We start from the raw sequence: 55,589 nt of genomic DNA, 5'->3' as shown, positions 1-55,589 counted from the left end.
GTCTCCCGGCACGGCCCTGGCATCGAGGGGTACCTACCGCCCTGTCGCGCCTTCGACGGGAGCCGGATCTGGGGTTCCGGTGTCGCCGGCGGGCGCGGACAGACCGGCGGCCCTCTTCCCGGGGGAGAACGCCGCGACGATGGCACCGAAGACCGAGCCGATCGCACCGACGTAAAGCGCCGCTTGGAAGCCGTCGATCGCGGAGGCCGGGCTGGCGTAACTGCCGTACATCGCGAAGACGGCGCCGAGGATGGCGACACCGAAGACGCTGCCCAGTTCCTTGACGGCGTTGTTGGCCCCGGCCGCGGTCCCCGTGTCGCCAGGGGGAACCGAACTCAACGCGAGCGTCGTCATCGTCGGGAAGCACATGGAGATACCGACGCCGGACACGATGAGCGGGCCGATCAGTTGCCCGTAGCCGATACCGGGGGCCGTGACGGCCGCCATCCACGCCAGCCCGGCGGTCTGGAGCAGCATGCCGGCGACCATGAACGGCCGGGTGCCGAACTTGTCGGCCAGGCTGCCCGCGATGGGGGCGACGAGGAACGGCATACCGGTCCACACGAGGAGACGCAGACCTGTCTGGAGCGGATCGAGGCCGAGTCCGGTCTGCATGAGCTGCGCGAGGATGAACAGGGTGCCGATCACCGAGATCTGCTGACAGAAACCGACGATGTTCGCGGTGGCGAAACCACGGTTCCGGAAGTACGCCAACGGGATCATCGGATGGCTGGTCCGGGTCTCCCATTTGACGAACGCGGCCATGAGCACGGCACCGAGGACCAGCGCGCCGATGACCTCCCAGCTGCCCCAGCCCACGGTGGGCGCCTGCACACCGGCCCAAGTCAGCGCGAAGAGGCCGACGCCTGCCAGTGCCAGACCACCCAAATCGAGCTTCGGCCGCCCGCCGTACGATTCACGAAGGACGCCGTAGGCGAGAGCCATCGCGATGATCGCGAAGGGAACGTTCAGCCAGAAGATCCATTCCCAGGACAGCCCCTCGGTGATGAAGCCACCGACGACCGGGCCGCCGGCGATGCCGACACCGGCGATGGCTCCCCAGATGCCCATGGCGGCACCGCGCTTCTCCGGCGGGAAGTTGTCCGCCAGGAGGCTCATGCTCAGCGGCATCGCCACCGCGGCGGCCGCACCCTGCGCGAACCGCGCCAGGATCAGGGTGTCGATGGAGGTCGACATCGCGGCCAGCACGGACGCGAGCGCGAACAAGCCGAGCCCGAGTACGTACATCCGCCTGCGCCCGAAGCGATCTCCGAGCGCGGCCCCGGTGAGGACGAGGCAGGCGAAGACCAGGTTGTAGCCGTTGATGGTCCATTCCAGCTCGGAGAGACTGGCTCCCAGTTCGGCCTGCAAACTCGGCAACGCGGTCGCGACCACGACGACGTCGAGTGACGTCAGGAAGACGCCGATGCCCACTGCGACGAGCGCCCATCCCGGCCGGAGACGGGGCGGGGTGACGGTTGAGGTATTCAAGGCCGCATCCCCTTTGCGCCCACCGAAGCTGTAGTTCTCGTCATTGCCAGACACTCCTGTTCGATGCTCGTGATGGTCGGTAGTCGCGTGCAGGCGACAGAAGTACAGACCAGGCGGGAGTGCCCAAACTGATCGCTGTGCCGGGAATCAGGCGGTGACCGGTCGCGATCGCCGGACGGACGGCGTCAGTCGCGGCGTTCGTAGGTGGCGACGATGACGTTGCCGACCGTGCGTGACGAGGCCAGCTCGAAGTCGGCGGGGATCGCGCCGTCCACGAACAGGCGCTTCCCGGATCCCACGACCACCGGGAAGAAGAGCAGCCGGTACTCGTCGACCAGGCCGTTCCGCATGAGCGTATGGGTCAGGTTGCCGGAGCCCGACACCCAGATCGGTCCGCCCGTTCCGTCTTTGAGCTCTTTGACCGCGGAGGCCACGTCGCCGTCGATCATGGTGGTGTTCACCCAATCAGCGGACTTGACGCTGCGTGATGTGACGTATTTGTCCATCGCTTCCAGGCGTTTGTTGATCGGGTGATCGCCGGTCGTCGGCCAGTACGCGTAGAAGATGTCGTAGGTCTTCCGGCCGAGCAACAGCGCGTCCTCGTCGGCCGTCCACGTGAAAAAGGTGTCGCTGAGCAGGCTGCCCGCGTGTTTCGCGGTCCAGCCGCCACCCTCGAAACCACCTTCGCGGTCTTCGTCCGGCGTTCCCGGCCCCTGGACCACGCCGTCCAAGGACACGAACTGTTGCACGATCACTTTCCGCACGATGTCTCCCTTCGTCTCGTATATACAGACTCGCCGGCACCGGAAAACTCATCGCCCGGCGCGGAGGTTTTTCCCGTGATCACGGATCGTAGTGCGGCAGGCCGAGATGATCTTGTGGCGGCGCCGGACGGCACACTCGGAGATGCAGCCCGGGTTAACGGCGGACAGGATCCAGTCATACCGCGCTCCAAGCGAACGAATCGCCGGAGGTCAAGATGGTGCTGGATATCCAATCCCCTTCACGAGAGGAGTTGGTCGCGCGCGCATCCGAGCTGGTCCCTCTCATCAGGGGACGTGCTCAATGGATCGACGAGAACCGGCGGCTCCCCGCGGACGTGATCGAGGGGATCGAACGTTCCGGGCTGCTCAAAATGCGCGTTCCCACGCGATACGGTGGATATCAGAGCGACGCCAGAACGCTCATCGACGTCCACGCGGAAATCGCGCGCGGTGACAGTTCCGCCGCTTTCTGCGTTTCGGTCTGGTCGCTCATCAACTGGATCGCCGGGTTGTATCCGGACGAGGTGCAGGACGAGGTGTTCGCGACTCCGAACTCGCGGGTCTGCGGAACGTTGGCGGCGAGCGGGAAAGCGTCGCGGACGAACGGCGGCTATGTCATCAGTGGCGAATGGAGGTTCAACAGCGGGGTACTCCACAGCCACTGGAAGCTGGTGGTCGCCGAACCCGATGAGGCGGGGGCCGGTGAAGGTCCGATCATGGCGATCCTGCCGGCGTCGAGCTTCGAGGTCATCGACGACTGGCACACTCACGGCCTGCGTGGTTCGGGCAGTGTGAGCGTTCGCGCGCACGACGTTTTCGTCCCCCGAGCGCGAGTTCGTCCGGTGATGGAATTCTTCGACGAGCAATGCAAATCGGAGACGAATTCCACCCAGTCGATCTATCAGGTGCCCATGCTGGTCACCTCCACCATCGCCACGGCAGGCCAATGTGTCGGCGCGGCCGAGGCCGCCATCGAGCATTTCCTGGACCGGCTTCCCGGGCGGAAGATCACGTACACGGATTACGAAACGCAGCAGACCGCGCCGCTCACGCATCTCCAGGTCGGCGAGGCAACTCTGCTCGCCGAGGAAGCGCGGCTGCGGGCGCAGACGTTCGCCGACCTGGTGGACGCGAAGGCGGCGCGCAACGAGCCGTGGACGCAAGCCGAACGAATTCGCTCCCGGGTCGAAATGGGTCGGGTGGCACAATTGGCACAGGAGTCCATCCGGATCATCTCGACCGCGAGCGGCGGTAGTTCGATCTACAACGATGTGCCGATTCAGCGGATACATCGGGATATCGAAACGATCGCGTTGCACGCCTTGACGAGCCCGAACACGAACATCGAACTGCTCGGCAGGCATCTGTGCGGGCTCGAGCCGAACACGACGTATCTCTGAGGCCGTTCCGTCCCGACTGGTCACCACGTCGGCACTACACGCGAGGAAGTCCATTGAAACCCTTTCGCATCGAAATACCGCAATCGCAGCTGGACGATCTCGATCGTCGCCTCGACCAGACGCGCTGGCCGCGGGATCTTCCCGACGTGGGTTGGGATCGCGGCGTGCCGACCGCCTATCTCAAGGAGGTCGTCGACTATTGGCGGAACTCCTACGACTGGCGTTCGGCCGAGGCGGAACTGAACACGTTGCCGCAGTACGTCACCGAGATCGACGGCGCGAACATCCACTTCATCCACGTTCGTTCGCCCGAACCCGACGCGCTCCCGCTGCTGATCACGCACGGATGGCCAGGGTCGGTGGTCGAGTTCCTCGACGTGGTGGGCCCGCTGACGAATCCGCGCGCGCACGGCGGCGATGCGCGCGACGCGTTCGATCTGGTGATTCCCGCCATGCCGGGATTCGGTTTCTCCGGCCCTCCCGCCGAACCCGGCTGGACGATCGAACGGATCGCTTCGGCGTGGGCGGTGCTGATGGAGCGCCTCGGCTACGATCACTATGTGCCGCAGGGCGGAGATTTCGGCTCCGGGGTCTCTCTTTTCGTGGCGTTGAAGGATCCGGACCACGTGGCGGGTCTCCATCTGAACACCCTGGTCACGAAACCCAGTGGGAATCCGGACGATCTCGTCGGCCTGAGCGCGTCCGACCAGGCTCGGCTGGACCGGACCGCCCGCTTCGTGGACATCCTCTCCGGTTCCATGAAGCTCCAGGCGACCCGGCCGAACACGATCGCGTACCCGCTGGTCGATTCCCCGGTCGGCCAGCTTGCCTGGATCATCGAGAAGTTCAAGGACTGGGCGGACACGGAGACCAAACCGGAGGACGCCGCGAGTCTCGACCGCATCCTGACCAACGTGATGTTCTACTGGCTGACCGGCACCGGCGGCTCTTCCGCACAGCTGTATTACGAAATCGTGGACCAGCTTCCCATCGCCTCGTCCATCGGTACGTACCCGCCGATTTCGGCGCCGCTCGGTGTCGCGGTGTTCCCGAAGGCGCCGTTCATGTCCATCCGGAAGTTCGTGGATCGCGACTTCCCCAACGTGGTGCACTGGGCGGAGTACGACCGCGGCGGGAACTTCGCCGCCTTGGAAGAGCCCGACCTGTACGTCGGCGATCTGAGGGCTTTCCGGCGGGCTCTCGACGCCCAGTAAGCCCTGAGGAATTCAGTCCGTGCCGCGATGCGCCGTTGTCCAGCGGCGTATCGCGGCGACGAACTCCTCGGGAGCATCGGATTCCACGTAGGTGCCGGCGCCCTCGACGATCACGGTCTCGTGGTCGGTGAAGGTGGCTTCCAGGCGTTCGCGTTCCTGAGGGCGGAAGGCGATGTCGGCGTCGCCCCACACGATCAGTGCCGGGAGGTGGGCGATGTCCGCGAAGCCGGCTTCGATCTCGGCGAAGAAGGCGCGGCTGGCGCGGACCCGGCCGGGGAGCACCGCGGAGGCCTGGCGTCGCTGGGGAGTACTGAGCGCCCGGCGGTAATGCGTCATCTCGGCGGCGCTCGGCTTCCGGCGCCGGTGTCCGGTGGGGACGAACACGTTGACGAGGAGGTTGAGCCGCCGGACCAGGAAGCGGCTCGGAGGTCCGCCGAAGAGCCGGGAGAAGGCCTCGAAGTGGAGGACGCCGTTGACCGGCCAAGCCCAGGTGTTGGCGAGCACCAGCCGATCGAAGACGCCTGGCCGTCGCTGCACGGCGGCCAGGCCGATCAGTCCGCCCCAGTCCTGGCCGACCAGAGTGGCGCCCTTGAGGTCGAGCGCGTCGATGAACGCGGTGACCACGTCCGCGTGTTCCTCGGGCCAGAACCGGTAGCCGGGTTTCGCGGTCGACAGCCCGAAGCCGGGGTAGTCGAGGGCGACGCAGCGGAACTCGCCGCGCAGCGCGCGGATCACGTCGCGCCAGAGGAACGACCAGGTCGGGTTGCCGTGCAGGAAAAGCAGTGTGGGCCCGGATCCCTCGTCGATGTAGTGCACGGTGTGCCCGTCGACGTCGACGAAACGGCTCTCGAACGGGAACAGGCTGTCGTCGACCCAGGTAGGTCGCACGCGCTTGGTGGTATCGACCATGGCCGCCCCCTCAGGGTTTCTCGGGTAAGCTTGAGCTTGTCACGCACACTTGAGAAAAACAAGCGGGAGCTACGATGCGAGGCTACGGCCAATACTGCGGGCTCGCCCGGTCTCTCGAGGTCGTCGGCGATCGGTGGAATCTGCTCATCGTCCGTCAGCTCCTCCTCGGCCCCGCCCGCTACCGGGACCTGATCGACGGCCTCCCCGGCATCGCGACCAACCTCCTCGCGGATCGCCTGCGCGACCTCGAGGCGTCGGGCGTGGTCGAGCGGCAGCTGGCCGGCTCGGGCAGCGTGGTCGAGTACGCCCTCACGCCATGGGGCGCTGAACTGCGTGAACCGATAGAGAGCCTGATCCGCTGGTCCGCCCCGTTGATGGTCCGCGGCCCCGGCGACGACGCCTTCCGCCCGGAATGGCTCGCCCTCGCCGTCCCCGCCCTGCTCGGTTCCCGGGTCAAGGTCCGCGCCTCGGCGACGGTCGGCCTCGAGGTCGGCGGCTCGACCTTCCAGCTCCGCGCGAGCCGCGCCGGCTTCGAAATCGGCCAGCACGACGGCCGCGAACTCGACGCCACCGTCCGCGCCGACCCCGCCAGCATCCTCGGCCTTTCCGCCGGCGCTCTCACGCTCGCCGACGCGCGCGGGCTCGGACTGGTCGAGATCGATGGCGACGAGTCCGTCGTGCGCACCGTCTTCGCCGCCTGACCGGACGGTCGATACGGTTGCCGGATGAGCGAAACGCTGGACGAGACCGTCGCGCGGATCATGGCCGGCGTGAGCACGACGATCGCCGACGGCGACAGCATGTTCGCGAGCAACAACATCGAGCACTATCTGAGCGTGTCCAAGGACGCGTTGCGTGCGGTGCTCGCCGCGCTTCAGGTCACCGGACGGCCGGAACCTAAGCGGCTCTTGGATTTCGGGTGCGGTTACGGCCGGGTGATGCGGTCCTTGCGTGCCGCTTTCCCGGCGGCCGAGCTGATCGCGTGTGACATGGACCCGGCGGCGCTGGCCAGCTGCGCGGAGGCGTTCGGCGCGCGGGCGGTGATCGGTGCGCCGGATGTGGACGACATCGAGCAGGTCACCGAGGTGGATCTGCTGTGGTGTGGTTCGGTGCTGACCCATCTCGATGCCCCGAACTGGGGGCCGCTGCTGCGCTACTTCTCGCGCGCGTTGGCTCCCGGCGGGGTCGCGGTGGTCACCACGCATGGCCGTCGGATGGCGATGCGGGCCGAGGCGGGCAAGGACTACGGGCTGGACGCGCGTGCGACCGATCGCATGCTCGCCGCGTACAAGGCCAGCGGTTTCGGCTACAACGACTACGCGGGCAACGACGGGTACGGCATTTCGCTCAGCTCGCCCGGCTGGGCGGTGCAGCGCGCGCTGGAGGCGCCCGATCTGCGTCTCGCCGGGTACGACGAGGCCGCTTGGGATCTCCATCAGGACGTGATGGTGCTGGTCAAGGACGCCAACGCGAAACTGAAGGCGGACCTCTAGCCGCGCTTCAGGAGGACGGCAACGTCGTGTAACTGCTGGTCAAGTGAGGGTTGAGAGGGCGGGTGCTGTCGCCGAAACTCACGGTCGAGGTGCGTCGCGAAAGCCACTTTCGCGACGCCTGGTGTCCCGAAAGTGGCTTTCGCGACACGGTCGCCTCACGGCCGGGATCGAATCCCCGATGTCCAGGTCGAATCAGCAAGAGCGACACAGCCCAGCGGATATGCGACTTTCCGGGACACTGCTGATGGCCGACCTCTAGCCGCGCTTCAGGATGACGAGGAACTGGCCGCCGCCGGGCTCGACACCCGCGGTCACCGGCACTCCCGGTAGCAGCCGGGAAAACCGGTCGACCAGCCAATCCGCCGCCTCCCGGGCGTCCTGTTCGGTCGGGCTCCGGGCCACCAGTTCGCGGCCGCCCTTGCGTTCCAGCCGTCCGGCGACGGTGATCAGCGGCGCGGGTTCGACGACGTGCAGGCGATCCGGCCAGGCGATGACCACCTTGACCGCGCCCTTGCGGGTGTTGCAGCCGCGGTGTGCGAGCCGCTCGGTGACCTTGGCCTTCCGGTCGGCGGTCCGGCTGTCGACACTGGGACCCCGCGGGTCGTTCACCGACATCTCCGGGTCGACCGGTTCGTCGCAGACCCAGCATCGCCAGCCGTCGCGTTCGGCCACGTCGTCGAGAAGACTCATCGGGTCAAACTAGCTTGCCGCTCCAGCGAAGACCTTCACGGGCCGCCGGTCTTGCCGAGCTCCAGCGTGGCGTTGTGCAGCGACGAGTACAGCGGGTCGGAAGTGAAGTCCGGCCCGGTTTCCTCGCCGAGGTAGACGTCGATGTGCCGGTCGCCGCCGAGTCCGGGAGTGAATTCGTCCATGATCCGCCAGGAGGCGGAACGCAGCCTTTCGCAGACTCCCGCGTCGATCGCCGTCCCGTCCTCCGCGGTGCCGCAGCCGGTGATCCGCAGTTGCCGGCCGTCGCCGAGGACGGCCGGATCCGCGGCGGCGGAGACGAACGGCTCAAGCGGGCGGCCGTGGCTGTCGCGGGGTGCGTTGTCCAGCCAGAAACCGATGTCGTGGGACCAGTTCAGGTAGCGGCCGGCGTGACGGCCGCTGACGATCCGGCCGGTGCCTTCGTCCTCGACGGCCTTCACGAAGTCTTCCGGGTAGCTGCCGAGAGGGTCGTCGCCGCGTTCGCAATCGATCACGAGGCAGCCGGTGACCGGCACCGGGTCTTCGTCGTGGTGCGACTCGACGGCGGTGTAGTACACGGTCACGTACCAGCCGGTGGACGCCTCCTTCCCGGAGTCGCCGCGGTCGATCGTGGAGGCCGCGGCGAGGGCCAGCCCGGCGGCGGCCAGGACGAGAACGAGCTTGTTCCGTTTCGCGCGGCGCCGGTGCTGGCCTGCCATCACACCCGCTCCAGTCGTTGCGTTGGTTCGGTTTCGGCCAGCGGATGCGGGACCGGCCGGGTCCGCTCGGCGGCGGCGAGGACCGCCGCGGGGATCGGCTGGGTGACACTGGGATCGATCGTCACCGGTGGGGCGGCCGGGCGCGGTAGCGGGAGCGGCGCGGATACGGGCATCGGGACCGGCATCGGCATCGGCGGTGCGGGCCGGCCGTCTTCGGCCAGCCGTTCGGTCTTGGACCAGCCGTTGCGCCCGGACAGCAGCCGGAACAGCGCACGCCACGTCGCGATGATGCCCAGCGCCAGGAACCACGGGTAGAGCAGCCCGGCGAACAGGCACCGAAAGATGTTCTCGTCGCGGAGCCGGACCCAGTAGACCAATCCCCAGAGCAGACTCGGCGCCATGGCCAGCCCGACGAGCATCGCGACCGACGTCGGCAGAGTGTCCACTGTGGCCACCAGCCCACCCAGCGTGCTCCCGGTCGCCAGCGCCACGGCGGACGCCGCGACCAGTCCGACCAGCAGCAGCGACATGGGCACGGTCAGCCAGGGCGAAAGCAGGTAGATCAGGAAGTCGGTGAGGCCGACGCCGCTGACGAATTTCGACGTGGTCAGCCTGCGAAGGTGCCGGAAGCACTGCAGGTTGCCTTGCGCCCACCGGGTTCGCTGGCGCAGCAAGCGTTTCACGTCGGTCAGCCCCTGCTGGGTGACCCACGCGGATTTCGTGTAGCGCACGCGGATCCCGTCCAGGTGCAGGCGCAGGCCGAGTTCGAGGTCCTCGACCAGGCAGGCCGACCACGGGCCAGGGTGGAACCGCGCGAGGACGGACAGCCGGGTGAACTGGCCGTTGCCGCCCAACCCGACGCTGCCGACCAGGTCGCGCAGGGACTGCGCGGAGTCCGCGATGGCGCCGAATTCCAGATCCTGGAGCAGCGCCAGCGTTTTGTGCCGGTTGTGGATGCGCACGCGGCATTGCACGGCACCGACCGACTTTTCCGCCATCAGTTCGGCGATCTCGTCGAGCATCCCTTCGCTGCAGCGGCCGTCGCCGTCCACGATCCCGACGATCGTCTGCTCGATCGTGCCTTCCCGGCCTGCGATGTCGAGGATGTAGCGGTACGCGGTGTTCAGGCCCTCGCCCTTGCCTTGGCGGGCCATGGGCAGCTCACGGCGCAGGACGTGCAGTCGCGGATCCCTGATGCCGGCGAGGATATGCGGCGTCGCGTCGTCGGAGGCGTCGTCCACGACGACGACACGGACCGGCGTGTACCGGGTTCCGGTGGCCAGCGCGTTGCGCACCGTGTTCGCGATGACGCGTTCCTCGTTCAGCGCCGGGATGACGATCCAGAACGGCACCGGATCCGGTGCCCGGCGCACACTGCGTGGTCGTTGCGGGGACCGCCAGGCGAACACCGCCAGGATGAGGTTCTGCAACGGCCACCAGATCAGCACGCCGACCATGACGGTGGCGACGACGGACAGACTGGTTTCCATTTCGCTACTGCCCCCTTTCCGTTTCCGGCGCGATTCGGATGAGAATCGACCGGGTGGCGAAAAGCAACAGAACGAATGCGGCGAGTGACAGTGGCAGCCAGGCGCCGGCCCCCGCGGCGATCCCCATGGTCGCCGTCGCGCCGACCGACGGCCCGATCCGGACAACAGACATTTCTCCCCCAAGATTCAGCGTGCTCAATTCCTTGTGTGTGAAGGATTGTGCGTGATGCGTCGGGCCCCCCGGCCGATCCCGCATCCATGGACTACGACGTGACGAGTCAGGCTCCGGTTCCCTCGAACGGGTGAGGAAATTCGGCGGGAACCGGACAGAACCACTCTGCGTCGCATCGGTCACAGCGCCCCGCGCAAATGATCATGTGAAGTGCGCGAATCGCTGAAAAGAATGTTCGAACCTTGGGGGAGTAATGGTTTGGAATCGACAGGAAAGCGAAGCGACCCGGCCTCGAGTGTGGCTCGTGATGGGGACCCGGCCGGAGGCCATCAAACTGGCGCCGGTCGCCGGGGCGATCGCCGCGGCGGGCCGGATGGAGCCGTACCTGGTCGCCACCGGACAGCATCCGACGATGGTCGGGCAGGCGCTGGAGACGTTCGGCGTCCGCGCGGACGCCACGTTGCCGCTGCACCGCCGCGACGGCGGCCAGCCCGAACTGCTCGGCCAGATGCTCACCGGTCTGGACGTGCTGGCCGATCGTGAACCGCCCGCGGTGGTGGTGGTCCAGGGGGACACCACGACCACACTGGCCGGCACGCTCGCCGCGTTCTGGCGGCGGGTTCCGGTGGTACATCTGGAGGCGGGCCTGCGTTCGTTCGATCTGGCCGCGCCCTTCCCGGAAGAGCTGAACCGGCGGCTGGTCACTCAAGCCGCTTCGCTGCATCTACCGCCGACGTCGGCGGCGGCCGAGAACCTGCTCCGCGAGCAGGTTCCCGCCGAGCGGATCGTGGTCACCGGCAACACTTCGGTGGACGCGATCCGCGCGATCGCCGACCGCGGGGCGGTGGCCTACCAGGACGAGCGGGTCGCCGCGGCCGTCGAAGCGGCCACCCGCGGTGAGCGGCTGGTGCTGGTCACCGCGCACCGCCGCGAGTCCTGGGGCGAACCGCTGCGTCAGGTGCTGCGCGCGGTCACCGAACTGGTCGCCCGGCACGCGGACCTGCACGTGGTCCTGCCCGCGCACCCGAACCCGGCCGTCCGCGAGCTGGTCGACGACGAACTGGGTGGCCTGCCTCGCGTGGTGGTCACCGAGCCGCTTCGCTACGAGGAATTGGCCGGTGTGCTCGCGTCCGCCACGCTGGTCTTGTCCGACTCCGGCGGGATCCAGGAGGAGGCGCCCACCTTCGGCGTGCCGGTGCTGGTGTTGCGCGAGGTCACCGAACGGATGGAAGCGGTGCACGCGGGCTGTGCCCGGTTGGTCGGCACCGACCGCGAGCTGATCGTGCGGACGGCGTCGGAACTGCTGACCGACCGCCGCGCCCGGGCGGCCATGATGACCAACGGCAACCCGTTCGGCGACGGAAGGGCCGCGTCACGCACCGAGCGCGCGCTGGCCAGGCTGCTCGGCCTGAGCGCCGAACCGGTCGAGGAGTTCGACGCGGATTCGCGTGTGGTGGCGGGGGGTGTGCTGGTATGACCCGCAAGGAAAACCGGCGCCGGCGCACACCCGCCGGACTGCGCTTCGCGGCGCTGGCCGTCGTCGTCGCGACCGGATTGGTGATGCTGGTCGTCTACACGCGCCCGGCGAGCGCGATACTCGCTTCGCCCGCGGCCGCCCCGGTCTCCCTCGGCGACCGGCTGGAGATGACCGGCGAGGTCGGCAGCCCCGGCCCCGGCGGGAACCGCGCACACCGGACGCTGGTGGTCTACGACGCCGGTGAGCGGGACGCGCCGAACCCGCCCGCCGGCGCGGACGAGGCCGGAATGGCCGAGGCGCACGCGATGCAGACCGCGAACCTGGTCTCGCGGGCGGGCGCCTGGACGATGCGCGCCGCCGCCGACTACCGCGCGGGCGAAATCGGCGGATACCAGGCGCTGGTCTACGTCGGTTCGATCAGCGAAGCCGCGTTACCGGCCGTGTTGCTCGCGGACGTGGCGGCCGCGAAGGTGCCGGTCATCTGGATGGGCGAGAACATCCATCGCCTTGCCGAACATGACCCGGGCATCACCGCGCGCTGGGGCTGGACGCCGGTGGGCCGCACACCGACGTCGCCGACCGAGGTCCGCTACAAGAGCGTGTCGCTCGAACGCAATCCCGAGATCGGCTCGGTTCCGTTGGTACGGCGGGACAACCCGGCGGTCAACGAAGTCCTCGCGGACAGCGTGACGGCCGGCGAGCACACGCCGTGGGCGGTGCGCTCGGGGACTTTCACCTACCTCGCGGAGGCGCCGTTCTCCTACGTCAACGAGGGAGACCGGTACCTCGCCGCCGCCGACATCCTGCTCGGCACGCTCGCTCCGAAGACCGCGGAGCGGCACCGGGCGCTCGTGCGGATCGAGGACATCGGCCCGCGCACCGACGCGGGCCAGATCCGCCGGATCGCCGATCTGCTGGGCGGGCAAGGGATTTCGTTCTCGCTCGCGGTCTACCCGTACTACGCGGACCCGCACGGTGTGGCCAACGGCGGCAGGCCGACCTTCGCCCGGCTCGTGGACAGCCCGGCCTTGGTGGACGCGCTGCACTACGCGATCCGGCGCGGCGCGACGATGATCATGCACGGTTACAGCCACCAGTTCGAGGAGATGGCTAACCCTTACGGTGGGGCGAGCTCCGCGGACTACGAGTTCTATACGGCGATCGTCGACAAGAACAACCACGTCGTCGAGACCGGCCCGGTCCCCGGCGATTCCGCGGAATGGTTCCGCGGGCGGATCGCCACCGGGCTCGGCGAGTTCCGCCGGGTCGGGCTGCCCGAACCGGAAGTGTTCGAATTCCCGCATTACGGCGGATCGGCGGTGGACTACAAGGAAGTCAGCTCCCACTTCGCGGCACGCTACGACCAGGGCAGCTATTTCGCGGGATACTGCCCGCGCGGCGCCTGCGGCTCCACGTCGACGGTGTCCTACCAGACCAAATACGGTCAGTACTTCCCTTACCCGGTGCGGGATGTCTACGGCGCGGTGGTGATACCCGAGAACCTCGACCACGTCGCGCCGGAACCGTTCAACCAGCATCCGGCCCGGCTGCCCGCGGACCTGCTCGCCGACGGCGCGAAGTCCAAGGTGGTCCGCGACAACGTGGCCAGCTTCTTCTTCCACCCGTTCCTGCCCTTGGAACACCTGAACACGGTCGTCCTCGGCCTGCGGGCGCAAGGATACGATTTCAGCACCGCCAGTGAGGTCGCCCGTGGCTGAGCACCCGCGGCCGGTACCCGGACAGGGTGCCGGCCGCGGTCGCTGTTCATCGCCGCGACCAGGTGAGTTCCGATCAAGAGGTCGAGGCGTTGATGTCGGCCCAAGAACCCGTACTGGCTCAGCCAGGGCGGCGAATGGGATTTCGGGTGGCTCCTCGAAGCGAAAGAGATCGTCGTCGACGACTACGAGGCAGACTTCACGCCCTTCGAGGATGCCTTCGTTTTCCAGACCCACCAGGGAAATGAGTTCCACTACTTCAAAGCAGGCGACCTTGCCGAAGCCGATCCGACCTTCTCCACCTTCTCCGGGTTCCGGCCGATAGCGGAGGCCGCGGTTTGTCAGGTCCGGTCGGTTCTGCTGAGTGTTCCGTTGACGCTGGTGCCGGGGGCTGGGCGGCGGGACGTCCGGGGGAGCTCGACTTCCTTGAGCCCGCCGTCGTAGAGCATCCACAGGCCGAAGCAGTCGTCGTCTTCGTCATGGACGAGGACCTGGAGCGAGGCCGGATCGGGCCAGGGTAAGGATTCCAGGTGGGCCAAGAGCCCTCGCCAGTTGTGACGGATGAACTGAATGACCCAGGTGTAGCACTCGCTCGACCCGGTGCCCGTGCCGGCGAACACGGAGTCGTCGACGCGCGTGAAGCACTGGTACCACTCCCGGCCGGGATCCGGGCGCGTCAGCGGCTCCATCACTTCCTCGGCATCGCGCGCCAGAACGATGACCTCCGCGAATCTGCTCATGCCATTCAGCATATGGTCGAGCTGTAGCCGATGGTGAGCCGAAACCCATCGGAACCGGGCACGTTCCCGACGTGGCCTGATCTCAACGCCGGTAGTGGACCTCGCCGCGCAGCGCCGGTGCGGTGGGGTCGGTGCAGCGCTGCTCGAACGTGGCGTCGAGGGCGGTGAGTCCTGCGGCGCCACGTTCGATGCGGCTGATCGTGAACGTCGAGTAGTCGTCCGAGCAGCCCAAACCGGTGGCGATGGCGAGGATGTGGGCTCCCGTCGCGTGGTCGTACGAGCCGACCTGGAGTGCGCCGGACGGGGCGCTGAAGTCGAGTCTGAAGTGGTAGAAACCGTTGTCGGCGTCGGCGTCCACGCGCAGGACGTCGCCGACCTCGCGGATCATCACCTCGTGCTCGGGCGAGTCGACCCAGTGGCCGCTCTTCCCGTCGACCGGGAAAGCACCCTGCTCGGCGGCGAAGTCGACGCTCGCGATCGGCTCGTCGGCCGCCGCGGCGGGCGCGAACGCGCCGATCAGACCCGCGGTGACGGCGAACGTGGTGAAGGCATGACGGAGTTTCATGATTCTCCTCGGTGTACGCCGCCCCCAGTGAGCGGACCTCACCGATCTTGCCCAGGTTCCCGTCGCTGCGCACGAGTAGTACTACTCAGCCTGTTTCGTCTGTCCTTTTTGGAGTGTCGAGAAACTCTCAAGAAACCCGCGCGTGTACAGGATTTTGAAGAGCTTCGGGTGCCATTGCCGGGTGCCCGGTGATGTGCCAGCATCGTCGGTATGACGGTCGGCGATGTCAGAATGGCCACTTTTGCCTTCTTGCGAGATCGGATCACCGGGCTGCTGGCGCCCACTGGCTGCGGTTTCGACGTCTACCCGCACGGATCCTTCGTGAAGGGCACTCAAGTCGATCCGTACGGCGACGTCGACATCGTCGTCGAACTTTGTCACCCGATCGTGCCCGAGTGGCGAGGCGGCTTCGAACCGGCCCCCGGTACGCGGTTCGGCAAACGGGTGAAAGGCCGGGCGCCCACGCCGGAATTCCTGTGGTTCAAGGAAACCGTGGCACGTGCGCTGAGTTACGACTTCGAGACGATGTCGCCGGGCCTGGCGTCGATGGTGGCGTGGGGCAAGGTCCAGCGGGTGCTCAAGGTGGCGCCGGTCTTCCCTGGCCACGTCAACGCCGATCTCCTGGTCTGCCAACGGTTCCTGGAGACGCCGCCCGTTTCTCTGAACACGGCGGACCAGGGTGTCATTTTCTGGGACGGCCACGGAGAACTCCAGGTCAGCCATCCGCGGAAGTACATCGCGAAGGTCAAGGAAAAGGACATGCGCACCGACGGCATGTTCACGCAATTCGTGCGGCATCTGAAGGCGAACCACGTCGGCATGAAGCATCAGGGCACCGGGAGCAGGCGTTCGTCCATTCCGGGGCAGAAGGTCCCCATGGACTCGTCGCTGGGCGTGTCCTCGGCGACGCTGGAAATGCTGGCGTACGGGGTTCCGAACGATCACTACTCCTCCCGAAGCCTGAACGCGACGCGGAAGAAGGTGAGAACCTACCTTCGCACTGTCGCCGAGACCGAACGCTCGCGTGAGTCCTTCGTGCCGTGGGATCTCGTCAACGACACGACCTATCCGCAGTGGATCGAGTTCATGCACGGAGGGTTCAAGATGCTGCTCTCGAACGAGAAAATGTGGGCCTGACGGTCAGGCCGAAGGGGATCGGAGGTCCGTGAGGGCCTCCTTCCCTACCCTGAGAGTAGGGAAGGGGCCCTTCACGCCCAAAACCCAGTACATGAAGGACCCCATCCTTGCGCCTAGGTACAGGAAGGGGTCCTTCATGTACTTCAACCCGGCATCACGCAAGAAGCGCCACAGGTACCTAAGGGGGAAACGGCTCGTAGGAGCCGCTGGTCGCGTCGAAGGTGAACGCCGTCCACCGCCCGTGTTCCGGCGAGGCCAGCCGGGCACCGAGTGCGACCGCGATCGCGACCGGCCCGCTGAGGAAGATCGCGTGCCCACCGGCCCGGGCGCCGGCGGTCAGCGGCGCTTCCCGCCAGGCGCGGCAGATCTGCTCCACCGCACCGGTGAAAGTGGCGGTGTCCTCGGTCAACACCGGTGACCCGGTCCGGATCCGCAGGAGGTAGCCGAAACCGTGGCGACGGCAGGATGCCATCACCTGGTCGAAGAACTGGTCGCCGCGACCCTGCAGATCCACCGCGAGGGCGACCTTGTCCGGGTCGCCGTCGTCGACGGCCTCCAGCCGGTCGACGTCCAGCGGTTCGACGTCGGAGTCGATCGCGCGCAAGGATGTCGCGGGGAAGTACGCCGGTGCGCCGTCGGCCTGCCGGATGGCGTGTACCACCACCTCGCGGGCGTGGGTGTAGCCCAGCCGGGCGCCGAACCAGAACGCGACGTGGAGCGGCATGGTGGGGATCAGGTTGATCCGGACGGCGTCGGGGGTCAGGCGTTCGGCCATCGTGGTGGCGGACAACGTTTCGTCGGCGAGGGCGTCGACCAGCTCGCGGTCCCAGGCGCCGTCGCCGGGCAACTCGATGCCGGTCTTCAGCGTGATCGTGCAGGTGCGCTGGCTGAACTTCTCCGCCTGCTGCTCCAGTTGCCGGGCGCGGGCTCGCCCGCGCCTGCCGTCCGACGCGGTGACCACGATGCCGACCCGCACTCGACGGCGGAGACGGCTCCTCGCCCACAGGCCGAGCGCGACCAGGGCGAGTCCGGCGGCGAAGGCCAGCACGAACCACCATCGCCCGGCCGGCTCACCCGCCAGGAACGACTTCGCGGCCTCGACCCCGAACCCGCCCGCCGCCATCCCGCCGACCGTGAGCGGGGCCGTGCCATCGGTGACGGCCGCCCACCGTCCCGCGGAGCCGCCGGAAGTGTCACCGGAGCCGACGACCGTCAGCCGGGGCGATACCGGCCGTCCTGAATCTGTCACCACAACCATCCGTTCGTGGTGTGCTCGAACCAGCGGATCGGACCACTCTATTCGGCAGGCCCGCGGACTCGCTGTGGCGGTCGAGGACGGGCGTCAGCGGCAGAACGGGGTCCTCCTCCCACGCGATCACGTGGGAGGACCGGACCGTCCGTCTACCGCTTGATGTAGAGGTCCCACGACCACGCCGACGCGGAACAGAAGTAGGCCGACCATCGGCCGTTCTGCTGGCCTGAGTAGCCGTTGAGCAGGCAGTCGCCCTCTGTCGACCAATCATGAAACGGGCGCGCTTGTCTGCAGAACGGGCACAGTGAACAGTGCCGCGCCGGGCCCATCGGCACCGGCGCGGCACGTCAGTCCGGGCTCACTTGTCGTAGTAGAGGTCCCAGTCCCAGCCGGAGAACTGGCATTCGTACACGGACCACTTGCCCTTCTTCAGACCCCAGTTGCCGACCGTCTTGCACGATTTCAGCGTCCAGTAGTCGTCGTAGAACTTCATCCCGGCGGTCCCGACCTGCTGGGCGGGCTCCGGCGCCGCGGGCGTGGCGCCGGCCGACGCCACGCCGAGTGGCAGCGCGGCGACCGCGATCCCGGCCGCCAGCGCGGCCTTGGTGACGAGCTTCCGCATGAGTGTTCCTCCCCTGTCGATCACGCCCGTACCTCGGACGCGTGATCAGGTTGGATCGCACGCACGGCCGCTACAACACCTTTGCGTTCAGGTGAAAAGGGCAGCCAGAGTCGACCGTGATCTCGCCGGTCAGCGACGTCCCGGTGCCGAGGGTTCCTCGGTCTTCCAGGGTGCCGGTCGCGGGTCCCGGCCGCCGAAGCCGGCCACCCGGTCCCAGATCCAGTCGGCCATCGAGTCGGCGACGGGCTCGTCGGGCTGTCCCGGCCGACGCCGGACCAGCGCCCCGAACGCGACGACGACCAGGTAGGTCCCGGCGTCGTCGGTCATCACCTGTTCCCAGAGTTCGCTCTCGGGCCAGTCGGGGTGGGCTGCCGGGTCGGCCTCGATCTCGGCGTCCATGGCGATGATCTCGTCCGCCGACATCAGGCGGAAGGGCTCGGCCGAACCCCAGGCGGCACCGGAGCCGGGCTGCTGGCCGTCGTGCCAGGTCACCAGCCGCTTCGCCACCATCGAGCCGACCTTCTTGTCGGCCAGATCCGCGGCGCCTGGCCGCAGGGTGGCGCGCAGGTCCGCGGGCAGCACGGCGTCCAGCGCCGCCAGCGCGGAAGGCAGGTCGATGCCGAGCCGATGGTCGCGCATCTGCTGCCACGCCATCTCGAGCGCCCCAGTGCCTTGGATGTCCGCCAGGGTGATGTCGTCGCCGCGCGCTTTCTCGACGATCTGCAGCATCGCTCGCGCGGTCCCCAGCAGGCTCCGCAGCAGGTCGTCGGTCGGATCCTCGCGCAGCAGTCGCAGGCCGAGTTGTTCGGCGTCGTCGAACCGGTACTGCGCCAGGTAGGCGTAGCCGAGCAGCATGCCGACCCAGGAGTCCGCCGCGTTGGCCCGGATGGCCTCCTCGGCCGCGGGAGCGAACCGTTCGGGTGGTGCGAAGGTTTCCAGCAGGTACTGCGCGCGTTTCCGCAGCGCTTGGGGGAGGTCGTCCGCCGCCGTCCGCGCGCACAGGGCCACCGCCTCGTCGAGTTGCCGCCACCCGGCCTCGTGCTCCCCGGAGCTTGCCTGGGCGTGGCCCAGTTGCATCCAGTCGTCCCAGTCCTCCTGGTTCTCGCCCAGCACGGTGCGCGCCCAACGCAGCGCCTCGTCATGGTTGTGCTCCGCCGACTCCAGATGCCGAAGGGCGCGAGCCGCCATCGTGAACCAGCTGTTGCGGAGAGCGGCGACCTGGAGGAACAGCCGACGCGCCTCGTCGACTTCGCCGCACGCCTCACGGTGATCCCCGAGCACCATCAACGCGCTGCTCCGCTGCGGCTGGCCCGCGAGCACCCGCAGCGCCAGTTCGGCGATCTTGGGATGCGTCGGCTGCGCTTCGACGAGTTCCCAGGCGAGGTCGAGGTCGCGCTCCACGTCGGCGCTCATCGCATGCCTCGCTTGACCCGGTATGCCCGGAGCTGGTCGAAGGTCCCGTCGTCGACGCCGTATTCCAGGACCGGCGCCACCTGGTCGAACCAGGACGTCGTGGACGGGGTGATGCCGCCGATCGCGGCCAGCAGCGCGTCGGTGGTGACCGGCACCAGCTCGCCCTTGCCCAGCGACTCGACCATCGCCTGCTGCAGCACGGTCGTCGTCAGGTGGCCGAGGTCGGCGCCGGAGAACCCCTCGGTCGCCGCCGCGACGGCCACGACGTCGACAGCATCGGCGGGTTTGCCGTCGAGGGCGCCCTGGACGATCGCCGCCCTGGCGACCGCGTCGGGTGGCAGCACCAGCACGGTCTTGTCGATCCGGCCCGGTCGGCGCAGTGCGGAGTCGATGTCCCACGGCCGGTTCGTCGCGGCGAGGAAGTACACCCCGTCGTTCGCTCCGGCCATGCCGTCGAGCTCCTCCAGAAGCTGAGTGACGAGCATCCGCATCGCGTGCGATCCGCCTCCACCGGAGGTACGCCGCCCACCGAGCGCGTCGAACTCGTCGAAGAAGATCACGCACGGTGTCGCCGCGCGGGCATGGCGGAACACGCTCTGGATCGCCTTCTCGCTCTCCCCGATCCACTTGCTGAGCAGGTCCGCGAGGGTCACGTGGATGAAGGACGCGCCGAGATCGCCGGCGATCGCCCTGGCGATGAACGTCTTGCCGCAACCGGGCGGGCCGTACATCAGCAGGGACCCGCCCGGCTTCTGCCCGAACGCCGCAGCTAGCTCAGGGTTGCGCAGCGGAGCGAGAAACGCGGTGTCCAGGTGCTGCTTGACCTCGGCGAGCCCCGCGACGTCGGCCAGCGTCACCGCCGGGCGCTCGGCGTCCCACAGCGGCGCCGGCACAGCGGCGCCGCTGTCCTGACGGTCCTCGTCGGCCGGGGCCGGAACCGGGGTCGAAGTTCGCAACCGCGCCGCCATCAGCCGGGCGCGCAGCAGCCGGGCCCGCGCCGGATCGCCGCCGCGGGCCTCGAACGCGGCCAGCTCGGTGGCGGCGCGGTCCGGGTCCTGTTCCAACAGCAGCGTGACGAAGTCCTCGCGCAGCGCCAGATTGCCGGGGTCGGCCGCCACCTCACGCGCGATCACCTCGACGAAGCCGTTGTCCGGAGTGTCACCGTTCACCGCGCGGTCCCTTCGATCCAGCCTTTGAGCAGCCCCAGGTTCGCCAATGGGATGTAGTGGCCGATCCGCGGATGGTCCAACGTCACACCGAAGACACCGGCCTCGCCGAACGAGGCGACGTAGTCGATCGCGGCAGGCATCGGCACACCGAACAAGGGCACCGCGCCCCCGTCCGGATCGGCGAGGCCGAGGCCGCGGGCGGCTTCGTTCGCGCGCGCGGCGCTGCTGTAGAGGCAGATCATCGGCCCCTGTTCGGCAGCCACGGTGTACGGACGGGGCCGGTCGGCCGGGCCGCGCGCGACGAAGAACCAGTGCTCCAGTGAAGTCGCCTGGCGCCACAGTGCGATCTGCGCCGTCGTGTCTCCGGCGGGAGCTGCTTTGACCGCCACGTCGAGGCGATCCAGCTCCGCGACGATCTCGGGGCTGTTGTCTCTGGTCATTCGGTTCTCTCTCGTCCGGGCTGTCGTTACGTCCGTTTCCAGACCAGAGAAAACCATCCCGTCGATCGTGGCGGACAGGCGGCCGTCCTTGCGCGCATGATCCCTGTCAGGGGTGATTGGGGGACGGTCCCTGATGTGCGGCGGCCTCGCCGGATGGATCGTGGCTTCGTGACAGCGATGACAACGGAAACATCCCATCCCGTACCGACCGAAACCCTTGACCGAGCGATGTTCTTCGGTGGCAACGCGCCGATGGAAGGCGTGCTGAACTCGCTGGCGATGGAGCCTTTCATCACCGGGTCGAAGCCACATTCCCGGGCCGCCGAGATCACCGAGGTCTCACCGGACGCGACGCTGCTGCCCCCGGGAGTCAGCGCGGAACTGACGTATGAGCTGGACGGGCGGCGTTCACACCTCGCCCACGGTCCCGGATGGACACTCGTGGCGATGCGCAGGCGTGCCGGTGCCGCGACAGTGTGCGTATGTGCCACCTCCGGCGACCTGGCGGACGAGGTGCTCGCGGCCGCGGTCCGAACGGCGCGGACGGGTACGCCGGGGGAGTCGGCCGTGCCGGTCGGCTTCTGGCACGTCCAGGGGTGCGGTGGCGCGGGCGTGCGTGCGCCCAGGTCCATGGACTTGCCGCCGTGGCAGGCGATCCGCGGTAATTACCCGCGGTCGGCGGTGACCGCGCTCGACTCGCTCATGGCGGTGCGCCCGCAGGACATCACGGGCAGGCTGGTACTTCTCCACGGGCCCGCGGGTACCGGCAAGACGACCGCCGTGCGCGCGCTCGCGCAGGAATGGCGGGACTGGTGCCAGGTCGACAACGTCCTGGACCCCGAGGTCCTGTTCGCCGACCCGGGCTATCTGACCTCGGTGGTGCTCGGCGAGGAGCGAGCGGACCGGCGGAAATGGCGGCTGCTCATCCTCGAGGATTGCGATGAACTGGTCGGGGCGGACGCCAAGCGCGACTCCGGGCAGGCCCTGTCCCGGCTGCTCAACCTGACCGACGGATTGCTCGGTCAGGGCCTGGACATCTTGGTTTGCCTGACCACGAACGAGAACGTCGCACGGTTGCACCCCGCGGTGGTCCGGCCGGGCCGGTGTCTCGCGGAGATCGAGATCAGCAAGCTGCCGCACGACGAGGCGGCCACCTGGTTGGGAACAGGCGCGGAGATCGGCGCGGAGGGCGCCACACTGGCCGAGCTGTATCGCCTGCGAGCCGCGGCCTGATCCGGCCCTCACCGAGTTGGACCGGATTCGTCGTTCGCCGGATCCGCGGGTGGCGGGCTGTTAGGGTCCGGGCCATGCGAATGTGGTGGTTCGGCCTGGTCGTGGGCGCGGGTGCGCTGCTCGGCGCGTGCGCCGGGGGTGGGTCGGGGAGCGGCAAGGTGGCGCCCTCGACGACGGTGACGACCCCGACGACAGCGCTCGTGCCGCAGTCCCCGGTGACCACCACGACGACGACGCCGCCGACGCAGCCGACGCCGGAGACGACCCGGACCACGACTCATCGCACCACGACGACTGCGAAGCGCACGACCGCGAAACGTACGACGGCACCGCGCCACACTTACACTCGGAGACGTTGACCCTTAAGGTAAATGTGTCGCGTTCCTGGACGAGGCCAGTGGTGGGGCGAAGGCTCCCTTCGCTGCGTCTGATGCGGTGATGGGCGCCTTCGGACCTGGTTGGACGCGGGTCATGACTCGTATGACGGCTGTTGAGCCCCCGACACTCCTTGACTATCCACAAAGGACGCTTTCCTGGACCCGAATGCCCGGTTGCGCTCCTGCGTGGGCGTTCTTCTGGTAGTGAGGGCCTCTTTGCCTACTCTGACGGTAGTGAAGGAGGCTTTCGCTACCGTCAGATGTGATCCCTGGTGACAGTGGGACGGCTGTGGCCTCGGCGGCCGGTCGGCAAGGCGTGACTCGCGTGTCTGGATGCCGCACTCGGGAGCGCGGAGTCCGAACACGCCTCAATAACCCTCTTTGTCACTCACGACCCCCCGGAAAACCGTGCAAGCTGCCCTCTGGAATGGCCACCTTGAAGAGTGGTGTGACAGCTACTCCGCCAAGCATTCGGTGACCACGGCGTTGTGCCGTACAGTTCCTAGGTTGTAAGATCGCCACCGCATTCTTCTCCTGGTGGCCTGACAACAGATCGCGAGCGCCGCGCCTTTTCTTGACGCGGCTCCGCCTGGTGAAATAGGCAATGGGTACCCGATTCGCCATCGTCGCCGGTTCTGGCAGGTGAGGCGATGGCTGCCGAACGTGAGTCGTGGATGACCAGGTGTTCGTGCAGCCGGGTGATCTGCAGTGGCCGCCAGACGGCGCGCGTGGAGGCGACCAGCCGGAGGTCGGTATGCGGGGTGGCTTGCCGGTGGGCGGCCAGCAGGACTTCCAGCCCGGTGGAGTTCAGGAACCGGACGAGACTCAGGTCCACGATCAACCGCCGCGGCCGGTGGCTCAACGCCGACTCGATCGCTTGGCGTGCCGTGGGCGCGGTGTTCAGGTCCAGGTCGCCGTCCATGACGAGCACCGTTGTCCGGCCGAGTCGCTCCACGGTCACGGCCAACGGTGGAGAACGGTGCGCGATGGCATCCGTTCGGGGACGAGGGGAACGGCGAGGATCGAGCGTTACGAGTTTCACGATCCGGGGCTCCAGACTGGCCGGCCACCGCTGAAGGGACAGATGCGACCGGTTGACGGGTGATCGTCGTGAGGGCGGTGTCTGGGCACTCCGGCGCTGTCTTGGCAGTCTACCCCGTGGCGAGAGGTAAAGAGGCGTTTCCGGATCGGCTTCTCGGGCCCGGAGGTATCGGTCTCGCCTCGGTGGGCAGGCACCGAGATCGAGGTCTACGCTGGCAGGTGTCACCCGATCGAGCGGCCGGAACCGGCGGAACGGATCGTGGTGTATCGGGTTTCGCCCCGGACCCTGGCGGCGCATGCTCTGCCTAGGAGTCGCCATGGGGGTTCTCGCCTGGATCGTGCTCGGCATCGTCGCCGGCAGCGAAGGGTTTCGGTGTCCTGTCCCGGCCTCGACCGAAAATCCGAACTACGGCAAGGAGATGCTCCATGACCACGACCACCCGAAAATTCGACCAGGCCCAGGTGGAGCTCATCGGCAAGGAACTGGATGCGCTGCGGCAGCGTGTGGTGGCGGATCTCGGCGTGGACGACGCCGACTACATCCGCCGGGTCGTCGCGGTGCAACGGCTCAGTGAACTGTCGGGCCGTCTGCTCCTGTTCGCGGGCTGGTTCCCGCCAGCGTGGATCGCCGGGGTGGGCGCGCTGACGTTGTCGAAGATCTTGGACAACATGGAGATCGGGCACAACGTCCTGCACGGTCAGTACGACTGGATGAAGGACCCGACGCTGAATTCGCGGACCTTCGAATGGGACATGGTCTGCCCGAGTGACCAGTGGCGCCGCTCGCACAATTTCATGCACCACACCTATACCAACATCGTCGACAAGGATCGCGACGTCGGCTACGGCATAATCCGGATCACCGAAGATCAGAAATGGAATCCGTACTACCTCGGCAACCCGCTCTACGCGGCGGCGCAGGCGGTGTTCTTCGAGTACGGGATCATGCTGCACGACCTCGAAGCGGACCGGATCGTGCAAGGCCGCCGTTCGTGGGCGGACGTCCGCCCGTTGCTCGGCCCGATGCTGCGCAAGGTGGGCAGGCAAGCGGGCAAGGACTACCTGGTGTTCCCCGCGCTGACCGGCCCGCTGTTCCCGGTGACGCTGGCGGCGAACCTCAGCGCGAACCTGGTCCGCAATCTTTGGGCCTTCTCGATCATCTTCTGCGGCCACTTCCCCGACGGCGCCGAGGTGTTCACCGAAGAGGAGAGCGAGAACGAGAGCAAGGGGCAGTGGTACCTGCGCCAGATGCTCGGGTCCGCGAACATCACCGGAAGCCCGCTGTTCCACCTGCTGTCCGGGAACCTCAGTCACCAGATCGAACACCACCTGTTCCCGGACATCCCGTCCCGCCGCTATCCGCGGATCGCGGCCGAGGTGCGGGAGATCTGCGAGAAGCACGGCCTGCCCTACAACACCGGTTCCCTGTCGAAGCAACTCGGCTCGGTCGTCCGCAAGATCTTCCGTCTCGCTTTGCCATGACCGAACGGCTTCTCACCCTTCTCGGTGATGTCGACGGTGACCTCGACGTGGTCCGGCGCATCTGCGAACTGTGCGTCACCGAACTGGCCGTCTCCGGCGCCGGGATGACCGTGATGGCCGGCCCCTTGGCCGACGGCACCCAGATCCTGGCGCACTCGACCGGCGAGGCGGGGAAGCGACTGGAAGACCTTCAGCTGACGGTGGGTGAGGGGCCGAGCGTGGACGCGTTCGTTTCGGGCGGGGCGGTACTGGTACCGGATCTCGACACCGAACACGACCGATGGCCCGCCTACGCGCCCGGGGCGGTGGAACTCGGTGTGGCGGCGGTGTTCTCGTTCCCGCTTCACGTCGGCACCGCGCGCATGGGTGTGCTGGACCTGTACCGCACCACCCCGGGCCCGCTCAGTGCGCCGCACCTCTCCGGCGCCCTGGCCCTGGCAGAGGCGGGCACAGTGGCGCTGCTGAACGATGCCGAGACGGCGCAGGGCGCGATGCTGCTGGGACAAGGCGAATTGCACAGCGCGGTGCATCAGGCCACCGGTTTCGTGACCGTTCAACTCGACGTGAGTCTCCAAGAAGCGCTCATCAGGATCCGCGCCTACGCCTATGCCCATCACCTGTCGCTGAACGAGGTGGGTAGACGGATCGTGCGGCGCGAACTGGTCCTCGAGACGGGAGAATGAAAACATGACAGGTGAACCGCAAGAACTCGCGCCCGGCGAACCTCGGCGGCCATGCGACGGGAACGTCTGCGCGCGCGCGTTTTCGTCGAGCTCGCGGACACCCTCGTGGACCTCCAAGGCAGGCTCCGGATGGCCGCGGCCTCCGCCGAACGGGCCGGGCTGCTGGAAACCTTGGCGGTACAGACCGGAGACGGGCCGTGTATCGACTGCGTCCGCGACGGCCGCCCGATGCGGTTGCGCGGAATGGTCGTCGGCAGCTTCACCCTGCTCCACACCGAACCCGTGCGGGAAGACGCCGATCGCCCCGCGCTCAGTCAGGCGCTCGCCGACGTCGCCACGATCGGACTACTGCAACAACGCGCCATCGTCCGTGGTGAGGTCCTCACCGAGCAACTTCAGTCCGCGTCCGCACGCAGTCATGATCCGGATATGGAACACGCTAACCTGCACTTGGCGGACCTGTCCCGTGAGGTCGCCGACGGCGCTGCCGACATCGACGCGATCCTCGCCCACGCCTCGCGGTCATGCTCCTGACGCGGTGGTCGGAGCGTGTCGCAGCGCGCGGTTGTGGCGCGGTTCGGTGCGGGTCTTCGCGTGGTCAACCTGGCGGATCATGTCGCCGCGGACCTCGTTGAGCGCGACCGGAAGATCCGGCGCCGAAGAACCGGCCACCAGATGCAGGCCGGGAAAGCGATGGAGCCGGCATTCGAGAGTGAGCTGCTGCCCCGCGCCGTTCCGGTCCTTGACACTGATTTCGAGATCGACCTGGCCTTCGTGGAAGGAACGCAGCCTGGAACCGAGCGCGGCCAGTCGTTCGGCGACCCAATCGAGTTCGGAGGCCGAGAAACCGACGCCGAGACGGAGTCGTTCGGCGATCAGGCTGAGGTCTTTCCGATCGGCGGTCATGGCGCCTACTTCCCGTTGGCCCCGAATCGACTGTCCGGAATGGACGATGTCTCGTTCACTGTCGTGCAGGCGGTGGGGACAGGGCCCACTGTACGCCGATTTCGGTGCCGGAATCCGGAACGGGTGAGGCGGGTGGCGTTCCCGCCGTCGGGCTGGGCGGTCACGGTCCGTGAGCTGATCTGACAGGGCCTCCCGATGTCCCAGGGTATGTCGCGAGCGTGTGGCCGGGGCGTCGCAGTAGTCTGGAGGCGAATGGGGGGAGGAGGGTTCCATGGGTCTATGACGATCGACAGCAGCAGAAACCTTTGTCGCCGCCGGAACTGCGACGATGTCGAGTTCTGGCTGGGTTTGTGTGTCCAGGACTGGGTGCGGTGGCAGGACGGCTTGGCCGCCCTTGACCTGCCCGACGACGAGAGACCGGCGCCGCCTCGCAGCGTGTTCGTCGCACCGATGCACGCGGACAGCGTGTCACAGCGGGTGATGGCGACGGGTTGACGCTGTCTTGCCGCGTGAGGCGCCACCGAGAAGCGGCTTCGTTCAGTTCAGCTCGGGAGTACGGCTCGCGGTGCGGTGTAGCGCGGCGAGTTGGAGGCCGAGTACGACGCCGACGCCGATGGCCGCGGTGGAGACGATCGCTTCGGCCACGGCGGTCCATGAGCCAGGGACCTGGGCGAATACCTGTGACAGGCTCAGGTACATCGCGGGTCCGGGTAGTACGGCGCCGGTCAGCCCGGGGATGGTGACGACGGCGGTCGGCACTTTCACCGTCCGCGCGGCCGCGCCTGCCAGGACGCCGAGCACCGTCGTCGCGAGAAAGATCGACAGCGGAGCGGCCAGGCCGAGGATCGAGTGGCCTGCCCAGTTCACCAGGGACGTGACGACTCCGGCGCCGCAGGCGAGCGACCACCACCGGACGGGTGTCCCCATCAGGATCGCGTTGCCCAGCGAACCGACCAGCGCCGTCAACGGCATCAAGGCGAGAGGTAACGCCGCGAGCTGGACCCGGCCCGCCTCCCCGAGGATGTCGAGATCGTTGGCCACCGACACCACGACCATGACCCCGGTGACGATCGCGCCGGTGAGCAGCAGGACCGTGACCATGCGCGCGGCGGCCATCAGGTGGTAGTCGCCGACGGCGTCTTCCACCAGGGACACCAGCGACAGGATCGGCAGCAACAGCACGAGGTTGGCCGCCGAGAGGCTCGCGGCCTCGTGCCCGTCGAGCAGGCCGAGCGACAACAGCGAGATCGCGATGACGAGGACGGTGCTCGCCTTGGCCGCGACCTGGAAGAACTCGGCGATGCCGATCGTGCCGAGCGCCCACCCGACGCGGTTGGCGAGAACGAACAACGCGGCCGAGATCGCCGCGGCGAGGACGGTGCCGTTCGCCTGCAGGCAGATCATCGCCGCGAGGAGGCAGCCGCCGAGCAAGCTGATGTACCACGGCCAGGTCGGGCCCGCCGCGGCGAGCTTGCCGACCGCACGTTCGGCCTCGTCAGGGGAGATCGCGCCGATCCCGGCACGGACCGCGAGCGCTTCCAGGTCTCCCATCCGGCCGATGTCGCGGGTGTCGTTCGCCTCGATGCTGCCCAGCAGCACCACCGGCTCGCCGCCGTCGCTCGGGCAGTACTGCAGATGGACCGCCCGTACCCCGACCGAGATCCGCAGTTCCTCGATGCCGCCCGCGCTCGCCAGCCGTCGAACCGTGCGGACGACGACCGCGGTCTCGATGCCCTGACGGAACATCTGCATCGCCACGTCGAGAGCGAAGGCCAGCACACGCCGGGCCCGCGCCCGCTCGTCCTCCGACATGGCCGGAACTGTAAGGGCGCCGGCCGGTCTGGAACGCGATCGCGAGCGGCACGGTCGCGCGGCTTGACCCGATCGGGTTCCTTCTCAGACGTGAAGCCTTGAAGTCAGTTTTTGCGTCCGACGCCGGCGTAGACGTCGTCCGGTTCGATGTCGCGGAGGCCTGGTTCCGGTCGCCACAGTGGCGCGCTCACCACACCGGGATCGATCAGCTCCAGTCCGTCGAAGAGGGCGACGACTTCGTCGTAGGGGCGGAAGTACATGGGGTCCCGGCTGTTCTTCATCGCGTCGGTGACCGCTGCCATTTCGCGGGGCGCGTGGTCGGCGGTCAGATGCGACAGCGCGACCAGGCTGCCGGCAGGCAGGGCGTCGCGGTAGTGGGTGACGATCTCGGCGGGATGCAGGCTGTCCGGGATGAAGTGGAACACGGCCACCATGAGCAGCCCGATCGGCCGGTCGAAGTCCAGCGAAGCCCGCACCGCCGCGGAGTTCAGGACCGTCTCGGGGCGGCACAGGTCTGCGTCGACGACGGTGGCGTTCGGGTTACCGTCGAGGATGAGGCGGCTGTGCGCGACGGCGACCTTGTCGTAGTCGACGTAGACCACCTGGCAGCCGGGGTGCACGTCTTGCGCGATTTCGTGCACGTTGCCGACGGTCGGTATTCCCGAGCCCAGATCGAGGAACTGGGTGATGCCCTGCTCGACCATGTACCGCACGGCGCGGCGAAGGAACGCCCGGTTGGACGCGGCGACCTGACGGCCGGAGGGGAGGACCGCCATGACCTTTTCCCCGACGGCGCGGTCGGCGTCGAAGTTGTGATTGCCGCCGAGCAGCCAGTCGTAGACCCGTGCCGCACTGGGCACCCGGACGTCGACACCCTCTGGAACCCGTTCGTCCGACACGGACATCCCGCACCTCGCAACACCTTGATCGTGGTCCACCGTTGTCACCGGTACGGTACCGACTTCGACGTCGGCTCGGTGATCAGTTCGAGTTCGGCGAAAGTCCGTGTGCACCAGGACAGTGCCGAGTCCATCGATTCCCATTGCCGGTCGTTCCTGTTCAGGTGGGGGAAAACGTACGGGTCGGTGACGTCGTCGGGCAGGTCGTCCGCGTGCCAAGTGAACGGTGGATGGCCGTAGGTATTGGCTCGCAGCGACTGTGCCACCTGACGTCGGCGCCATGGCGATCACGACGCCGGCAAGCCTCGCCCTCGCCCGCAGACGCTCACCCCGACACAATCCCGTAGGTCAGATGCACTCATTCCAACACTGGAGGTTCCATGCCCAAGGGCTACTGGGTCAGCGTCTACCCCACCATCACGGATCCTGAGAGGCTTGATGCCTACAACGGACTGGCCGGTCTGGCCGTCAAGGCCGCAGGCGGGCGGGTGGTCGCCGGCATCGGCGGCCGGGTCGTCGCACACGAAGCCGGAATCGCCGAGCGCGTCGTCCTGATCGAGTTCGACAGCTTTGAACAGGCGGTCGCCGCATACGAGAGTGCGGCCTACCAGGAGGCACTGGCCGCGCTCCCCGACGGCTTCGAGCGCGACTTCCGCATCATCGAAGGCCTCGGCTGACGGTCGAGACCCGCGTCGGCGACCGCGGCCGCCACCGTGCGCCGCTGAGCTGATCCACGGCGACCACGCGGCGATCGGGGCAGTGGAAGCCATCACTTCGCGGTGACAGAGCCGAACTGCGTTGCGTCGGCGGGGCTGTGCACCGGCAGGTGTGCCGCGCAGACCGGTCGAGTGCGGGTGGCGTAGGACTTGGCGGCTGCGACCAGCCCGAGGCCGAGGCCGCCGAAGGCCAGGCCGCCGAAGGCGATCATCCACGTGATTCCGGAAGTGGTGGTGAACGGCGGCGCGATCGCCGGACTTGGCAGCACGCCCACGGCGGTGAGTGGTGCGAAGATCAGGAGGAAGATCCCGTAAACCGACAGACCGACGGCTGCCAGCCACGCGGGGAGCAGGGGCAGCAGGCGTGGGACCCGCCGCCCGGCGAGGACCAGCGTCCAGCGCGGGAACACCTGGCCCCACGGGTACATGAGCCCCAACAGCAGTAACACCCCGGCCGCCGCGGCCAGGACCGTCACATCGATGCCCACCGCTGCCAGCGCCTCAACCGCTCCCGGCCCGCCGGCGTTGATTTCCCGCCATCCCTCGGCGGTGACCCCGAGCGCGTCACCGCCCAGCGTCCAGATCGTCTTGACGCCCGCCCATGGCAGCAGCCCGCACATGAGGACGTAGACCGTCCGACGTGTCCGCTTCGACGCGATGCCGGCGCGGGGGCGAGTGAGCGGACCGTCGCCGTCGCCTGGGTGCTTCTGCCCGCACCTCGGGCACTGGCCGCGCAGCCGCCGGCGGTAGGAGATGGCAACGAGGACGAGGAGAACCGTGCCCACCGCGTTCACCAGGACCTGGGCCAGACCAGTGGCGCTTTCCACGCCGGCGGATGACGCCAGCGTCACGACGTACGCGGGGAGGCTGGCCATCCCCAGGGCGGACACGGGGATCGCGGCTCCCAGTGACACCAGCAGCACACCCCGCATCCGTCGCCCGAAGTCTCGCGTGGTGGCCAGACAGACCAGCGCGACGAGCACGGCCAGCGCGGCCAGAAGCAAGTGAAAAGCCGGCGGGTACGACACGTGAGGCGCCCACCGCACGTCGACCTCCGCCATGACCCAAGTGCCCTGGACGACGGCGTACAGCACCCCCCAACCCCCGGCGGCGAAGGGCACCCACTCGGGCCACCGCCTGGCCCGCACGTTCGAGCTCGCGTCCCCAGCTGGCTCGGAACTCCCGCTCACGGTCATTGCCCCCGTTCCCATGATCTCTTCACCGAGATCATGACCGCCGCTACCTGTGACGACTCTCAGGAGGTAACGGCCCCTGGTTCACATTCGGACCGAAAGCATTGCCGGGAAGGTCGAATGCTGCTCCAGTGGCACTGTCGTCGACGCTGTTTCCCAAGGGGGACAGTGTCTGCGACAACATCGGTGCCCGGCCGGTAAATGTAGCGCTTATTCGAATAACGGCACTGATCGCGACCACCCTGTTGTCATTTTGCGAGCAGTAGTGGTCATGCCCATGGTCAGCCGACCGAAGGCTGATGATTTGACGAACGAAGATGGTGGTCGGCCGGCGTTCGCGGCCGCCGCGGTGAAGCACGTCGAGCTCGGCGCGCGAGTCATCGTCTTCGCCGCCCGTGTAGTCGACGCCGCCGAGCGGATCGGGCGCCCGGCTGCTTTTGATGCATTCGCCCGGCCTGTTCCAGCCGGCCAGCCGTGCGGGACGTTCCAGCTCCGCGAGGTCCGCGATGCCGGCGGAGATCGGCCGGAGCGCCGTTTCCTTGAGGTGGGAGGAGGAACGGTCTGACCGGAGCAGGGCGGGTGCGCGTGAAGCGCGCGGTGACAATCCCACGACGTCGATCGCACGACGACATTTGTCCAAGACCGGTGGCCGGAGACCGTGCACCATCGCTCGCATGAGCGAGAACGGTGTTGAGCGTTCGCAGGGGATACACGTGATGCACGACGGTCCACGGCAGGCGCCGCCGTTGTTGCTCATCCACGGATCAGGGGCTTCGGGTGCCTCGTGGAGCCCGGTGGTCCCGGCCCTTGCCTCCCACCACCACGTCATCCGGGTCGACCTTCCGGGCTGTGGTCAGTCCCCACCGTCACCGTCGTACGACGTGCCCGCGCAGGCGAGCCGAGTGGCGGCGGTGCTCGACGACCTCGGCCGCGGTCCGGTCACCGTTGTCGGGCACTCCAGTGGCGGCTACGTCGCCACCGCTCTCGCCGAACAGCGCCCTGACCTGGTGCGCTCGGTCGCGCTGATCAGCTGCGGCCCGCATCCCGGCGCGCTGCTTTCCCAGCCGTTGATCCTTCGGATCCTGCTGGGCCCGCCGTTCGGCCCGCTGATCTGGCCGAGGCGTTCGGACGCGATGATTCGCAAGGGAATCGGGGCAACGGCCGCTCGCCCGGTGGACGTACCCGACGACGCGGTCGCCGATCTCAAGCGGACCTCGTACCGCACATTCAGGACGATCTTGCGCCGCAACACCGAGTACATCGCCGAGCGCGGCGTGCCCGATCGTCTCGCCGCCCTCACCGTTCCGGTGCTGGCGGTCTTCGGTACCGCCGACCCTCGCTGGGACCCGGCGTCGGTGCGCGACTACGAGGTGGTGCCCAACGCCCGGATCGAACTGCTGCCCGGCGTCGGACACCTCCCCATGTTCGAGGCACCTGAGGCGATCAGCGAACTACTGCTGAGCTGGACCTCGCGGGAACGGACCGTTGACACCCCGCCCATGGTCCCCGACCCCTAGACTGGTCGTGTGCTGTCGACTGGAAGACCGCCGGACTGGGAAACGGTGGACATCGCGGTTCCGCGCCGGTCGAGTCGGCTGCCGGGGATCAGCATGGCCGGGTTCCGCCAGCGTCTCCCCGCCCCCGTGGACATCGCCATGGTCGCGCACCCGTCCGTCACGCTTCTCATCGACCTGAGCGAGGGAGAGGGCATCGTCTGCGACAGCCGCGGCCGGCGCGAGCGCGGCAGTGTCGTCATCGGGCTCATGCCCGGCGATCTGCGAGCAGGCGGCCGCGTGGGCGAATGTCTCCAGATCCGGCTCGAGCCGGACGTGGCGGCCACGGTGCTCGACGCGGCACCCGATCTCAGCGGGACGATGGCACCTCTCGCGGACGTCTGGGGTCGCGACGCCGATCGGATCGAAGACCGGTTGCGTGCCGCCGCGTCCTGGGATGAACGGTTCAGGATCGCGGCCGAGGTCGTGGGACGACGGATGCGCGCCCGCACGCCGGTCGAACCGGGAGTCGCCCACACTTGGCGGCGGACGCTCACCAGCCGAGGGCGGATACAGGTCGACAGCCTGGCAGGCGAGGTCGGCTGGGACCGTAAGCGTCTGTGGTCACGCTTCCGGTCCCAGCTCGGAATCAGCCCCAAACGTGCCATCCGGCTGGTGCGGTTCGACCACGCCGCCCACCTCCTCGCGACCGGTCACACCGCAGCCGGCGTCGCCGCCGAGTGTGGCTACGCCGACCAATCCCACCTCCACCGCGAGGTCAAGGCGTTCACGGGGCTCACCCCCTCGGTCGTGGCCGTCGCGCCGTGGCTCGCCATCGACGACGTCGCGTGGCCCGCATCATCACCGGTCCTGGCGCGGACCGGCCCGGCACCGGGGGAGGTCAGGCCGGTTCCGCCGCGCAGGTTCGATCGTCCTTCGGCCGTTCGCCCGTGGTCAGGAACGCGGTGACCGTGTCGTTCGCGCACTTGTTCGCGCCGATCAGGTAGACGCCGTGGCCGCCCTGGTCCGCGGTGACCATCCGGGCCCGGTCACCGAAGGCGCGCCGCATGTGCCCGGCGCCGGCCAGTGGCGTCGCCGGGTCGCGGGTGTTCTGCGCGAGCAGCACGTTCGACGGGCCCCGGTCGCCGACCCGCACGGGTGGTTCGGCGGGCTCGGACCGCCAGAAGGCGCACGGGCGGATGTTGGCCCCGGCCGCGCCGAACATCGGGTGGCGCTTCCGGTCCACGGAGACGTCGTGGAGATAGCTGCCCACCGACCTCGGCCAGCGGGAGTCGTTGCAGAGTACGTAAAGGTGACTGGCCACCGCGTTTTCCAGATTCTGCGGAGCCTTCGCCGCGGCCGCCGGTGGTGGCGGCTGGTTCGTGTCGAGCGCGTGCCAGATCGCGGCCAGTTCGGGCATCCGGCTGTCCCGGTACAGGGACGCGAAGGTCGCCAGCCGGAACAGGGTGCCGTCGAAACCTTGCACCGGCGCCTTGTCCAGGCGGGCGGCGAGGTCGAAGTACTTCGCGGTGACCTCTTCCGGAGTGGTGCCCAGGTCGTATTCGGGACGCGCGGCGGCGAACTCGGCGAAGTCCGGGAACCGCTTCTCCATGCCGGGGCCGAACAACCGGCTGGCCACCCGGTCCAGGCCGGTCGGGACGAGGTTGCTGTCGAGCACGATCCGGTCGCTCCGGTCGGGGAACAGCGTGGTGTAGACCGCCCCGAGATGGGTGCCGTAGGAATAGCCGAGGAAGGAGAGCTTGTCCTCGTGCAGTGCCTCGCGGATCCGGTCCATGTCGCGCGCGGTGGCCGCGGTCGACAGGTAGGGGAGCAGGTTCGCCGTCTTGGACTCGGCGCACTGCTCGGCGACGGCCTTCGCGTTCTGAGCCTGTGTCAGCACGTCGGCGGCGTCGCGTGCGTAGGGCGGGATGTTGCCCCTGTTCTGCTGTTCCGGCGTCAGGTCGCAGGTGACCGGGGTGCTCCGGCCCACGCCACGCGGGTCGAAGCCGATGATGTCGTAGCTGTCCAGGACGCTTTGCGGCAGCCCGAGATCGACGAGCCCGCCCGGGAAGCCGAGGCCGCTGCCGCCCGGTCCGCCGGGGTTGGTCAGCAGCACACCCCGGCGCTTCTCGGGATTCTTGCTCGCCAGCCGGGAGACCGTGAGCTGGATCTGCTGTCCGTCCTGGCGCCGGTGGTCCAGGGCGACGTCGATGGTGGTGCACTGAAGGCCGGGTTTGGCGACGTCGGCCGGGCACTCGCCCCACTGCAACGTCTGGGCGGGCTCACCCGCCTGAGCGAGTCCTGGTGGTGCCAGCAAGGCCGCCGCGATGACGATGGTCAAGGCTCTCCGCATGGTTTCCCCTCGGGTGGTCGGTCGTGCGTCGTCCGGTTCGAGTAGAGACCGTGTCCTCGGGGCATGGTCAACGAAGACGTCCGCCGCCGGCGCCTTCCGGTGACCTTCCTTGACTGTGCCCCAGGGGCATGGTGTGCACTGCGGGGGATGGCCTGGAGTACACGTGAGCTGGCGGAGCTGGCAGGCACGACCCTGAAGACCGTCCGCTACTACCACCGGATCGGTCTGCTCGACGAGCCGGAACGAGGAGCGAACGGGTACAAGCGGTACCGCATCACGCATTTGATCCGGCTGCTGCGGATCCGGCGGCTCGTCGATCTGGGGGTGCCGCTGGCCGACATCGAGGGGATGGAGGAGTCGGACGGGAACGCGGAGCGGACGTTGCGCGCGCTGGACGCCGAGCTGAAGGCGAGCATCGAACGGCAGGAGCGGATGCGGAAGGAGCTGGCGTTGATCCTGGACCGCCGCAGCCTTGTCGACCTGCCACCGGGTTTCGACGGGAACGTCGCCGACCTGTCCGAAGTGGAACGTTCGATGCTGATGGTCTTCTCGCGGGTGCTGGATGCGAAGGCGATGGACGCGGTGCGGGAGTTGCACTCGGCGCCTCGTCCTCTTGCGCAAGCGGAGTTCGACGCGCTCGACGCCGACGCCGACGAGGCCACGAGACAGCGACTGGCCGAGGCTCTCGCGCCGGTCGCGCGCCATCAGCTCGAAACTCAGCCGGCCCTGACGGAAGCGACGGCACGGGTGGCTCTTTCCGAACCGATGGTCCTGCGTGGCTTGGTGGAGCTCTACAACCCGGCCCAGCTGGACGTCTTGCGGCGGCTGAGCGCACTCCTCGACCTCGCGCCCTAGGCCTGAAAGAAAACGACGCGGTTGACGAAGTTCGGTGATGTGCGCCCGGATCCCTGCGAGTTCGTCGAAGCGACCGGGGCGGGCGCGTGCCTAGCGTTGCCGGTGGGACACACCGGTTTCAGGAGGCTGAATGAACATCACGAGTACCGCGGACGTCGTCGTCATCGGGGGCGGAGTTTCCGGCCTGGTCGCGGCCCGGAGGCTCGTCGCGGCGGGAGCGGAGGTCACCGTTCTCGAAGCGCGGCCGCGGGTGGGTGGCCGCACGCTGTCGACCAGTGCGGCCGGGGTGGCCGTGGATCAGGGCGGGCAGTGGCTGGGGATGAACATGGGCCCGCTGCGGGAACTTCTGACGGAACTCGGTATCGGCACGAATACCAACCCGTCGCTGCGTGATCCCGGGGCCGGCAACATCTGGCACCGTGATGGCCGTCGGAACGTCTACCGAGGAGACCTGCCCCCGATCTCGGAGCAGGCGGTGATCGAGCTGATGACCGCGGTCTCCGCGCTCCAGGACATGGCGGCAGGTGTACCGGTCGAGAATCCGTGGGATTCGGCATCGGCGGTGGAACTCGATTCGACCACTTTGGAGCACTGGCTGAGCGAGCACGTCACCGACGAGGACGTGCGTTACCTGCTGACGCAGACTTTCACCTTGAACTTGGGCGCGCCACCCGCGCAGATGTCGCTGCTGTACGCCGTGTGGTTCCTGAGCGGGGTCGGCGGGTTCGAGGCGATGGCCTCGTCCGAGGCCGAGCGCTTCACCGGCGGCGCGGGCTCGATCGCGCATACTCTCGCCGCCGGGCTCGGCGACCGCGTGCGGTGCGCTTGGCCGGTGCGGACCATCGAGCACTCCGGCGACGGCGTGCGGGTGATCGGCCGGAACGGTGCCGAAATCACGGCCACGCGGGTGGTGGTGGCGATGAGCCCGGCCGACGGCCGGCACATCGAGTTCCGGCCACATCTGCCGACTTCCCGGCAGCTGTTGCAGCGCAACTGGCAGCAGTTCGCCGCGGTGAAGTTCCACGCCGTCTACGACCGTCCTTTTTGGCGTGACGAAGGGCTCAGTGGCGCGGTGCTCGCCGACCTGCCGTCGGCCCCGATCGTCTTCGACGACTCACCCGATGACGGTTCCGCCGGGGTGCTGGTCGGCCTGCTCGGCGTGCACGGGCCCCGGTTGCTCGGCGGCAACGAGCCCGAACTGCTCGACGACCCACGGCGCCTGCGGGCGGCGGTGCTGCACGCGCTGACCGCCTACTTCGGCGAACTTGCCGCGGAACCGATCGAGTTCCTCACTCGCAACTGGGCCGTCGAGCCGTATATCTCCGGCGCCATCGCCGTGACACCACCTGGTCTGCTGACCGCGCACGGGGCGGCGCTGCGGCCGGCGGTCGGGCCGATCCACTGGGCGGGCAGCGAAACCGCGACGCGCTGGGCGGGATGGATCTCCGGGGCGGTCGAAGCGGGGGAGCGCGCGGCCGGAGAGGTCGCGGCCGCGCTGAGCCGTTAGCGCGGCGCCGGCAGGTTCTCAGCCGAACATGCCGAGGAGGCGGCCCCAGCGCAGGGCCGTCTCCAGCTCGGCCGCGCGAGTGCTCACCGGGCGGCCGAGGTGCTCCTCGCAGGTGTTCAGCCGGTAGGCGACCGTTCGGTCGCTGATGCCGAGGCGAATCGCGGCCGAGGACGCGTTGTGCGCACTGCTCAGGTAGGCGTGGATGGTCGCCCGCAAGATGTTGTTGCGTGCGCCCTCGGCGGCGAGTGCGCCGAGTTCCCGTTCCACGAACCTGCGCGCCGCTTGCTCGTCGCCGAGGGCAGCGGCCTCGACGCTGACGGCGTCGTAGTGGCATACGCCCGCATCGAGGCGGGAGGCGACGGTGGCCGCGGCGAGCGCCTGGCGATGGGTGGCCCGGAAACCGTCGGCGCCTGCCCGCGCGTCCCCGATACCGATCCGGACCCCGTCCTCGAGGCCTTCGGGTTCGGGCATCTCGTCCGTCGCCAGCCAGGCCCATATCAGGTCGCCGCCGGCGGCCACGGACAGCGAGCGGACGCCGAGCCGCCGGATCATCCGCTGCAGCACCGAATTCGCCCCTGCCCCCGAGGCGACCACCCCGACGTGGGTCCGGAGCAGGTCGTAACCCAGCTCGCCCGCGTCGAAGTGACTGCCGCCGAGAATGTCGCGGATCATCTGGACCCTGCGTTGCGTGCGGCCATGCAGGTACTGCTCCCGCTCACGCTCGAAGACCTCCGCCACCTCGGTCATGACGCTGTCGACGTAGGCGAACAGGAACCGCGACGCGATGCGTAATGCCTCCGTGCGTCGCGCGGGGTCGGCGCAGACCGACGGCGCGATCCGCAGGCACCGGTCGAAGCACACTTGCTGGCCGAGCCGGTACATGGCCAGCAGATCCGGCAGCCGGAAGCCCATGCGCGCGGCGGCTCGCGCCTCGTCGAGGGCCTCGGCGGGCGCTTCGACCGGCCCGTGCCGGTGGTGCCGGAGGGCGTCCAGCGCCGCGCGGACGTTACCGGAGGCGCTGCGCCGCATCGGCTCGTTCAGTTGTAGCCGGGCAGGCTCGTCCAGCGTGGCGACGTGCTCGTAGATCGTCCGCATCACCTCGTCGACGAGCTCGTCGACCACCTCGTCGAGGCGGTCGGCGAACTCGCCCAACGACTCTTCCAATCGCGTTGTCCCGGCTTTCATCCGGCGATTGTCCCGCTCACACGAACACGGCGTTCAGATCGCCTCCCAGCTCGACCTGCCCCTGCAGCCCGAGTGCCGTGCTGGGAGCGAACAGGCCGTGCATCGTGGCGGTCTTCGCATCCCGCCAGTACCGCTGCATCGGTTCGAACTCGGCGATCGCGGACCCACCGCTGAGGCTGTAGAGCAGGTCCACGGCCTCCCAAGAGAGTCGCAGCGCGTAAGAGCAGTGCACCCGCGCCCGGATGCGCTGGTCGACGGGCATCTCCGAGCCGGCGGCCGCGAAGCGGTCGACCTCGCCCGCCGCCCGCTTCATCAGGGCACGGGCCGCGTCGATCTTCATTCGCGCTTCACCGACGGTGCTCTGCACCAGCGCGTCCTCAGCCTGGTTCTCGATGGTGGTGTACATGACCGGGCGCCCCCGCGCCTTGTCCGTGAACCGGTTGAGCGCCGCCTCGGCCATGCCGATGCCGTTCGGTGCCACGAACAGGGCGAGGGTGGGAACACTGGCCGAGTGGTAGAGCGGCTGATCGAGCCCGTGTGGTGAGCGGTATCGCCGGGACAGCAACGCCAGCGACGACAGCGTCCGGTGCTCCGGCACGAACAGGTCACGCGCCTCGGTGCTGACACTTTGCGTGCCGCGTAATCCGATCGTGTGCCAGTCGTCGTTGCGCGTCAGCTCCGACGTCGGGATGAGGCACAGGACCAGGTCCGTGACCGTGCCGGTCTCGTCGTGGACCGGCACGCCGTTGACCGACCAGTCCGCGATCGTCACACCGGAGTTGAAGAACCATTTCGCGTGCTCGATGTGCACCCCGCCGTCGACGAGCGTGGCCGAGGCGACCTTGCCCTGCGGCACGCTGGCGAGCCGGGAGACCGGACCGGTGCCGAACACCTCGTCCTGCCCGTCCTTCGGGAAGATCCCGGCCACGGCGGCCGCGGAGTTGTGGATCGCGGTGACCCAAGCGGTCGAGGGGCAGCCCTTCGCCAGCTCGGCCATCACGTCGACATAGGTCGACAGGTCGAGTGCGTAGCCGCCGTAGTCACGCGGCACCGAGAGCCGGAACATCCCGGCGGCCTCGAGTTCGGCGAGGGACTCGTCCGGAATGCGCCGCTGGGCGTCGACGTCGGCCTGCCGCTTCGCGAGCGCGGGCACCAGCTGGGCCGCACGCGCGACGAGCTCGTCCCTGCTGGGCACGGCAGGCGCGGATCCGGTGACTGTCATGGACATTCTCCTGAGTTCTCGATGGGGTGGGGAAGTTCGTGGCCGCCGCGGAAGAACACCAGCGGAGGCGCGCCTATCGAGACGTCGAGTGCTTCGACGGTCCCGAGCACGATGAGGTGGTCGCCTGCCTCCACCACCCGTTCGATCCGGCAGTCGAGCCAGCCGACCGTGCCCGCCAGCCTCGGCGAGCCGCCGGGGGAGAGCTGCCATCCCACGTCCGCGAACCGGTCGACACCCCGCGTCGCGAATCGGCGGGCGAGCCGGGCCTGGTCGTGGCGCAGCAAATTGACGCAGAACCGCCCGGCGGCCGCGATATCGGACCAGGTCGAGGAGTCCCGCGCCGGGCAGAACGAGACGAGCGGAGGTTCGAGCGAGGCCGAGGTGAACGAGTTGACCGACATACCGGACGGCCGACCGGCACGCAGCGCGGTGACGACCACGATCCCCGTCGGGAAATGGCCGAGTACCTCACGAAAATTGTCCGAGGTGACCTCGACCCGTCCCGCGAGTCCAGCGCCCACCACGACGTTCGCATCCATGCGTGCCATGCTCGTCCCGCGCCTCGGCTCGGCGCTTTACGAACATCGCGCACTTGCCTCATACCGCCTGCGGAAACCGCAGTCGGCAGGCTCGCGCCGGGACTGGCCGGCAGCTCTCGGACCGGCTAAGGGATTCCGTCCATCGTCGGACGTAGTGCGCGGTCTGGCGCGAGAAACACGAGCGCCTCACTGAAAAGCCTCATCGATCCGCCAGAGTCCGAGGTGTGGGCGGTCACGGCCGACCAGAGCAGCGAGTGCTCAAGTAGCGCGGAAACCCGGTTTCGAATGGATCGCTGTAGGTTTAAATGCTTGATTGCGCCTCGCGCCAATTCGGCGCCGATCGTTGCTCGCGCAACATCGGCGAGTAACGGTCTGTTCATCTCCGCAATGCGACTGCGAGGATCTCATAGGTGTCGTGGTCAAACGCGACCAGCCGGATCTGCTCGATCCGGGTCGGTGTGGATCTCAGTGTTGTGACCGCGATTCTCGCTGCCTGGTCGGCGGGAAAGCCATGGACACCGGTGGCGATGGCAGGGAAGGCGATGCTGCGCACGTCAAGCTCGTCGGCGACCTGAAGACTATGGCGGTAGCACGAGGCCAGGATCTCGGCCTCGCCCTGGTCGCCGCCTTCCCAGACCGGGCCGACGGTGTGAACGATGTGGCGAACGGGCGGGTCAAGATCGAACGACGGCGTCGCCATCGCATCACCGGGTGGACACGGTCCGATAGCGCTTCCCGCCTGGGCCAACCGCGGTCCCGCCGCCCGATGGACAGCCCCATCGACCCCACCGCCGCCGAGCAACGACTCATTGGCTGCGGTCACCACCGCGTCCACGTGCTCTTCGGTGATATCGCCACGTACCGCCTCTATGGCAACCATGACTGGATAGTGCCATCACGACCGTGCCCACGGCCGCTGACTCGGGCAGATCGCCGTTCGCTTGTCGTGAACCAACCTGCCGAACACTGCTCCGACAGCGGCCCGGCGCCGCGGCGCGCGGTCGGCCATGGCATCCAGGAAACCTGAACAACCTGGTCGCAACACAGTGCGACGAAGAGTGCAATGCAGTGCCGGTGAGCCGAACGCTGGGACGGTCCTTGCGCGGGCGCGTCGAGTCTGCACCTCCCGCGGTTGCATGCCGACGATCTGCCGTGGCCCTTCGACGCCTCGTAGCCGTGATCAGGCCGGTACCTTGCGGTCGGCCCGTGGCCTGTCAGCACCTGTTCCGGATGCTGTCTTGCTTCGCGTGCCTCGCGCCAGCCAGGCTGTGCTGTAGGGCACGAGAAGGGTCGACTCCGCAGAACTCGCCACTGGAGCGGAGAACTCGAGTACCGTGCCCCAGTCGCGTCGCACGGGCACGAATCGCGAGCTGAGGTTTGCGACGCACACGCCGCTTCCCCGTTCCCAGGCGACGACACGAGGGTCTCCGGCGAAGGGTAAGAGGCGCGCCGGGGTGCGCTGATCGAACACCGACTCGACAACGGTTCGACGGCGCCGGCTGGGTGGCGCTTTCGAATCGTTACCGGTGGGTAAGGCGTGGGAATCGGCAACGGCGAGGATGGCCAGCTGTACGGCGGAGTAAAGCCGGCCGGACATCGATACCAATTCTGAGGATTCAGCAAATTCACTGATCGCTCTGGTGGGTGTTTCGCTCTGTATTTCGTAGGGCTCGTCGTATGGGCAAGGCGCGATCAGCGTGCGAAGTCGATCTGCCAGCTCTGCGGTGATCGCGGTGATCGTCGAGGGTTCGACGACCAGGGTAAAGGTGGGATCAAAGGGCGCTGGGATCATCACGTCCTGTCGCCCCCGAGGGTGGTTCGTGGAGTCGGTCCACTTGAGCGAGGGAATGGGAGGATGAACTGTCGACCATCCTGATATATGCGCGAGAAGTATTGATTCGCTCCGTTCATTGGCCTCATTTTCGACTATGAGGAGTGTGCAGGCCATAGGGCAAAAGGGTCGTCGGTGGTGAGGTTTTTTCCGACACGGAACTCCGGCGATCGGTTTCGGCCGTTTGAGTGATCGCCTCGGCGGCAGAAGCGGGACTCCAAGCGCGCCGGTGTCCCGTCCAGCGCGAGCCTGTTGTCGACAGGGCCGTTACCGCGTGGATGAGGCCGCGGGCGGCTTGGTGTGGCGCTGGTTTTGGAGAGGGCCTGCCACGAGGTCGATATTGAGGTTCAGCAGCCAGATTCCGACCAGTGCGAGAGCGAGAAGGCTGCCCGCGCGGGCGGTATGGCCCCAACTGGTCAGCACCCGGTCGAGCAGGCCGGCACTGGACTGTTCGTCGTCCACGGGGATCGGTGCGGCTTGTCGTGCGGTGTACCGGTCGGCGCGTTCAGGTGCGCGCTCACCGTTGCCGCTGTTCGTCCCGGTCGAGAAGGTAGCGGCGGACGCCGAACCCGGCGACCACGATTCCCGCCGCCATGTTGAGTCCGGTCAGCAAGGACGACCGGGTGTTGTTCACCGCGGTCAGCCATTCCACTTGGACATACCGGGAGTCTGCGGCCCCACCGCCCATTCGGAAACCGGTATTCCCACGAACCACGTCACCGCGCCCAGCACCACGACGATCGCCGCAGCCGCGGCCGTGCCCCGCCGGATCCGCACCTTCAAACGTGTCGTGTTCGTGGGTGAGGCTGGTGATGGGGTGAAGGCTCCCTTCGCCGCGTCTGATGCGGCGAAGGGAGCCTTCGACCCTGGTCAGGCGCGAGGGGGTCGGCACCGACCACGCCACCTTTGCCTTACCCCTCAATAACCCGTGAGCCGCCGGACACAACGGGTTTGGTCCGGTTGCCTGGAGAGCTGCTTCCGCGCTACGGATCGCGATGCGCGAGCTGTGGACCTGACTTCATAGTGGTCGGCTTGATCGGGTGAGGCGTGGGAACAGCGTCCGGGCGTTGTGGTGCCCGATGTCCTCGGAATCCTGGATCGGTGCGGTGAAGTAGGCGACGGCGGGTTCGGGGGCGAAGGGCCAGTCGCTGCCGTAGAGCACGTGTCCGGGTTTGGCGAAGGCGGAGCCGAGTCGCTGGCCGAGCACCCATAGCGTGGTGCCGCCCGTGCCCGCGTGTTTGAAGCCGATCCGGACGTCGAGGTCGTCGGAGCGGTCGGTGTCGAGCAAGTGCTGCAGCTCGTTCACTACGCCGAGGCTCGCGCTCAGGCTGAAGGAGAGCGAAAAGACGGTGGCGCGCAGCTGGTTCACCGGCACGGCGTCGAAGACGAAGGCGGTATTGATGCCGAAGTTGCCGCCTGCCCCGCCGCGGCACGCCCAGAACAGATCCGCGTTCTCGTCTCCGGCGGCGCGCACCACGGTCCCGTCGGCGAGGACGACGCGGGTCTCGGCGAGCCGGTCGCAGGTCAAACCCCATTTGCGGTCGTTGAAGCCCAGCCCGCCACCGAGTGTCAGGCCCGCCACACCGGCTCCGGGGCAGCGGCCGCCGGGGAAGTAAAGCCCGCCTCGCGGACCGCGTACACATCGGAATTGGTGCTGCCGCCGCCCAAGTGCAGCCGACTTCCCCGCGCGGCCATCTGGTTCATTGTGCGCAGGCTGATCACCAGACCGGTCATGGTCGATTAGCCGGCGTAACTGTGGACACCGGAGCGGGGCGCGTACGGCACCCCGTGCTTGGCGCACCAGCGCAGCGCGGCCTGCACGTCGTGCTCGGTGGCGCAGGCCAGTACTCCGGCCGGGCGCTGGGAGGCATAGCGCTGGTTGTCGGCCGTGGCGAGGGCCGGGTAGGGCTGCTCACCGCGAAGGTGGAGCCGGGCTGCAGGGCTGAGCGACTTGCGCAGTTCCCGCCAAGCGGCGCCGTCTGTGTCCGGCGTCGCCACGGCTGCTGCCGTCGGCTGGGTCAAATGTCTCCAGTGCCAGCGCGGTCGCGGTGGCCGCGCCTGGTCGCAGCGCGACTCGTCGGCTTACCTGCATGGCTGCCCTTCCTTGCTGGCGGTTGCACTGCGCCACCCTGGTTATGGGGCGAAGGGTGCTTTCCCCGCATCACATGCGGGGAAAGCACCCTTCGCCCTGTTGCTGATCTCAGAAATCCTCCAGCTGAGGTTCCTGAATCGATCCGCGGCGTAACTTCAGGCGATCACCGAATATCCACCATCAAACGAGAAAACCCTCCCTGAACTGCGGAAATTCGGCTGGAGCTGTTGTGCTCTGATCAATGGGGTTCAACGTCGTTGGGTGCACTTGTGACCGACGCCTTGCTCCAGAGCTGCTCCAGGAAAAACAGCGTGAGGGATCTGGATAGCCGTGGGTGATTACCGCTGAGGCGGGCGCGACCGCACACCGGACAGGCCGTCCGCGGGTGAGCATCAGCCGTCCTCTCGTCCGGCCTTGGGTTCCACCGGGAGCCGCCGGCCTAGCGTTTCCGGACTACTTGATTAAAGTATTTCGCGATGGTCATCTGCCAGGTACTTAAGGGTGATCACGAAAGGTCAGGCGAAGGAACCGGCGGAAGTCTGCATTGTTCAATGAAAAGATGCTCCGGTCGGGAGGATGAGCTCGAGGCGATCGAGGGAGAAGTCTCTGAGTCGCGCGCCATGCAGGTCAGCGTGCGGCGGCCAAGGCCAGCTCGAGGTAGTCGCGCGAAGCCTGCCGCCAGGATTCCAGTTCCAGCTTTTCGTTCGCCGCGTGCATCTCCCGGGGATCGCCCGGGCCCCAGATCACGATCGGCGCGCCGCCCACGGACCCGGCCAAAGCCGAGGCGTCGGTGAAATAGGTGGCGGCGGGTGCGGTGGCCTGGCCGGAGAGGAGTTCGGGCAGGCGCGCGGTCCGGACGGCGGGCAGATCGAGAGCCACCTCCGCGGTGATGGCCGGATCGAGCGAGGAAGCCCAAGCGATCGCCGGCGCTCCACCGTCCACAGTACGCACATCCAGCGTCAGAACCGCCGACGCGGGAACGATGTTCGTCGCGGTCCCGCCCTCGAAGGTGCCGACGTTGACGGTTTCCTCGCCCAGGTAGTCGTCGGCGGCCAGCGGGAGGGATTCGAGGGCGCCGAGGGCCCGGTCGGCGAGCAGCCGGATCGCGTTGCGGCCGAGCTGGGGCGTGGAGCCGTGGGCCGCTTTCCCTTGTGCGGCGAGCCGCAGCCAGGTGGCGCCGCGGTGTCCGAGTGAGACGCGGTTGCGGGTCGCCTCCGGCACCACGACGATCCGCGGTGTCAACTCCAGCGCGGCCGAAGCCTCGGCCGCGCCCAGACAGCCGATCTCTTCGTCGCTGGTGATGAGGACCTGTGCGTGGGCACCGGCTTCCGCGGCGTTGCGCAACGCCGCCAGTGCGGCGACGAGCCCGCCCTTCATGTCGACGCTGCCGCGGCCGTGCAGGAACTCCTCGTCGGCGTCCGCGGAGAACGGCGCGCGTTCCCATAGCGCGGGGGAGCCGACGGGGACGGTGTCGATGTGACACATGAACAACGGCCCGTCGCCGGGATCGGTGCCGACCAGCACCCACGGCCGCCCGGCGGCGGAGCGTCGCAGCACGCGTACGCCCGGAGTGGCGGTGGCGTAGGAGACGGCCAGTTCCTGCGCGGCGGTCTGCGCGGCGCTGTCGCCGGAGGTGGTGTCGTGGCGCACCAGATCACGCAGCAACGCGAGGGCTTCGTCGGTCATGAGGGGTACTCCTGGGTCGATTCGCGGACGACGAGCCGCATGGAGAGCACGTGGTCGGAGGGGTCTCGGCCGGCCGCGAGGCGGGTGATCTCGTCGACGGCCTTGCGGGCCATCTGCTCCGTCGGCTGCGCGACGGTGGTCAGCCGCGGCGACGTCCATTCGCCGAGGGTGATTCCGTCGCAGCCGATCACCGAAAGGTCTTCCGGCACCGAGACCCCGGCGCGGCGGGCCGCTTCGAGCAGGCCGACCGCGGAGATGTCGCTCGCGGTGAACACGGCCGTCGGCGCGGCGCCGGTCCTCGCCATGTGCGCGAAGAAGTTCATGCCGAACGCCGAGCTGAAGGCGCCGCGCACGATCATCGCTTCGTCCGCCACGACCCCGTGCGTCTTCAGGGCGGCCCGGTAGCCTGCCTCGCGCTGGTCGGCCGTGCGCAGCCCGGCCGGTCCGCCGACATGGGCGATCCGCCGGTGGCCCTGGGAGAGCAGGTGGGTGGTCGCCTGGAAGGCGCCGCCGAAGCTGTTCGCGGTGACGTGCGCGATCCGCGGTCCGGCGGCTTCGACGTACTCGTCGAGGAAGACCACCGGGAAATCGCCGGCCGGGCGGCTCGTGAAGGCTTCGTTGGTGGTGTTCATCCCCAGGTAGATCAGCCCGCCCACGTCCGGCACCCGCATCAGGCGCTCGACGGCGGCGCGCTCCCGTGACGGTGACGACCCGGTGAGTGCGGTGAGCACGTCGACGCCGTCCGTCGCGGCGGCGTCGACCACCGCGTCCGCCAGCGTGGAGAAGTACGGGTTGTCCAGCGACGGGACCACCAGGCCGAGGCTGAGGCCGGTCACTTGTTTCCGCACGGGCGGATGCCCTTCGGCCGACAGTGCGGCGTCGATGCGCCGGGCCGTCTCGGAGGCGACGTTGAGCTCCCCCTTGACGTACCTCGACACCGTCGACACGGCCACTCCGGCCTCTCGGGCCACCTTCGCCAGCGACATCCGGCTCCTCCCCGTTGAGCGTTGACGGCGACTGCGACCGCATCTTATATTGACGGCGTTGCGCTACGTTGCGCAAATTACGCTAAGGCTTTTCGCTCGAAGGAGTCGTCGATGGTCAAGGTCCTGCTAGCCGGGGAGTCGTGGGTCAGTGCGACGATCGACCACAAGGGATACGACCCGTTCGCGCACACGCAGGTGGAGATCGGGTGCGAGCGGCTGCTGGCGGCGCTGGCGGCGGAAGGGGTCGAGGTGACTCACCTGCGTTCGCACGACGTGGCCGAGAAATTCCCGCAGACGCTGGAGGAACTCGACGCCTACGACGTCGTCCTGCTTTCCGACATCGGCTCCAACACCCTGCTGCTGCACCCGGAAACGTTCACCCGCGGCCGTCCGACGCCCAACCGGCTCAAGCTGCTGCGCGAGTGGGTCACGAACGGTGGCGGCCTGATGATGGCCGGCGGCTACCTGAGCTTCCAGGGCTTCGAGGGCAAGGCCAACTACCACCGGACGCCGATCGAGGAGATCCTCCCGGTCGACATCGACCCGTACGACGACCGCGTCGAGACGCCGGAGGGCGTCCGCGCCCACGTCGTACAGCCCGGGCATCCGGTGGTCACCGGCCTCGACCAGGAGTGGCCGATCCTGCTGGGCTACCAGCACACCACGCTGAAGCCGGACGCGGAGCTGCTCGCCACCGTCGAGGGCGACGTCATGCTGGCCGCGCGCCGGGTCGGCCGCGGCCGCACCCTCGCGTTCACCTCGGACATCTCCCCGCACTGGGCTCCGGAGGAATTCATGGACTGGGACGGCTACGGCAGGCTCTTCGCGCAGGCGATGTCCTGGCTCGCCGGACGCGAAGTCTGAGCCGCGCGCACTCGGGATCAAGGAGGATTCGATGAGTACGTCACCCACCGGCCGCGCGGCTTCGGTCGTCGTCTTGACGATCGCGACCGTCTTCGCCGGAATGCTCGGCCCGTTGCAGTCGCTCGTCAATGGACATCTCGGCACCGCCCTCGCCGACGGGCACGCCGCCGCGCTGGTGTCCTTCGGCACCGGCCTGGTGCTGATGCTGATCATCGTGCTGGCACGCACCCGGACGCGCGACGCGTTCTTCCTGCTGCCCGGTCAGCTGGTGCGCGGTGAGATCCCGCGGTGGAACTTCTTCGCCGGTCTGTGCGGCGCGGTGATCGTGCTCTCCGAGGGCGTCACGGTGGGCTTCCTCGGGGTGGCGATCTTCCAGACCTCGCTGATCTCCGGCATGGTCATCTCCGGCGTGGTGTGCGACCGCCTCGGCATCGGCGTGCCGTTCAAGCAGGCGATGAGCACGCCGCGCGTGGCCGGGGCGATCCTGGCCATCTGCGCCACCGTGCTGGTGGTGTCCCCGAACTGGTCGGCTCCGCACATGATCGCGCTGGCGATCATGCCGTTCGTCGGTGGCCTGCTCGCCGGCTGGCAGCCCGCCGGCAACTCCGAGGTCGGCCTGCTGTCCGGCTCGATGTTCGTTTCCATCACCTGGAACTTCCTCATCGGCTTCGTGGCGCTCGGCCTCGTGTACGTGGTGCGGATGGCGGTCTCGGGCGCGCACTTCGCGTTGCCGGGCACCTGGTGGATGTACTTCGGCGGGCCGCTCGGCCTCCTGTCGATCGCGTTGATGGCCTTGCTGGTGCGTGGTCTGGGGCTCCTGCTGCTGGGGCTGGCCTCCACGGCCGGTCAGCTCATCGGGTCGCTGCTGCTCGAACTCGTCGCTCCCGCGGCGGGTTCCAGCCTGCACCTGGTCACCGTCATCGGCGCGGTCGTGGCTCTGGCGGCCGCGGCGATCGCGATGATCCCGTCCCGGCACACGGCCGAGCCGGCGGTCCTCGCGCAGCCCGCCGAGGTGCGTCGTGGCTGAGGTGCGCGGCGTTCTCGGGCCGGTCGAGGTGGCGGACCTCGGGCTGGTGCTGCCGCACGAGCACCTTTTCAACGATCTGTCCTCCGCGGTCGCCGAACCCTCCTATGCCTCCACTCGAAGGCTCGCCGAGGCGGAAGTGGGGCCGGGGTGGCAGTTCCTGCTTCGCCAGGATCCCTATTGCTGCGCCGACAACGTGGCGGCGAAGGACCGGGCGAGCGTCGTGCGCGAGGTGACCGCGTTCGCCGCGGCGGGCGGTAGCACGCTGGTCGACGCGACCGGCAGCGCGGTGATCGGCCGGGATCCGCTCGCCTTGGCGGCGGTGGCCGAGGCCACCGGGGTCACCATCGTCATGGGCACCGGTGCGTACCTGGAGAAGTTCGAGGGGGAGCGCATCACCGCGGTCACCGTCGACGCGCAGATCGAGCACATCCTCGCCGAACTGGACGAGGGCGTCGGCGAGACGGGGATCCGGGCCGGAGTCATCGGCGAGGTCGGTGTTTCGCCGTTCTTCACCGACGGGGAGCGGGCCTCCTTGCGGGCCGCGGCGCTCGCGCAGGCAGCGCGGCCGTCCGTGGGGCTGAACATCCATATGCCCGGCTGGCAGCGCCGCGGGCACGAAGTGCTCGACCTCGTATTGGGGGAGTGCGGTGCGCTCCCGGCGAAAGTCGCGCTCGCACACAGCGATCCGTCCGGCGAAGACCCGGGATATCAACGCGGGCTTCTCGAACGCGGCGTGCTGCTGGAGTTCGACATGATCGGCCTCGACATCTCGTTCCCCGGCGAAGGTGTCGCCCCGACGGTTTCCCAGACCGCTCGCGCCGTGGCGCGGTGGGTGCACGAGGGCTTCGGTGACCAGATCATGCTGTCGCACGACCTGTTCCTGAAGCAGATGTGGACGCACAACGGTGGGAACGGGCTCGTGTTCGTGCCGACGGTCTTCGCCGATCTGCTCGAAGCCGAAGGCGTGCCTGCCGAAGCCGTGGCCCGGCTGATGCGAGACGTCCCGGCCCGGTGGTTGACCGCATGAGCCGCGCGATCGCGGTGGTGGCGTCACTGAACGTCGATCACATCGTCCACGTGCCGCGCATCCCGGAGCCGGGGGAGACTCTGATGGGGTTTTCGACGAGCCGGGAGCTGGGCGGGAAAGGCGGCAACCAAGCGGTCGCCGCCGCCCGGCTCGGTGCGGAAGTGACCGTGATCGGCTGCGTCGGCCAGGACGAGGACGGCGACGAGTACCTGGAAGCCCTGCTCGCCGAGGGAGCCGACGTGACCCATGTGCGCCGGTCCGCGCTGCCCACCGGCCGGGCGGCGATCACCGTCGACGCGGAGGGCGTCAACTCGATCGTCGTCGTGTCCGGGGCGAACGCCGACATCCCGGCGGCCGCGGCCGAAGCGGCGATCAGCGAACTGCCGGGGCTTCGCGTCGTCGCGGGCCAGTTAGAGGCGGCGGCCGAAGCGACGGAACGCGCTTTCGCGGCCGCTCGCGCACGTGGCGTGCTGACCGTGCTCAACACCGCGCCCGCCGGCGAAGTGGCCGGGAAACTGCTGCCGCTCAGCGATGTGGTGGTGTCGAACGAAATCGAGTTCCGGCAACTCACCGGCCAGGATCCGTTCGACGGCAACGGTTTGCGGCGCGGCGGAGCCGAACTGTCCGCCACGGGATGCCGATGGGTGATCGTGACGCTGGGCGCCGCGGGATGTGCCGTCCTCGACGCGTCGTCGTCCACGCACGTCCCGGCCGTCACGGTACGGGCGGTGGACACCACCGCCGCGGGGGATTCGTTCGTCGGAGCACTCGCCGCCCGGCTCGCGGAAATCCCCGGTGAGCCGACGACCGCGGATGTAGTGGCCGCTTGCGGTTTCGCGGCGAAAGTGGCCGCGGTCGTCGTGACGCGGCACGGAGCGCATTCCTCTCTGCCGACCTTGGCCGAGGTCGTCGACACTCCTCACCCGGGATGAACCAGCGGCGGTACGCAACGAATCGTGGTCGCGTGAATGTCCCGACCGAAGAGTCGAACCACGGCCACGTTCTCCCGGAAACTACGTAAAACTTCTACGTTCCGCGCTTGCATGATCACGTTCGACCACCTGGCCCGGTTTCCGCGCGGCATGATCAATCGACAAGCGGTTCGTTTCAGCAGTACTTGATCACTTGCCGTCAGTGCTCCCTGATACGGGCCGTATCGGATCTTGTTCGGGGAAGGGGCACAGTTGCACTTGAGCAGTTCACGAACGGGATGGGTCTTGCGGGAGTGGGACTGTTCTGCGGCGAAGCCTAGTTAACTGGTGGAGTGTAGGTATTCGAACCATGCGGTATTCACTGCCGTTCGATGGCTGCTTTCGCGGCTCGCTCGATCTCCGCGGTCCGGGCTGCCAGGAAGGCCGCGCCGCGCCGCGGGTTCGTGTCCCTGGCTGCAGTCCCTGTCGTGCCGTCGAGCTCTTCGCGGAGGATGCCGGGGGTGTGTCCGGCATGCCTGCTCGGTAGCAGTCGACGATCTCCTCGCGCGTCTCGTGCTCGGTCGCCCACATGTCGGTGCCGCGCTGCCCGGTGTCGTCCCACTGGGGCAGCGGTTCGGGGAGCGCATCGTATATGAGATAGGATCAACCTTCCAATGCGCTGATCCGGGTTGACTTGGCGGTGGCGATCCTGAGCGTGCTCGCATGTGGTGATCCGCGCACTCATGGGCAAGGCGGAGACGCGCTCGGAACGAAACCTCCGCGAACACGTTCCCCGATGCGGCATCAGTTGGCCCGCACCGACTTCTTCGAGCACGACATCCGGCCTTCTGGCACCTTGTCGTCGGCGTGACGTCCGAGCCGACGACCACTTCCGGGCAGGACGGCGACGAGTCAGCTGACAGCGTGGATGGTTCTTGTCCGACCGACTGTCAGGGCGGGGTTGACTGAAGTGCTTGCGCGACTGGTCATCGTGCGAGGGCGAGTGCGGGGATGGCCGTGAAAACAGTGATGTGAGCAGGATCCCCAGTCCGGGAGCCAGAAGCCAGGAACCGGGCGGGTACTGGACTTGGCTGCGCCAGGCGAAGGGGATCCCGGCGGCGCAGGGAAGGGCGGGAAGCAGCTGGGCCATGGCGAGACCCAGCCCCGTTTGCCCTGGGGTGGCGCCGAGCGTGCGGGCGACGGCCAGAGGGTGGCGGGTGTCGAGTACGGCCGTCCAGGTGCTCACCGCGGTATTGATCAATTCGAGGACGAACAAAGACGACCGTTGCGAAAAGTCCATAGTGGACTCATTGACCTCAGGCCCGGGTTGCCATTTGTGATTTTCCTTCATGTCTCAGGGATTTTCGGCACATGGCCTCAATCGGCTCCCCGGATGTGGCACGATCTGGATCGTGACAGGAGGCCTCCCTGGTTCGCGCCATAGGGGAGCCGTCGAACGATGTGAGGAGTTCCGCAGTGCGGTCGTACGACGTCCTGGCCCAGTCGGCTGCGCCAACGGCCGTGGTATGGACGTTGTTGCTGGACCCGAGGAGCTGGCCTGCGTGGTCGCACATCGACTCCTTGGACCTGGGGGGTTCGAGTGGTCTCTCGGTGAACAACAGGGACGGTGTCGGCGCCATACGGGCCTTCCGCGTCGGGAGGAGCGTCGCCACTGATCGGATAACTGGCCTCACGCCGGGACGTCGGTTCGCCTACGAGAGCGTGGAGCACCCGCAGATGGCAGACCACAGTGCAGTGGTCGATCTTCTCGAAGTCCTCGGTGGTGGAACTCAGATTCGTTGGCATGGAACGTATTCGCCTCGCGGGATGTCGCGATGGACCTCCGAACGACAAGTCCAGCGAGTGATGCAGGGTATGGCGACAGGGCTCGCGAACCACGCCGCCGGGCTGAGCACTTCGCCGGCTCGACGCGACTGACCAGGCCGGTCGGATCGTAAGGTGATTGTCAGGTTCGTTCACGCCATCATGCGGCAACGTGGTCGCCATCCGGCGAATGCCGGAGGACGGTGAATCGACGGCACAGGAGCACAACACCGCATGGACCAGTGGAGTCCCGACGTGGACCGTGAAGCTGATGTTCGCGTGGTGCGGCACAGCCTGGTTCCCGTTGCTCGGTACCCCATTCTTCCTCTCGCATCACAGCGGCAGAGCCGAGTCCGATGCGGCGATCGTTGACATGATTGTAGGAACGATCGTTCTCGGCGTGTCTTTCCTCGCTCGGAACATCCCGCGTTGGTCACCGCCGGTGAGAGTGAGGTGGTAGCGGCCATGGACGTGTTGACCGAGCTGGAACAGCGAGCCTGGCGAGTGCTCACGGCCGGCCCGGCTGCCGCACGCTCGTTCTACTAGACCATTCTCGATGACCGGATCGTGGTCCTGCTCGCCGGCCGGTCGCCCATCCAAGAGCGAGAAGTGGCGCTTAGCGCACTATGCGGCGACAAGTGGCATGCCTGCCGACTTGACGGCTTGAGCGCGACACGGATTAGCCCTGCCGTCGGGTTCGTCAGCTACGGCATGGTCGCCACCAAGGACGGTGCACCCTACGCGGCGCAGGTGAGCAGCGTCTACGTCAGCCGAGACGATAGCTGGAAGCTCAGGCTTCACCAGCACACCCGCAGATGGTAGTCGCTAGTGGACAGTGCGAGTTCCATTTCGGACAGTTCGCGGATACGGTGTTCCGCAGATACGTGGAGCGGCTTCAGGTGAGGCGTCGATAGCGGACGGTGAGGAGAGACGAGTGCCATTCGTCTTGTCGAGGCTGCTGGCGCGTTGGGTGTTACAGCAGGGGTGGATGCTTCCGGTCGCAGTCGTCCTCTTCGTCTTCACGACGAGCTGGCCGCTGATGGCCCTGGTCGAACCCGCGGGAAGCGAGCTCGTCGAGCCGGGGAACTATTGGTGGTACTTCGTGGTCACCGCCGCGACGGTCGGGTACGGGGACTTCTCGCCGGAGACCACGGCAGGGCACGTCGTGGGGGCCTATGTCATCATCGGCGGGATCGCGACGCTCACCACGGTGTTCACCAAGCTCGCTTCGAAGCTCGAACAGACGAAGGGACGGCGGATGCAGGGGATGGAGACCGTTCGGGCGAGCGGGCACACGCTCCTGATCGGCTATACGGCCGGTCGCACCGAGCGGATCGTCGCGCAGTTGCTCGCCGACGGGGTGACCGGCCTCGTGCTGTGCGCAGGCGACGAAGTGCAGGTGCACCCGATGCCGTCTCAGCCGGTGGACTTCGTCCGAGGTGAACCGACCGCGGCCGACGTACTCGTCCGGGCCGCCGTCGGCGGCGCTGGCACGGTCTTGATCGACATGCGCGACGACAACGAGGCCCTGGCCGTCGCGGTGACCGTGGATCATGCGAATCGGTCGGCACACGTTGTGGTGACGTTGCGGGACATGGAGAAATCCGAGCTGGTCCGCTATGTGGATTCGAGGATCAAGTGCGTGCAGTGGCACACACCGCGGATGGTCACTGAAGAACTGACCTCGCCGGGAATCACCGAGGTGTATTCCGAGCTGATGACGGCGGGCGGGGTGGGGACGTATTCGGTGACGTTGCCGACGTCGCTGGGGAGGTTGAGTACCGAGAAATGCCGGATGGCACTGGGGCGTACTTTCGGGGCCACGGTGCTGGCCGCGCGGACCGACGACGACCTCGTGGTCAATCCCGCCTGGGATGCCGAGCTCCCGGTCGGGGCCGTGCTCTACTACGTCAGTTCACGACGTCTCACTGACGCGGAAATCGAAACAGCCTTACAGAAGCGTCGTTGAAGAGACCTTTTCCAGGCCCGCCTGCGCGTGGGGAACACCTGGGTGAGCGAGGGGGCTGGACGGAGGCGCCGGATCGCGACGTCATGTCACCAGGGCATTCGGCACGGTCGACGTCGTGTGCGGCGACGTCGTAGTCGCTACCGTCAAGAACGACACCCTGCCTTGCAACGGCTGATCATGCGGAATGGCTGCTCGGCTGGGCCACCTACAAGGAGCCCGCGGGTGCCTCTCTCCGCTCCGGCCACCCGCGACGATGATCAGACGACCATGAACAGCTACATCGTCTGGCGATGGAGCGGCGAAGCCGAAGCCAGTGGGCGCGATGTGGACCGGCCAGGCTGAGTCTGGCTGATTGAATCTGCGTGACCAGCCGTGCCCCGGGGCCGCGCCAGAACCTCCGGGGCGCGGCCGTGGGCGCCGCACACGGTGCGAGCGAGCCGGTTCCGCGGCGAGGCCGCCACTTCCGGCTGGGAGGCCGCAGCGGGTATCGAGGAACATCCGCTCATGCCGCTGACGGCGCGGTGTGCCTAGTGCGGCTTTCACGTTCGAACGGCCAACGGGCAGTGACCGCGCTGGCCCTGCCGCCGCTCGCGCTTCTCGGAAGACCGTACGGAACGAAGCGCGGAATGTCGTACCCACGTCCTACGGTAGGACGATGGACTGGAAGATCGAACTCATTCCCGTTCCGGTGACCGACGTCGACCGGGCCAAGGCGTTCTACGAGAAGGTCGGTTTCAACGCCGACCACGACCACAACGTGCATGAAGGCCTGCGGTTCGTCCAGCTGACACCGCCCGGCTCGGCCTGCTCCATCGTGATCGGCGAAGGCATCACCAACAAGACGCCCGGCACGCAGGAGATCCAGGTCGTGGTCGCCCACGCCGAGGCGGCGCGCAAGCAACTGCTCGATGCCGGTGTCGACGCGAGCGAGGTCGACGTGCAGCCGTGGGGCAACTTCGTCTACTTCCGCGATCCTGACGGCAACAGCTGGTCGCTACAGGCGATCG

General features: G+C 67.9%; 57 protein-coding genes. 25 read left to right on the top strand and 32 right to left on the bottom strand.

Features of this window, described 5'->3' with window-relative positions; genetic code table 11:
- Positions 1–33: 33 nt before the first annotated feature.
- Positions 34–1,491 carry an MFS transporter gene (locus tag ACLJO0_RS43225; RefSeq protein WP_410585696.1) on the bottom strand — a complete coding sequence of 486 codons (1,458 nt, stop codon included), beginning with the start codon at positions 1,489–1,491 and terminating at the stop codon, positions 34–36.
- Positions 1,492–1,676: 185 nt separating this feature from the next.
- Positions 1,677–2,255 carry a dihydrofolate reductase family protein gene (locus ACLJO0_RS43220; RefSeq protein WP_410585695.1) on the bottom strand — a complete coding sequence of 193 codons (579 nt, stop codon included), beginning with the start codon at positions 2,253–2,255 and terminating at the stop codon, positions 1,677–1,679.
- Positions 2,256–2,506: 251 nt separating this feature from the next.
- Between ACLJO0_RS43220 and ACLJO0_RS43215 the strand changes: the two genes are divergently transcribed.
- Both ACLJO0_RS43215 and ACLJO0_RS43210 read left to right on the top strand, forming a co-directional pair.
- On the top strand, positions 2,507–3,655 hold the full coding sequence (locus ACLJO0_RS43215) for an acyl-CoA dehydrogenase family protein (protein ID WP_410585694.1): 1,149 nt from the start codon (positions 2,507–2,509) through the stop codon (positions 3,653–3,655).
- Between the two features lie 53 nt (positions 3,656–3,708).
- On the top strand, positions 3,709–4,869 hold the full coding sequence (locus ACLJO0_RS43210) for an epoxide hydrolase family protein (RefSeq protein ID WP_410585693.1): 1,161 nt from the start codon (positions 3,709–3,711) through the stop codon (positions 4,867–4,869).
- Positions 4,870–4,881: 12 nt separating this feature from the next.
- On the opposite strand, the gene ACLJO0_RS43205 is transcribed toward ACLJO0_RS43210, so the two are convergent.
- Positions 4,882–5,778, bottom strand: a complete 897-nt coding sequence (locus ACLJO0_RS43205) for an alpha/beta fold hydrolase (RefSeq protein WP_410585692.1) — start codon at positions 5,776–5,778, stop codon at positions 4,882–4,884.
- A gap of 74 nt (positions 5,779–5,852) precedes the next feature.
- Here ACLJO0_RS43205 and ACLJO0_RS43200 point away from each other — a divergent pair, with 74 nt between their 5' ends.
- Together ACLJO0_RS43200 and ACLJO0_RS43195 are read left to right on the top strand one after the other, a co-directional pair.
- Positions 5,853–6,479, top strand: coding sequence for a winged helix-turn-helix transcriptional regulator (locus ACLJO0_RS43200; protein ID WP_410585691.1), 627 nt, complete (start codon positions 5,853–5,855; stop codon positions 6,477–6,479).
- A 24-nt stretch (positions 6,480–6,503) separates the two neighbouring features.
- On the top strand, positions 6,504–7,271 hold the full coding sequence (locus ACLJO0_RS43195; protein WP_410585690.1) for a class I SAM-dependent methyltransferase: 768 nt from the start codon (positions 6,504–6,506) through the stop codon (positions 7,269–7,271).
- A 255-nt stretch (positions 7,272–7,526) separates the two neighbouring features.
- On the opposite strand, the gene ACLJO0_RS43190 is transcribed toward ACLJO0_RS43195, so the two are convergent.
- Genes ACLJO0_RS43190 through ACLJO0_RS43180 form a run of 3 tightly spaced genes read right to left on the bottom strand, consistent with a single transcriptional unit; the run spans position 7,527 to position 10,167 of the window.
- Complete coding sequence (locus ACLJO0_RS43190; RefSeq protein ID WP_125800345.1) at positions 7,527–7,961, bottom strand: hypothetical protein; 435 nt, start codon at positions 7,959–7,961, stop codon at positions 7,527–7,529.
- A 35-nt stretch (positions 7,962–7,996) separates the two neighbouring features.
- Positions 7,997–8,677: a hypothetical protein gene (locus ACLJO0_RS43185; RefSeq protein WP_410585689.1), complete on the bottom strand. Its 681-nt coding sequence runs from the start codon at positions 8,675–8,677 to the stop codon at positions 7,997–7,999.
- On the bottom strand, positions 8,677–10,167 hold the full coding sequence (locus ACLJO0_RS43180) for a glycosyltransferase family 2 protein (protein WP_410585688.1): 1,491 nt from the start codon (positions 10,165–10,167) through the stop codon (positions 8,677–8,679). Before ACLJO0_RS43180 ends, ACLJO0_RS43185 begins: the two co-directional genes overlap by 1 nt.
- Positions 10,168–10,646: 479 nt before the next feature.
- Between ACLJO0_RS43180 and wecB the strand changes: the two genes are divergently transcribed.
- Positions 10,647–11,816: a non-hydrolyzing UDP-N-acetylglucosamine 2-epimerase gene (gene wecB, locus ACLJO0_RS43175; RefSeq protein ID WP_410585687.1), complete on the top strand. Its 1,170-nt coding sequence runs from the start codon at positions 10,647–10,649 to the stop codon at positions 11,814–11,816.
- Positions 11,813–13,534, top strand: a complete 1,722-nt coding sequence (locus tag ACLJO0_RS43170) for a DUF2334 domain-containing protein (RefSeq protein WP_410585686.1) — start codon at positions 11,813–11,815, stop codon at positions 13,532–13,534. Before wecB ends, ACLJO0_RS43170 begins: the two co-directional genes overlap by 4 nt.
- A 338-nt stretch (positions 13,535–13,872) precedes the next feature.
- On the opposite strand, the gene ACLJO0_RS43165 is transcribed toward ACLJO0_RS43170, so the two are convergent.
- Both ACLJO0_RS43165 and ACLJO0_RS43160 read right to left on the bottom strand, forming a co-directional pair.
- Positions 13,873–14,271 carry a hypothetical protein gene (locus ACLJO0_RS43165; protein WP_410585685.1) on the bottom strand — a complete coding sequence of 133 codons (399 nt, stop codon included), beginning with the start codon at positions 14,269–14,271 and terminating at the stop codon, positions 13,873–13,875.
- 82 nt (positions 14,272–14,353) lie between these two features.
- A complete protein-coding gene (locus ACLJO0_RS43160; RefSeq protein ID WP_410585684.1) occupies positions 14,354–14,836 on the bottom strand; it encodes a hypothetical protein in 483 nt (160 codons plus the stop codon).
- Between the two features lie 249 nt (positions 14,837–15,085).
- Here ACLJO0_RS43160 and ACLJO0_RS43155 point away from each other — a divergent pair, with 249 nt between their 5' ends.
- On the top strand, positions 15,086–15,973 hold the full coding sequence (locus ACLJO0_RS43155; RefSeq protein WP_410585683.1) for a hypothetical protein: 888 nt from the start codon (positions 15,086–15,088) through the stop codon (positions 15,971–15,973).
- 178 nt (positions 15,974–16,151) lie between these two features.
- On the opposite strand, the gene ACLJO0_RS43150 is transcribed toward ACLJO0_RS43155, so the two are convergent.
- The 5 genes from ACLJO0_RS43150 to ACLJO0_RS43130 all read right to left on the bottom strand — a co-directional run bounded on the left by ACLJO0_RS43150 (position 16,152) and on the right by ACLJO0_RS43130 (position 20,869).
- Positions 16,152–17,222 (bottom strand): SAVED domain-containing protein, encoded by a 1,071-nt coding sequence (locus ACLJO0_RS43150; protein WP_410585682.1) that lies wholly within the window; start codon positions 17,220–17,222, stop codon positions 16,152–16,154.
- 361 nt (positions 17,223–17,583) lie between these two features.
- Positions 17,584–17,847, bottom strand: coding sequence for a hypothetical protein (locus ACLJO0_RS43145; protein WP_410585681.1), 264 nt, complete (start codon positions 17,845–17,847; stop codon positions 17,584–17,586).
- Between the two features lie 129 nt (positions 17,848–17,976).
- On the bottom strand, positions 17,977–19,260 hold the full coding sequence (locus tag ACLJO0_RS43140; RefSeq protein WP_410585680.1) for a tetratricopeptide repeat protein: 1,284 nt from the start codon (positions 19,258–19,260) through the stop codon (positions 17,977–17,979).
- Positions 19,257–20,429, bottom strand: a complete 1,173-nt coding sequence (locus ACLJO0_RS43135) for an ATP-binding protein (RefSeq protein WP_410585679.1) — start codon at positions 20,427–20,429, stop codon at positions 19,257–19,259. The genes ACLJO0_RS43140 and ACLJO0_RS43135 overlap by 4 nt, the downstream gene beginning before the upstream one ends.
- Complete coding sequence (locus ACLJO0_RS43130) at positions 20,426–20,869, bottom strand: hypothetical protein (protein WP_410585678.1); 444 nt, start codon at positions 20,867–20,869, stop codon at positions 20,426–20,428. The genes ACLJO0_RS43135 and ACLJO0_RS43130 overlap by 4 nt, the downstream gene beginning before the upstream one ends.
- Before the next feature lie 177 nt (positions 20,870–21,046).
- Between ACLJO0_RS43130 and ACLJO0_RS43125 the strand changes: the two genes are divergently transcribed.
- Positions 21,047–22,102 carry a DUF5925 domain-containing protein gene (locus ACLJO0_RS43125; protein ID WP_410585677.1) on the top strand — a complete coding sequence of 352 codons (1,056 nt, stop codon included), beginning with the start codon at positions 21,047–21,049 and terminating at the stop codon, positions 22,100–22,102.
- 74 nt (positions 22,103–22,176) lie between these two features.
- Entirely contained in the window at positions 22,177–22,461 is a 285-nt protein-coding gene (locus ACLJO0_RS43120; RefSeq protein WP_410585676.1) for a hypothetical protein, read from the top strand.
- A gap of 520 nt (positions 22,462–22,981) precedes the next feature.
- Here ACLJO0_RS43120 and ACLJO0_RS43115 read toward each other — a convergent pair.
- Positions 22,982–23,818 (bottom strand): STAS domain-containing protein, encoded by an 837-nt coding sequence (locus tag ACLJO0_RS43115; RefSeq protein WP_410585675.1) that lies wholly within the window; start codon positions 23,816–23,818, stop codon positions 22,982–22,984.
- A 128-nt stretch (positions 23,819–23,946) separates the two neighbouring features.
- Here ACLJO0_RS43115 and ACLJO0_RS43110 point away from each other — a divergent pair, with 128 nt between their 5' ends.
- Genes ACLJO0_RS43110 through ACLJO0_RS43100 form a run of 3 tightly spaced genes read left to right on the top strand, consistent with a single transcriptional unit; the run spans position 23,947 to position 26,219 of the window.
- Positions 23,947–25,002, top strand: a complete 1,056-nt coding sequence (locus tag ACLJO0_RS43110; RefSeq protein ID WP_410585674.1) for a fatty acid desaturase family protein — start codon at positions 23,947–23,949, stop codon at positions 25,000–25,002.
- On the top strand, positions 24,999–25,685 hold the full coding sequence (locus tag ACLJO0_RS43105) for a GAF and ANTAR domain-containing protein (RefSeq protein WP_410585673.1): 687 nt from the start codon (positions 24,999–25,001) through the stop codon (positions 25,683–25,685). Before ACLJO0_RS43110 ends, ACLJO0_RS43105 begins: the two co-directional genes overlap by 4 nt.
- Positions 25,686–25,736: 51 nt before the next feature.
- Complete coding sequence (locus ACLJO0_RS43100; RefSeq protein ID WP_410585672.1) at positions 25,737–26,219, top strand: hypothetical protein; 483 nt, start codon at positions 25,737–25,739, stop codon at positions 26,217–26,219.
- Here the strand turns inward: ACLJO0_RS43100 and ACLJO0_RS43095 are convergent.
- Positions 26,208–26,591, bottom strand: a complete 384-nt coding sequence (locus ACLJO0_RS43095; protein WP_410585671.1) for an HPF/RaiA family ribosome-associated protein — start codon at positions 26,589–26,591, stop codon at positions 26,208–26,210. The two genes, ACLJO0_RS43100 and ACLJO0_RS43095, sit on opposite strands and share 12 nt — an antisense overlap.
- Positions 26,592–26,870: 279 nt before the next feature.
- Between ACLJO0_RS43095 and ACLJO0_RS43090 the strand changes: the two genes are divergently transcribed.
- Entirely contained in the window at positions 26,871–27,086 is a 216-nt protein-coding gene (locus ACLJO0_RS43090) for a hypothetical protein (protein WP_410585670.1), read from the top strand.
- Positions 27,087–27,128: 42 nt separating this feature from the next.
- Here the strand turns inward: ACLJO0_RS43090 and ACLJO0_RS43085 are convergent, their stop codons facing one another.
- From ACLJO0_RS43085 to ACLJO0_RS43075, 3 genes are all read right to left on the bottom strand, one after another.
- Positions 27,129–28,403 carry a threonine/serine exporter family protein gene (locus tag ACLJO0_RS43085; protein WP_410585669.1) on the bottom strand — a complete coding sequence of 425 codons (1,275 nt, stop codon included), beginning with the start codon at positions 28,401–28,403 and terminating at the stop codon, positions 27,129–27,131.
- A gap of 104 nt (positions 28,404–28,507) precedes the next feature.
- The gene (locus tag ACLJO0_RS43080) at positions 28,508–29,308 is read right to left on the bottom strand and encodes an SAM-dependent methyltransferase (protein ID WP_410585668.1); all 801 of its coding nucleotides are present in this window, start codon (positions 29,306–29,308) and stop codon (positions 28,508–28,510) included.
- 38 nt (positions 29,309–29,346) lie between these two features.
- Positions 29,347–29,568, bottom strand: coding sequence for a hypothetical protein (locus ACLJO0_RS43075; protein WP_410585667.1), 222 nt, complete (start codon positions 29,566–29,568; stop codon positions 29,347–29,349).
- A 114-nt stretch (positions 29,569–29,682) separates the two neighbouring features.
- On the opposite strand from ACLJO0_RS43075, the gene ACLJO0_RS43070 reads away from it, so the two are divergent.
- The gene (locus ACLJO0_RS43070) at positions 29,683–29,979 is read left to right on the top strand and encodes a DUF1330 domain-containing protein (protein WP_410585666.1); all 297 of its coding nucleotides are present in this window, start codon (positions 29,683–29,685) and stop codon (positions 29,977–29,979) included.
- 92 nt (positions 29,980–30,071) lie between these two features.
- Here the strand turns inward: ACLJO0_RS43070 and ACLJO0_RS43065 are convergent, their stop codons facing one another.
- Positions 30,072–31,112: a hypothetical protein gene (locus ACLJO0_RS43065; RefSeq protein WP_410585665.1), complete on the bottom strand. Its 1,041-nt coding sequence runs from the start codon at positions 31,110–31,112 to the stop codon at positions 30,072–30,074.
- A 145-nt stretch (positions 31,113–31,257) separates the two neighbouring features.
- Entirely contained in the window at positions 31,258–31,887 is a 630-nt protein-coding gene (locus ACLJO0_RS43060; protein WP_410585664.1) for a hypothetical protein, read from the bottom strand.
- Here ACLJO0_RS43060 and ACLJO0_RS43055 point away from each other — a divergent pair.
- The gene (locus ACLJO0_RS43055) at positions 31,886–32,728 is read left to right on the top strand and encodes an alpha/beta fold hydrolase (RefSeq protein ID WP_410585663.1); all 843 of its coding nucleotides are present in this window, start codon (positions 31,886–31,888) and stop codon (positions 32,726–32,728) included. The genes ACLJO0_RS43060 and ACLJO0_RS43055 overlap by 2 nt on opposite strands.
- 9 nt (positions 32,729–32,737) lie before the next feature.
- A complete protein-coding gene (locus ACLJO0_RS43050; protein WP_410585662.1) occupies positions 32,738–33,673 on the top strand; it encodes a helix-turn-helix domain-containing protein in 936 nt (311 codons plus the stop codon).
- Here the strand turns inward: ACLJO0_RS43050 and ACLJO0_RS43045 are convergent.
- Positions 33,606–35,057, bottom strand: a complete 1,452-nt coding sequence (locus ACLJO0_RS43045; RefSeq protein WP_410585661.1) for an alpha/beta hydrolase — start codon at positions 35,055–35,057, stop codon at positions 33,606–33,608. The genes ACLJO0_RS43050 and ACLJO0_RS43045 overlap by 68 nt on opposite strands.
- A 147-nt stretch (positions 35,058–35,204) precedes the next feature.
- Between ACLJO0_RS43045 and ACLJO0_RS43040 the strand changes: the two genes are divergently transcribed.
- Together ACLJO0_RS43040 and ACLJO0_RS43035 are read left to right on the top strand one after the other, a co-directional pair.
- A complete protein-coding gene (locus ACLJO0_RS43040; RefSeq protein WP_410585660.1) occupies positions 35,205–35,912 on the top strand; it encodes a MerR family transcriptional regulator in 708 nt (235 codons plus the stop codon).
- A gap of 130 nt (positions 35,913–36,042) precedes the next feature.
- Positions 36,043–37,419 (top strand): flavin monoamine oxidase family protein, encoded by a 1,377-nt coding sequence (locus ACLJO0_RS43035; RefSeq protein WP_410585659.1) that lies wholly within the window; start codon positions 36,043–36,045, stop codon positions 37,417–37,419.
- A gap of 18 nt (positions 37,420–37,437) precedes the next feature.
- Here ACLJO0_RS43035 and ACLJO0_RS43030 read toward each other — a convergent pair whose 3' ends face one another.
- The 11 genes from ACLJO0_RS43030 to ACLJO0_RS42980 all read right to left on the bottom strand — a co-directional run bounded on the left by ACLJO0_RS43030 (position 37,438) and on the right by ACLJO0_RS42980 (position 46,960).
- Positions 37,438–38,604 (bottom strand): PucR family transcriptional regulator, encoded by a 1,167-nt coding sequence (locus ACLJO0_RS43030; RefSeq protein ID WP_410585658.1) that lies wholly within the window; start codon positions 38,602–38,604, stop codon positions 37,438–37,440.
- A 16-nt stretch (positions 38,605–38,620) separates the two neighbouring features.
- Positions 38,621–39,826: an acyl-CoA dehydrogenase family protein gene (locus ACLJO0_RS43025; protein ID WP_410585657.1), complete on the bottom strand. Its 1,206-nt coding sequence runs from the start codon at positions 39,824–39,826 to the stop codon at positions 38,621–38,623.
- Positions 39,823–40,365: a flavin reductase family protein gene (locus tag ACLJO0_RS43020; protein ID WP_410585656.1), complete on the bottom strand. Its 543-nt coding sequence runs from the start codon at positions 40,363–40,365 to the stop codon at positions 39,823–39,825. Before ACLJO0_RS43020 ends, ACLJO0_RS43025 begins: the two co-directional genes overlap by 4 nt.
- A 376-nt stretch (positions 40,366–40,741) precedes the next feature.
- Positions 40,742–41,245 carry an O-acetyl-ADP-ribose deacetylase gene (locus ACLJO0_RS43015; protein ID WP_410585655.1) on the bottom strand — a complete coding sequence of 168 codons (504 nt, stop codon included), beginning with the start codon at positions 41,243–41,245 and terminating at the stop codon, positions 40,742–40,744.
- Between the two features lie 300 nt (positions 41,246–41,545).
- On the bottom strand, positions 41,546–42,160 hold the full coding sequence (locus ACLJO0_RS43010; protein WP_410585654.1) for a hypothetical protein: 615 nt from the start codon (positions 42,158–42,160) through the stop codon (positions 41,546–41,548).
- Between the two features lie 303 nt (positions 42,161–42,463).
- The gene (locus tag ACLJO0_RS43005; RefSeq protein ID WP_410585653.1) at positions 42,464–42,658 is read right to left on the bottom strand and encodes a hypothetical protein; all 195 of its coding nucleotides are present in this window, start codon (positions 42,656–42,658) and stop codon (positions 42,464–42,466) included.
- Between the two features lie 55 nt (positions 42,659–42,713).
- On the bottom strand, positions 42,714–42,848 hold the full coding sequence (locus tag ACLJO0_RS43000; RefSeq protein ID WP_410585652.1) for a hypothetical protein: 135 nt from the start codon (positions 42,846–42,848) through the stop codon (positions 42,714–42,716).
- Between the two features lie 366 nt (positions 42,849–43,214).
- Complete coding sequence (locus ACLJO0_RS42995; protein WP_410585651.1) at positions 43,215–43,997, bottom strand: FAD-binding protein; 783 nt, start codon at positions 43,995–43,997, stop codon at positions 43,215–43,217.
- Positions 43,937–44,218, bottom strand: coding sequence for an FAD-binding protein (locus ACLJO0_RS42990; RefSeq protein ID WP_410585650.1), 282 nt, complete (start codon positions 44,216–44,218; stop codon positions 43,937–43,939). The genes ACLJO0_RS42995 and ACLJO0_RS42990 overlap by 61 nt, the downstream gene beginning before the upstream one ends.
- A 697-nt stretch (positions 44,219–44,915) precedes the next feature.
- The gene (locus tag ACLJO0_RS42985) at positions 44,916–45,974 is read right to left on the bottom strand and encodes a M20 family metallopeptidase (protein WP_410585649.1); all 1,059 of its coding nucleotides are present in this window, start codon (positions 45,972–45,974) and stop codon (positions 44,916–44,918) included.
- The gene (locus tag ACLJO0_RS42980; protein WP_410585648.1) at positions 45,971–46,960 is read right to left on the bottom strand and encodes a LacI family DNA-binding transcriptional regulator; all 990 of its coding nucleotides are present in this window, start codon (positions 46,958–46,960) and stop codon (positions 45,971–45,973) included. The genes ACLJO0_RS42985 and ACLJO0_RS42980 overlap by 4 nt, the downstream gene beginning before the upstream one ends.
- Positions 46,961–47,071: 111 nt before the next feature.
- On the opposite strand from ACLJO0_RS42980, the gene ACLJO0_RS42975 reads away from it, so the two are divergent.
- The 7 genes from ACLJO0_RS42975 to ACLJO0_RS42945 all read left to right on the top strand — a co-directional run.
- Positions 47,072–47,824 (top strand): glutamine amidotransferase, encoded by a 753-nt coding sequence (locus ACLJO0_RS42975; RefSeq protein ID WP_410585647.1) that lies wholly within the window; start codon positions 47,072–47,074, stop codon positions 47,822–47,824.
- Positions 47,825–47,855: 31 nt separating this feature from the next.
- The gene (locus ACLJO0_RS42970; protein WP_410585646.1) at positions 47,856–48,851 is read left to right on the top strand and encodes a DMT family transporter; all 996 of its coding nucleotides are present in this window, start codon (positions 47,856–47,858) and stop codon (positions 48,849–48,851) included.
- Positions 48,844–49,878 carry a phosphotriesterase gene (locus ACLJO0_RS42965; RefSeq protein WP_410585645.1) on the top strand — a complete coding sequence of 345 codons (1,035 nt, stop codon included), beginning with the start codon at positions 48,844–48,846 and terminating at the stop codon, positions 49,876–49,878. The genes ACLJO0_RS42970 and ACLJO0_RS42965 overlap by 8 nt, the downstream gene beginning before the upstream one ends.
- Complete coding sequence (locus tag ACLJO0_RS42960; protein WP_410585644.1) at positions 49,875–50,810, top strand: ribokinase; 936 nt, start codon at positions 49,875–49,877, stop codon at positions 50,808–50,810. The genes ACLJO0_RS42965 and ACLJO0_RS42960 overlap by 4 nt, the downstream gene beginning before the upstream one ends.
- A gap of 1,440 nt (positions 50,811–52,250) precedes the next feature.
- Positions 52,251–52,727, top strand: coding sequence for an SRPBCC family protein (locus tag ACLJO0_RS42955; RefSeq protein WP_410585643.1), 477 nt, complete (start codon positions 52,251–52,253; stop codon positions 52,725–52,727).
- A gap of 820 nt (positions 52,728–53,547) precedes the next feature.
- The gene (locus ACLJO0_RS42950; protein ID WP_410585642.1) at positions 53,548–54,582 is read left to right on the top strand and encodes a potassium channel family protein; all 1,035 of its coding nucleotides are present in this window, start codon (positions 53,548–53,550) and stop codon (positions 54,580–54,582) included.
- A gap of 655 nt (positions 54,583–55,237) precedes the next feature.
- The coding region (locus ACLJO0_RS42945; RefSeq protein WP_410585641.1) for a VOC family protein at positions 55,238–55,589 on the top strand (352 nt) is incomplete at its 3' end.

This window comes from Amycolatopsis sp. lyj-108 (assembly GCF_046549005.1).
Lineage (GTDB): Bacteria > Actinomycetota > Actinomycetes > Mycobacteriales > Pseudonocardiaceae > Amycolatopsis.
Note: the sequence above shows the minus strand (reverse complement) of the source record. Positions and strands in the feature narration are given on the sequence as shown.

Excerpts from the sequence above, each read along its gene's own strand:
- ACLJO0_RS43185 (WP_410585689.1), bottom strand. The coding sequence starts at position 8,677 with ATGGCAGGCCAGCACCGGCGCCGCGCGAAACGGAACAAGCTCGTTCTC.
- ACLJO0_RS43070 (WP_410585666.1), top strand. The coding sequence starts at position 29,683 with ATGCCCAAGGGCTACTGGGTCAGCGTCTACCCCACCATCACGGATCCT.
- ACLJO0_RS43140 (WP_410585680.1), bottom strand. The coding sequence starts at position 19,260 with ATGAGCGCCGACGTGGAGCGCGACCTCGACCTCGCCTGGGAACTCGTC.
- ACLJO0_RS43145 (WP_410585681.1), bottom strand. The coding sequence starts at position 17,847 with ATGCGGAAGCTCGTCACCAAGGCCGCGCTGGCGGCCGGGATCGCGGTC.
- wecB (WP_410585687.1), top strand. The coding sequence starts at position 10,647 with ATGGGGACCCGGCCGGAGGCCATCAAACTGGCGCCGGTCGCCGGGGCG.
- ACLJO0_RS43205 (WP_410585692.1), bottom strand. The coding sequence starts at position 5,778 with ATGGTCGATACCACCAAGCGCGTGCGACCTACCTGGGTCGACGACAGC.
- ACLJO0_RS43095 (WP_410585671.1), bottom strand. The coding sequence starts at position 26,591 with ATGACCGCCGATCGGAAAGACCTCAGCCTGATCGCCGAACGACTCCGT.
- ACLJO0_RS42970 (WP_410585646.1), top strand. The coding sequence starts at position 47,856 with ATGAGTACGTCACCCACCGGCCGCGCGGCTTCGGTCGTCGTCTTGACG.
- ACLJO0_RS43115 (WP_410585675.1), bottom strand. The coding sequence starts at position 23,818 with ATGCGCCGCCAGGGTCCGGGGCGAAACCCGATACACCACGATCCGTTC.
- ACLJO0_RS43080 (WP_410585668.1), bottom strand. The coding sequence starts at position 29,308 with ATGTCCGTGTCGGACGAACGGGTTCCAGAGGGTGTCGACGTCCGGGTG.
- ACLJO0_RS43110 (WP_410585674.1), top strand. The coding sequence starts at position 23,947 with ATGACCACGACCACCCGAAAATTCGACCAGGCCCAGGTGGAGCTCATC.
- ACLJO0_RS43130 (WP_410585678.1), bottom strand. The coding sequence starts at position 20,869 with ATGACCAGAGACAACAGCCCCGAGATCGTCGCGGAGCTGGATCGCCTC.
- ACLJO0_RS42960 (WP_410585644.1), top strand. The coding sequence starts at position 49,875 with ATGAGCCGCGCGATCGCGGTGGTGGCGTCACTGAACGTCGATCACATC.
- ACLJO0_RS43120 (WP_410585676.1), top strand. The coding sequence starts at position 22,177 with ATGCGAATGTGGTGGTTCGGCCTGGTCGTGGGCGCGGGTGCGCTGCTC.
- ACLJO0_RS43055 (WP_410585663.1), top strand. The coding sequence starts at position 31,886 with ATGAGCGAGAACGGTGTTGAGCGTTCGCAGGGGATACACGTGATGCAC.
- ACLJO0_RS43165 (WP_410585685.1), bottom strand. The coding sequence starts at position 14,271 with ATGAGCAGATTCGCGGAGGTCATCGTTCTGGCGCGCGATGCCGAGGAA.
- ACLJO0_RS43125 (WP_410585677.1), top strand. The coding sequence starts at position 21,047 with ATGACAACGGAAACATCCCATCCCGTACCGACCGAAACCCTTGACCGA.
- ACLJO0_RS43085 (WP_410585669.1), bottom strand. The coding sequence starts at position 28,403 with ATGTCGGAGGACGAGCGGGCGCGGGCCCGGCGTGTGCTGGCCTTCGCT.
- ACLJO0_RS42975 (WP_410585647.1), top strand. The coding sequence starts at position 47,072 with ATGGTCAAGGTCCTGCTAGCCGGGGAGTCGTGGGTCAGTGCGACGATC.
- ACLJO0_RS43180 (WP_410585688.1), bottom strand. The coding sequence starts at position 10,167 with ATGGAAACCAGTCTGTCCGTCGTCGCCACCGTCATGGTCGGCGTGCTG.
- ACLJO0_RS43170 (WP_410585686.1), top strand. The coding sequence starts at position 11,813 with ATGACCCGCAAGGAAAACCGGCGCCGGCGCACACCCGCCGGACTGCGC.
- ACLJO0_RS43090 (WP_410585670.1), top strand. The coding sequence starts at position 26,871 with ATGACGATCGACAGCAGCAGAAACCTTTGTCGCCGCCGGAACTGCGAC.
- ACLJO0_RS43030 (WP_410585658.1), bottom strand. The coding sequence starts at position 38,604 with ATGAAAGCCGGGACAACGCGATTGGAAGAGTCGTTGGGCGAGTTCGCC.
- ACLJO0_RS43195 (WP_410585690.1), top strand. The coding sequence starts at position 6,504 with ATGAGCGAAACGCTGGACGAGACCGTCGCGCGGATCATGGCCGGCGTG.
- ACLJO0_RS43020 (WP_410585656.1), bottom strand. The coding sequence starts at position 40,365 with ATGGATGCGAACGTCGTGGTGGGCGCTGGACTCGCGGGACGGGTCGAG.
- ACLJO0_RS42985 (WP_410585649.1), bottom strand. The coding sequence starts at position 45,974 with ATGACCGACGAAGCCCTCGCGTTGCTGCGTGATCTGGTGCGCCACGAC.
- ACLJO0_RS43105 (WP_410585673.1), top strand. The coding sequence starts at position 24,999 with ATGACCGAACGGCTTCTCACCCTTCTCGGTGATGTCGACGGTGACCTC.
- ACLJO0_RS43015 (WP_410585655.1), bottom strand. The coding sequence starts at position 41,245 with ATGGTTGCCATAGAGGCGGTACGTGGCGATATCACCGAAGAGCACGTG.
- ACLJO0_RS43040 (WP_410585660.1), top strand. The coding sequence starts at position 35,205 with ATGGCCTGGAGTACACGTGAGCTGGCGGAGCTGGCAGGCACGACCCTG.
- ACLJO0_RS42980 (WP_410585648.1), bottom strand. The coding sequence starts at position 46,960 with ATGTCGCTGGCGAAGGTGGCCCGAGAGGCCGGAGTGGCCGTGTCGACG.
- ACLJO0_RS43190 (WP_125800345.1), bottom strand. The coding sequence starts at position 7,961 with ATGAGTCTTCTCGACGACGTGGCCGAACGCGACGGCTGGCGATGCTGG.
- ACLJO0_RS43045 (WP_410585661.1), bottom strand. The coding sequence starts at position 35,057 with ATGCGGAGAGCCTTGACCATCGTCATCGCGGCGGCCTTGCTGGCACCA.
- ACLJO0_RS43100 (WP_410585672.1), top strand. The coding sequence starts at position 25,737 with ATGCGACGGGAACGTCTGCGCGCGCGCGTTTTCGTCGAGCTCGCGGAC.
- ACLJO0_RS43200 (WP_410585691.1), top strand. The coding sequence starts at position 5,853 with ATGCGAGGCTACGGCCAATACTGCGGGCTCGCCCGGTCTCTCGAGGTC.
- ACLJO0_RS43035 (WP_410585659.1), top strand. The coding sequence starts at position 36,043 with ATGAACATCACGAGTACCGCGGACGTCGTCGTCATCGGGGGCGGAGTT.
- ACLJO0_RS43025 (WP_410585657.1), bottom strand. The coding sequence starts at position 39,826 with ATGACAGTCACCGGATCCGCGCCTGCCGTGCCCAGCAGGGACGAGCTC.
- ACLJO0_RS43160 (WP_410585684.1), bottom strand. The coding sequence starts at position 14,836 with ATGAAACTCCGTCATGCCTTCACCACGTTCGCCGTCACCGCGGGTCTG.
- ACLJO0_RS43060 (WP_410585664.1), bottom strand. The coding sequence starts at position 31,887 with ATGCGAGCGATGGTGCACGGTCTCCGGCCACCGGTCTTGGACAAATGT.